This is a genomic window from Rhodococcoides kyotonense (assembly GCF_900188125.1).
Taxonomy (GTDB): domain Bacteria; phylum Actinomycetota; class Actinomycetes; order Mycobacteriales; family Mycobacteriaceae; genus Rhodococcoides; species Rhodococcoides kyotonense.
The window spans coordinates 227481-284400 of sequence record NZ_FZOW01000008.1 but is presented as its reverse complement, the minus strand read 5'-3'; the positions used below and the strand labels follow the sequence as shown (position 1 = coordinate 284400).

Sequence of the window (56920 nt, the reverse complement as noted above, 5' to 3'; positions counted from 1 at the left end):
GATCACCGACCGCGCACTGTGCTCGCGGGCCCAGCGGACAGCGATGGACTCGGACCGGTCGGAACACGAATCGAGTACGACGACCGTCTGCACATCGATGCTCTCGAGGTGACATTGCGCCTCGCCGAGGGCGCCCAGACACGCCTGTAGCAGGTCTTCTTCGTCGTGAACCGGCACGACGACAACAGCCCGTCGTACATCTGTCGGGAAATCGATCAACGCCGTACGTCCGCTCTGCGCGGCCGACCACGTGGGGCCCGGAGTCGAGGAGGCGACCGGCATGTCGGCATCCGAACCCAGGTCGGCAAGGGTGGGACCGCCGGCTGCTCGACGGGTTTCGTCCGAGGATCTCGTAGAACCCGTACGACTTCCCCTGTAGTGGCAGAATCCAAACCCGAGGGGTTTCGCCGTCGGAGGAGCGGGGAGGGTTCGACGTGGTGGGGATCGGTGGGGACATCGGGCGGACGATCGCGCTGATCGGCTCGGCTGCTGCGCTGGGGATCGCGGCGACACTGCTGTCGTCGGGCACGGCAACGGCGGCGGATCTGTCCTGTACGCCGGCGCCCGGCACGGACACGGTGTCGGTGGACGGCACCTCCGCGTGCGGTGTTCGAATCGACGACACGTCCAGCGCCTACGCCCGAGCGGTCGACGCGGTGGCATTCGCTCGCGCCGACCTGGCAGGCGGGGCGTTCGGGCTGGCGTCATCGGGTGGTGTCGCTGCGGCGGAAACGGTGTCCGGACGCGTCGGCGCAGTGTCGACGGGCCGTGATTCGGTGTCCATCGTCTCGCCGGATCCGGGTGCGATCGCTCTCGCGGTGTCTCTCGAACGAGGTCAGACCTTCGTCGGCACCGTCGAGGAGGGCGTGCTCTGCAACGCGGGCGCCGGCCTCGCAGTCAATGTCACGACCGGGCAGGTCTGTCTGTCCGACGGAATCACGTCCTGGAGTTCTGTAGTCGCTCTGCCCTAGAGAAGGTGGGTTTACCGATGTCAACGCACGGAGTGGAGCCAGCGAAATGACCGATCCAAAGCTGTCGAACAACGAAGAAGCTCTTCTCCGTATAGGCAAGGATCTGTGGTGGGCGGTGCTGCTCCGCGGCATCCTGGCCATCGTGTTCGGCGTCGTCGCGCTGGTGTGGCCTGCGGTCACGGTCTGGGCGATCGTCGTCGTGTTCGGTGCTTACGCCGTCGTCGACGGTATCTCGGCCATCGTCCGGTCGATCCGGGCGCGCCACGTGCAGCCGGGATGGGTCTGGTGGTTGCTCGGTGGAATCGTGTCGCTGGGTGCCGGAATCGTCGCCTTTGTCTGGCCGGAGATAACGGCGCTCGCAGCGGTATTCGTCATCGGAATCTGGGCGATTATCGGTGGAATTCTCGAAATAGTCGGGTCTTTCCGGCTTCGCGCATTGGATAGTACGACGCATTGGGTTCTGCTCCTCGTCGCCGGTGCGATCGAGTTGCTGTTCGGCCTCGTGCTCGTGTTCTTCCCGGTCAGCGGCATTCTGAGCATCGTGTGGCTCGTCGGCGTGTTCGCGATCGTGTTCGGTCTTCTGTTCGTGATCTCCGCATTCCAGGTGCGTTCGGCGGCCAAGAAAGCCGGGATCACCTAGACCCGGCGAATCGATTAGCAATTCACTGCCACGTGTGTGTTAATGGCAGTTGGTTTCGCTTGCCTGTGGTGTCACTGGGCCGTACGCACGAGAAGAATGGAACTGAAGAACATCATGAAGTCTTTCGTCTCGCGGATCGCACTGGTTGCGGTCGCCGCGTCCGCTGCCGTCGCACTCGCCGCGCCCGCTCAGGCCGCCCCGTTGTGGCCCGGCGGTCCCGAGGTGCCTGGATTCCCCGGTTCGTCCGATCCGGCCCTGCCGGTCCCTGCGCCCGAGTCTCCGTTGCAGCGTCTCGCACCCGCGAATTTCTCCGATCCGTCGATCACACCCAACTCGGGTGAGGTCGTCGGCGTGGCGCAGCCGATCGCAATTCGGTTCAACGAGGCCATCGGCGATCGCGGCGCAGCCGAACGTGCGATTCGGGTGACCACGTCGCCTGCAGTCGACGGCCACTTCTACTGGATCAACGACACACAGGTCCGCTGGCTGCCCAACGAGTTCTACCCGGCGCACACGTCGGTGACCGTCGAAGCGGGTGGCGCACGCGCGGACTTCTCGACGGGTGACTCGTTCATCACCACCGCCGACGACGCCACCAAGACCATCACCGTCACGCGCAACGGCGAGGTGGTGCGCACGATGCCGACGTCGTTCGGCAAACCGGGGCACGAGACCCCGAACGGCACCTACATCGTCGGCGAGAAGTTCCGCGACATGTACATGGACTCTTCCACGTACGGCGTCCCGGTCGACTCACCCGAGGGCTACCGCACGTACGTCGAATACGCGACGCGCATCTCCTACAGCGGCATCTTCGTCCACGCCGCGCCGTGGTCCGTCGATTCGCAGGGATACGAGAACGTCAGCCACGGCTGCCTCAACGTCAGCACCGAGGACGGCCAGTGGTTCTTCGAGAACTCGCAGAAGGGTGACCCGGTCGTCGTCTCGAACACCGCAGGCGGCACGCTCAGCGGCGCTGACGGTCTGGGCGACTGGAACCGGTAGGCGACTTCGTCGCACGTGCACGGAAATCCATAGAGGGCTATGTATTTCCGTGCACATGGAGCAGGTTTTGGCTTCAACTTACTGCTGAATTTCCGAGTGGTTCAACGACCGTTCACAATGGCTGAGCACAGTCCCCGCAGTGAGTACAACAACGGAACGAGTGCTGCCCACAGCACGCCGAAGGAGTTTCTTCGGCAGACCGTGGAGTGACTATGCGCTCTTCCTGATCCTTCTCGGCCCCAACCTCGTGCTGCTGGCCGTGTTCACCTACCGGCCACTCGTCGAGAACTTCCAGTTCTCTTTCTACGACTGGAACTTGTCCTCTCCCACATCGACTTTCATCGGACTCGCGAACTATCGGGAATGGTTCTCGCGCGACGACACGTGGACCATCGTGTCCAACACCGTCATCTTCACGGTCGCCGCGGTCGTCGGAAGCCTCGTGCTGGGCCTGATCCTCGCCATGCTTCTGGACCGAAAGCTGCGCGGCCGCAACTTCGTCCGTTCCGCGGTGTTCGCTCCGTTCGTCATCTCCGGCGCCGCGATCGGTATCGCGTTCCAGTTCGTGTTCGACCCGAATTTCGGTCTCGTGCAGGACCTCCTGCAGAGGGTCGGCCTGACGTCGCCGGACTTCTACCAGGATCCGAACTGGGCGCTGTTCATGGTGACGGTGACCTACCTGTGGAAGAACCTCGGCTACACGTTCGTCATCTACCTCGCCGCTCTCCAGGGCACGCGCAAGGAACTGATGGAAGCCGCCGAGATCGACCGCGCCTCGAAGTGGACCACATTCCGTAAAGTCCTTCTGCCGCAACTGCGTCCGACGACGTTCTTCCTGTCGATCACCGTGCTTCTCAACTCGCTGCAGGTCTTCGACATCATCAACGTGATGACGCGCGGCGGCCCGCTCGGCAACGGCACCACCACGATGGTGTTCCAGGTATACGAGGAAACTTTCCGTAACTTCCGAGCCGGCTACGGCGCGACGGTGGCGACGATCATGTTCGTCATCCTGCTGATCATCACGCTCGTGCAGGTTCGCATCATGGATCGGGACGATCAGCGATGACCATCACCATGAAGAAGGAACACGAGGACACCGCCCGCGCACAGCCGCGGGATCCTCAGCGCAGTCGCAGGCTGTCGACTGTGTTCGGCTACATCGCAATGGTGTTGGTACTGATCATGATCGGGCTTCCACTGTTCTGGATTCTGATGACGTCGTTCAAGGAACGCGGCGACATCTACGTCCAGCCGGTCACGTGGTGGCCGAGTTCGTTCCGCCCCGAGAACTACTCGGAGGCGACGACCGAAGTGCCGTTCTTCACGTACCTGCGCAACTCGCTGATCATCACGAGCGCGATCGCGTCGATCAAGTTCGTTCTCGGTGTTCTCAGCGCGTACGGACTCGTGTTCCTGCGGTTCCCGGGCAAGAACGTCGTCTTCCTCGTCATCATCGCCGCACTGATGGTGCCCAACCAGATCACCGTGATCTCGAACTACTCGTTGATCTCCGAGCTGGGGTGGCGAAACACGTTCCAAGGCATCATCATTCCTTTGGCCGGTGTCGCGTTCGGAACGTTCTTGATGCGCAACCACTTCCTGTCGCTGCCCGCCGAGATCATCGAAGCCGCGCGGATGGACGGGGCAGGCCCGTTCCGATTGCTGTTCCGGGTCGTGCTTCCGCTGTCGGGGCCGACGATGGTGGCGTTCGCGATCATCACCATCGTCAACGAGTGGAACGAATACCTCTGGCCGTTCCTGATGTCCGACGACTCGTCCGTCGCGCCGCTACCCGTCGGTCTCACGCTGCTGCAGAACAGCGAGGGCTACACCAACTGGGGCGCAGTCATGGCCGCGACGGTACTGACGATCCTGCCCATCCTCATCGTTTTCCTTGCCTTGCAACGCCACATGATCAAGGGCCTCACCTCCGGTGCGGTCAAAGGCTGATCCGCTTCACTCCCTGAAGAGAAAGAACACTCATGGCTAACATCAATCGCCGCGGATTCCTCACGCTCACCGGCACTCTGGCCGCAGGCGCTGCCCTTGCTGCGTGCAGCAGCCCAGGAACCAGCTCGTCCGGATCCGAGGCATCGGGTGGCGACGCGAGCACCATCAACTTCTGGTCGAGCCACCCCGGCAAGTCGCAGGAGTTCGAGAAGGAACTCATCTCGCGCTTCCAGGCCGAGAACCCCGGCCTGACGGTCAATCTCATCGACGGTGGCAAGAACTACGAAGAGGTCGCGCAGAAGTTCAACGCGTCGTTGTCCGGCAACGATGTGCCCGACGTCGTCGTGCTGTCCGACGTCTGGTGGTTCAACTTCGCTCTGACCGGCGCCATCGAACCGCTCGACCAGCACTTCGACGCAGCCGGTGTCGATTCAAGCGACTACGTCGATTCCCTTCTCGCCGACTACGACTGGAACGGCAACCACTGGGCCCTTCCGTATGCCCGCTCGACCCCGCTGTTCTACTACAACAAAGAGGTATGGGCCGCCGCAGGACTGCCGGACCGTGGCCCGGCCACGTGGCAGGAATTCGACGAGTGGGGCCCGCGCATCCAGGCCGTCGTCGGAAACGGCAAGCTCGCCCACGGCTGGGGCAACGCGGTCGATTACCTCGGGTGGACGTTCGAGGGTCCGATCTGGACGTTCGGTGGTGCCTACTCCGACGGCTTCGACTTGAAGTTCAACGACCCCAATACAATTGCGGCAGGTCAGTTCCTGAAGGACATGATCCACACCAAGAAGTACGCCAACGTCTCCAACGACATCGCGAACGACTTCGGCGCGGGCATCATCGCCTCGACCATCGCCTCCACCGGCGACCTGTCCGGTATCACGCAGAATGCGTCGTTCGAGTTCGGTACCGCATTCCTGCCGGCTACCGACGGACAACCCGGATGCCCGACGGGCGGAGCAGGCCTCGCCATCCCGTCGAAGATCTCGGAGGAGCGTAAGGTCAACGCGCTCAAGTTCATCGACTTCTTCACCAATGCGTCCAGCACGGCCTACTTCTCGCAGAACACGGGCTACATGCCGGTCCGCAAGTCGGCGCAGGAAGATCCGAGCGAGATCGAGTTCCTCGCGGCGAACCCCAACGCCAAGACGGCTGTCGACCAGCTCGCGCGGACGCGTTCGCAGGACTACGCACGCGTGTTCGTTCCCGGCGGTGACAAGATCATCGGCACCGGACTCGAGCAGATCGCTCTGCAGAACGCCGACGTCGCAACCACATTCGCAAGCGTCCAGGATCAGCTGCAGCAGATCATCGACCGCCAGATCACCCCGAACCTCCCGGCGTAATGGCAGGCGTACATTACTCGAGCGTCTCGCACCGATACCCGGGTGCGGATGCGCTCGCTGTCGACTCCCTCGAACTCGACATCGCCGACGGGGAATTCATCGTCCTCGTCGGCCCGTCGGGGTGCGGCAAGTCGACGTCGCTGCGCATGCTCGCGGGACTCGAATCGGTCGAGAGCGGCCACATCGACATCGGCGGCGTCGATGTCACGTCGCTCGCGCCGCGCGAGCGCGACGTCGCGATGGTGTTCCAGAACTACGCGCTGTACCCGAACATGACCGTCGGGGACAATATGGGATTCGCACTGCGCAACGCCGGAATGAGCAAGTACGACACCGCAGCTCGTGTTCTCGAGGCGGCGAAGATGCTCGAACTGGAACCGCTGCTGAATCGCAAGCCCGGCAAGTTGTCCGGTGGTCAGCGGCAGCGGGTGGCGATGGGGCGCGCGATCGTCCGTCAGCCCAAGGTGTTCTGCATGGACGAGCCATTGTCCAATCTGGATGCGAAGTTGCGCGTCAGTACTCGCGCACAGATCGCCGGACTGCAGAAGCGCCTCGGCACGACGACGGTCTACGTGACGCACGATCAGGTCGAGGCCATGACGATGGGGGACCGCGTCGCGGTTCTCCAGGCAGGCAAACTGCAGCAGATCGCCTCTCCGCGTGAGCTGTACGACAATCCTGTCAACACGTTCGTCGCGGGCTTCATCGGCTCACCCGGCATGAACCTGATCGATGCACCCGTCGTCGAGGGTGCTGCCGTCGTCGGCGATGTGCGAATCCCGGTTCCGCAGACCGCAGAAGATCGCGTGACCGTCGGAATACGGCCGGAGGGTTGGGATCTCGTCGGCGAGGGTGTCGGAGCGGTGACAGCGACGGTCGAGCTGATCGAAGAGCTCGGCGCCGAGTCCTTCGTCTACGGCGCGCCGCCGCTCGGCTCGGGCTGGAGCACACAGTCCGGCCGCGTCGCCGTTCGAGTGGATCGCAAGCTGTCCATCGGTCTGGCACAGACGATCCGGCTCGTCCCCAAGCTCGACGAGGTGTACTTCTTCTCGACTACGACGGGTGACCGGCTGTAGCCGGTTCTCCCAGGTCCACCGGAAGCGACGCCCAGCCGTGCAGGACTCGGGTGTCGCGACGGATGCCCTCGCCTGCGGACTGCAGGTGAGGGAATCTGTCGAACAAGGTCTTCAAGCCCACCTCGGCCTCGGCTTTCGCCAATGACGCGCCGAGGCAGTAGTGCCGTCCACCGGAAAACGACAGATGCTTGCCCGCGTTGGCGCGGGTGACGTCGAAGCGATAGGGGTCGTCGAACACGGCGGGGTCGCGGTTGGCGCCTGCGAGCACGAGGACGACCAGATCGCCTTGCTCCAATTCGATTCCCTCGATCGTCATGTCGCGCTTGGCCAGACGCGCGGTGAGTTGCACAGGGGATTCGAGGCGAAGCATCTCGTCGACGGCTCCCGGCCACAGCGTGGGATCGTGTTTCAGGATTTCGAGCTGATCGGGATTGTCGAGGAGCAACCGGATTCCACTGCCGAGCAGATTGACGGTCGTCTCGAACCCGGCTGCGAGAACCAGCCCCGCCGTCGCGCGGAGCTCCGCGTCGTTCAGGCCGACGCCGTCGTCCTCTGCGCGAATGAGCTGGCTCATCAGGTCGTCACCGGGGCTGCGGCGCAGTTCGGCGAGGTGACCGGCGAGCCACGCGTCGAACTTCTCCAGGCCATCCTCGACGCGGTTGAACTGTTCCCACGACAGGCCGATGTCGAGGCTCGGTGCGGCCATCTCGCCGAATTCGAGTACCTGCTGCCGGTCGTCGTCGGGTACGCCGAGAATGCTGCTGATGACGGCAACCGGCAACTGGCTGCAGTACTTGTCCACTATATCGACTTCGGGGGCACCCGCGAGTAGCTCGTCGAGCAGGCTGTTCGCTTTGTGCTGCACCATCTCTCGCATCCGCCCGACAGCGCGCGGAGTGAAGACGGACGACACCAGTTTGCGGTAGCGCGTGTGCTCGGGTGGCTCGACCGACAGCAGCGACGGCGGCTTCAGAGGATGCAGCGCGGTGCCGCGGGTCTTCTTCTCGATGTACCGCAGCGGAGCAGGCAGATTGGCGCCGAGCTGCGTGACGCGGAAGTCCTCCGATCGCAGCAACTCGTGCACGACGCGGTGGTCGACGCTGATGTGCGCCAATCGAGTGCGCACCAGCGGCCCGGACGCGCGGATGCGCTCGAACACCGCCCGCGGATCGGCCCTGGTCGCGGGATCGGCGACCAACATGGCCTGCGGATCGCCGTGCTGAGCCGCCTTTTTGGCTCCGTAGCGCACCACCCCGTGCCCCGCGAGCCAGCGGATTCTCTGCTTCATCCCTCTCCCTCCCCCGTCGGGCATGTGCACGAAAATACATAGCCTGATATGTATTTTCGTGCACGTGCGCCGAAGGCGCCTACCAAATACGCACGCGCTCCTCCGGATCCAAGTACAGCGCGTCTCCCGGCTTCACGTCGAACGCTTCGTGAAAACTGTCCAGATTGCGTACGACGCCGTTGCAGCGGAACTCGGGCGGCGAGTGCGGGTCGACCGCCAGGCGGCGGATCGCCTCCTCGTCACGTGCCTTGGTCCGCCATACCTGTGACCAGCCGAAGAACACCCGCTGCAGACCGGTCAGTCCGTCGAGCACCGGAGCGTCCTTGCCTTCCAAAGCGATGTCGTATGCGGCGATGGCGATGGACAGGCCACCGAGATCGCCGATGTTCTCACCGATCGTGAACTGTCCGTTGACCTTGTGGCCCGGGAGAGCCTTGGGTTCGAACTCGTTGTACTGCTCGATCAATGCCGTTGTGCGCTTGCCGAATTCGGTGCGATCCGAGTCGGTCCACCAATCGATCAGGTTGCCGTCTCCGTCGTACTTGGCGCCCTGGTCGTCGAATCCGTGTCCGATCTCGTGACCGATGACGGCTCCGATTCCGCCGTAGTTGGCGGCGTCGTCGGCATCGGCGTCGAAGAACGGTGGCTGCAGAATCGCTGCGGGAAAGACGATTTCGTTCATTCCCGGGTTGTAGTACGCGTTGACGGTCTGCGGCGTCATGAACCATTCGTCGCGATCGACCGGTCCGCCCAGCTTGTTCAGATCTCGCTGGTATTCGGCGATGTAGCCGCGTCGGTAGTTGCCCACCAGGTCGCTCGCATCGATCTCGATCGCCGAGTAGTCGCGCCAGCGATCCGGGTAGCCGATCTTCGGTGTGAACTTGTCGAGCTTCTCGAGCGCGCGCTGACGCGTCTCGGGGCTCATCCAGTCGAGATCGGTGATGTTACGACGGTATGCCTCGGAGAGATTCGCGACGAGCACCTGCATCCGAGCTTTCGCGTCGGCAGGGAAGTGACGCTCGACGTACTGCTTGCCGACGGCCTCACCCAGAAGATCCTGCACCAGCGAGACGCCGCGCTTCCACCGCTCGCGGTTTTCCTCGGTGCCGCTCAACGTCTTTCCGTAGAACTCGAAGTTCTCGTCGACGATTGCCGCAGTGAGGTACGGGGCGCGCGAGTGCACGATGCGCCAAGTGAGCCATGCCTTCCAGTCCTCGATGTCCGCGGACACCCACAATCCCGTGAACGTGCTCAGGAACGGTGGCTGGCGGACGACGATCTCCGCGAACTGTTCGGTGGTGCCGCCGAGGCCGGAAATCCAAGCGGTCCAATTGAATCCGGGCTCGTTCTGCACGAGTGTGTCGAAGTCGACCAGGTTGTAGCTCTTCTCCGCGTCCCGACGCGCAACGACGTCCCAGTGACCCGCGGCGAGTTTCTTCTCGAGATCGAACACGCGCTGCGCGTCGTACGTCACGCCGGCGAGGGAGAACATCTTCGCGATGTGCGCGACGTACGCCTCACGGATCTGCGCGTAGTTGTCCTCGCGGTAGTACGACTCGTCGGGCAGTCCGATTCCGGACTGAGAGAAGTGGACGAGGTACCGCGACGAGTTCTTGGCATCGGTGTCGACGTAGTGGCCGATCGAACCACCGACGCCTGCGCGCTGCAGCGACCCGAGCACCTCGGCGAGCGTGACGAGATCCCCAGCGTCCGCGACGGCCGCCAGCTCGCTCGCGATCGGCGTCAGGCCGGCTTCCTCGACAGCGTCGGCGTCGAGGAAGCTCGAGTAGAGGTCGCCGATCTTCTGCGCGTCGGTGCCGACCGGCGGATTCGACGCGGCGGCTTCCTGGATGATCGTCCTGACATCTTCTTCCGCCCTGTCGTACAGGGTCCTGAATGCGCCGTCGACCGCCCGGTCCGCCGGAATGGCGTACTCGTCGAGCCATTTACCGTTGACGTGCACGAACAGGTCGTCCTGAGCCCGTGTGCTGTCGTCCTTGAAGCTGAGGTCGATGCCCGAATTCACCCGTCCCGAATCCAACGTAGTCATGCACCCCATCTTTACACTCTTTTCAGAGCGCGTTCGATGCGACGGGAGAGCCATGAGTTCCGTGATCGAGGTACACGATCTGAAGAAGTCGTTCGGCCAGGTCCTGGCGCTCGACGGACTGGAACTGCGCGTCGACGCGGGAGAGGTGCACGGCTTCCTCGGTCCCAACGGCGCAGGCAAGTCGACGACGCTGCGAATCCTGCTCGGGCTCATCCGTGCCACGTCGGGCGAGGCGAGGCTGCTGGGCGGTGACCCGTGGACCGACGCCGTCGCACTGCATCGACGCATCGCGTACGTACCAGGCGATGTCACGCTGTGGCCGTCGCTCACCGGCGGCGAGGTGATCGACCTGCTGGGCCGCATGCGCGGGGGAATCGATGCGGACAAGCGCGCCGCCTTGATCGACAGGTTCGCACTCGATCCCCGGAAGAAAGCGCGCACCTACTCGAAGGGAAATCGGCAGAAAGTTGCTCTGGTAGCGGCATTTTCGTCGAACGCGGAACTGATTCTGCTCGACGAGCCGACGTCCGGTCTCGATCCTCTGATGGAACAGGTCTTCGACGACTGCGTGTCCGACGCGTCGGCGCGAGGTGCGACGGTGCTGTTGTCGTCGCACATTCTGTCCGAGGTCGAGAAACTGTGTGAACGCGTCACGATCATCCGCGACGGCCGGACCGTCGACAGTGGTTCGCTCGCCGACATGCGGCACTTGAGTCGGACCACGGTGACTGCCGAAGTGCAGCGCATGCCCGACGGTATCGAGTCGCTTCCGGGTGTCGACGACGTGCGCATCGAGGGCAACAAGGTGTCCTGCCGCGTCGATTCGGCCGATCTACCGAAACTGATGCACGTACTCGCCGACGCAGGCATCACCAGCCTCGTCAGTTCCCCGCCGACGCTGGAGGATCTGTTTCTGCGGTACTACGGCGGCGGATCGTGACCGGCACGGGCCGATTGATTCGCCTGTTCCTGCGCCGGGATCGTGTCGTCGCGCCGCTGTGGATTCTGGCGATGGGACTCGTTCCGCTTCTCTACGCGGTCAGTTTCGAAGGGCTGTATCCGACGGCGGCCGATCGGGAGGCCTTCTACGAGGCGACCCTGCACACCCCGGCCGAGTTGGCGTTGGTGGCGCCGATCTTCGGCAGCGATCTCGGCGCGCTCGTCACGTGGCGTGCAGGACTTCTTCTCACGCTCGTACCGCTTGCTGCGATTCTGACGATCGTCCGGCATACCCGGGCCGAGGAGGATGCCGGTCGTACCGAACTGATCGGTGCCACGGCCGTCGGGCATCACGCGGGTCTCGCAGCAGCGCTCGTGGTGACGATCGGTGCAGTCGTGACGACGGCGATCGTTGCGACGGTGTCGCTGCTGGCGGCCGGGTTCGCTGCCGTGGGCAGTGTCGCGTTCGGTGCGGCCATCGCCGCGGTCGGAACGGTCTTCGCCGGCGTCGCGGCGGTCGCTGCCCAGGTCGGATCGACTGCGCGGCTCGCTCGGGGGTACGCACTCGCCGTTCTCGCCGTGTCATACGTACTTCGCGCGATCGGCGACGCAGGGTCCGGCACGCTGTCGTGGCTGTCACCGATCGGCTGGTCCGCCCAGCTGAGACCGTTCGCCGACGAGCGGTGGTGGGTGCTCGTGCCCTCGATGATCCTGGCAGCCGCGACGATCGCGGGATCGGTAGTACTCGCGCGGCGTCGCGACGTCGGTGCAGGCCTCGTCGCCGATCGTCTCGGTCGCGCCTCGGCGCCCGCTGCTCTCGACGGAGTGTTCGCCCTCGCGTGGCGTCAGCATCGCGGAGTGCTCGTGGCGTGGACGCTCGGACTCGGATTGTTCGCACTGATCCTCGGCAGTGCAGCAGACAGCGTCGGTGAACAGCTGGGAAGCAGCCAGGCCGTCACGGATGCGTTGGCGGATTTCGGTGGTACTTCGCTCGTCGAGTCCTACATCGCCGCGATGATCAGCATCATCGGCATCGGTGCGACGGCCTACGCGCTGTCGGCTGTGTTGCGCGCGCACACCGAGGAAGAGGACGCGCACGCCGAATGGATCGTGTCGGCGAGTGTGGGGAAGGTGCGGTGGCTCGCGAGCCATCTGGCATTCGCGATTCTGGGATCGGCCTCGGCGATGCTGGTTGTCGGGTTGGCTGCCGGCCTGTCGTACGGCATGGGCGTCGGCGATGTGGGGTCGGTTCTACCGGGGGTGCTGGCTGCAGCGTTGGTTCAGCTCCCAGCGGTGTGGGTTCTCGTCGGCGTGGCCGTCGTCCTGTTCGGTGTGGTGCCCGCGTGGTCGACGGCGATCTGGGCGGTACTCGCCGGCTGTGTGCTGCTCGGGCAGGTCGGAACGGTGATCGGTCTACCGCAGGCGGTGCTCGACCTGTCGCCGTTCACACATCTGCCGCACGTGCCCGGAGGGCACGTGTCCGCGGCACCCTTGCTGTGGTTGGTCTCGTTCGCGCTGCTCATGGTCGTCGTCGGAATCTCGGCTTTCCGTCGACGGGACCTGCGTGGCTGACTGGCTGTAGAGTGCCCGAAAAGCGACCAGGTGGTTTGGTCGGCGAAGTAACGGCGTGGAAGGCGCACCGGGTGACGTTTCTGCGTAGATGGTGGCGCCAGTCGTACAGCTACGGCTGGATGATCCGATATTTCGAATCCCACGGCGCACTCGCGGCGTACCGCATCGTCGTCGGTGTGTGCTGCATCTGTTACGGGCTCGCCGCGATCACCACGTATCTGACATCGGTGCCCCCGACGTCGACGGCTGCGGGTGCGATCATTCTGCTCGGTACTGCGACATCGTTCGTCGTCGGCACGCTGTGGCTGCGCGGACCGTGGCCACCGGAACGTCTCAGCCTGCTGTTCGTGGTCTACGCGGACGTCGGTACGACGCTCGCTCTGCTGTCGTACGGGTCGATTCAGATGTCGTTCCCTGGGTGTACGTTGCTGGCGGCGACGGGCGTCTACGTGCAGGTGTTCCACAGCCCGAAAGTTCTGCTCGCGCATCTGGCCTGGTCGGCCGGCACGGTCGCGACGATGTTCCTACTCATTCTCGGGTCGCCTACGTTCGATCACGGACTGGCCGTCTCGCAACTGGTCGTGCTGCTACCGGTCATGTTCTCGACGCCGGTGTTCCTGCAGTCCGTGCTGCTCAGCCTGCGGCTCGACGCGCACGGTGCTCTTCTCGATCCCCTCACCGGTCTACGCAACAGGCGTGGTCTCGACGCGGATCTCCCGCGCTTTCTCGCGTCCGACGCCGAAGTCGCGGTCATGGTGATCGACGTCGACCGCTTCAAACAGATCAACGACCGCTACGGACACGAAGGCGGTGACCTGGCACTGCAACTGATCGCGCAACGACTCCTCGTCGACGACGTCCTCGTCGCGCGCACCGGAGGCGAAGAGTTCGCACTCGTCGTGCAGGTGTCCGCGGACCGAGCCGTCTCGGTGGCGGAATGGCTTCGTGCGCGGCTGTTTTCGCCGCACGATGTCTCGCCGCTCACCGTGAGCATCGGCGTCGCGCATGCACAGTGCGTCGACGGCGACAGCGTGACGACGGTGACGCGTCTGCTCAGGCGTGCCGACGTGGCCATGTACGAGGCCAAACACCGCGGCGGCAACCAGGTGGTCGTCGCCGCGGTGAGAAGTCCCGACTAGACGGATATGCCGAGATTGACGGCTCCGATGTAGCCGTCGCCGCTCTTCTGCACGACGACGAGGCCGGTGTCGTCGTAGATGTTGTCGTCAGAGTTCTGTGTGTTGCTCTCCCAGCCCGCGTGATCGGAGTAGGGCGACGTCGCGTAGATCTCGGCCTTGGTGGCGTCGTCGAAGAACAGCTGCGACGTCAGGACGGTCTTCTTGTCGATGTGCACCTTGAGGTGGATGTGCGTCGTGCGGCTCACGTACCAGCCAGGGAACACGGTCGTGAACTTCGCGATGCCGTTCCCGTCGGTGGTCTGGGCGCCGCGCAGGTACGTGCCGTCGTCGGTCGTCGTCGACTCGGAATCGCCGACGCTGTACGAGCCGTCGGACGTCTCGCCGGAACCGCCCATTCCGCCGCCGTCTCCACCTGGGCCTCCGGGGCCGCCTTCACCTGGGCCGCCTGCGGGCGGTTCGCCCATGCCGCCTTCGGGAGGTGTGCCCATGCCGCCTTCGGGAGGGGCGCCCATGCCACCCGGTGCGCCGTTACCGCTGATGTCGGCGGCGGTCGATCCGGATTCGAAGCCCGAATAGACACCGCCTGCATCGCAGTGCCAGATCTCGACGACCGCGTTGCTGATGACGTTCGCGGTGCCGTCGGCTGCGCAGTTGTCGAGATCCTGGACGCGCAGCGCCAGCTCGAACGTGGTGCCCGGACGGTCTTCGCGGATGTCGCTACGGATGGAGTCGACGTCGAACCAGTACGGGCCCTGTGTTTCCTCGGTCGTCATCAGGCACTGAGGGGCCTGGTTCAGCAGGGTGAGGAAAGCGTCCTCGGAGGAGCCGGTGGTTCCCGCAGCTGCCGTCGTGGTGGTGGTCGCTGTGGTGGTGCTCGAATTGCCCGTGCACGCTGCGACGAGGCCGGCGAGGCTCACGCCACCGCCGAGTGCCATTGCGCGTCGACGGCTGACCCGCTTGCGGCTGAGTTCGACATCTTTGTTCATGCCGACGATTCTCACGGCCGTCCCTCCGGTGATGCTGGGACAAGCCTGTGAGTCGGCTGGGAGTGTTGCCGCGACGTCAGGTCGGTCGGATCGTGATCGAGAAGCGGTTCTCCAGATCACGTTGGAACTGGTCGCGGCACTGCTCTTGTGCACGCTGATTGTTCCCGGCCTTGCTGATGCAGTCGGCGAAGTCCTCGCCGCCGGAGCTGGCGAAGATGCCTATCCCGACGGCGACGAGCACGATCGACAGTATCGCCGCGATGAATCCGAGAATGATCGCGATGAGTGACATCGTCCCGTTGGTCGCCGTGCCGTTCTTGTATCTGGACCGGCCGACGAACCCGAGAACGACGGCAAGCAAGCCCAGGATGATGCCACCGACGATGGTCCAGCTGGTCACGAACGCCAAGATGGCGACGACGATCGCGATGATCCCGACGACGTTCTGCGACGACGCCCGCTGGTCCGGCGGGTAGCCGCCCTGCTGTGGATAGCCGCCCTGGGGTTGATAGCCACCCTGGGGTTGATAGCCGCCCGGAGGCGGATACCCGCCCTGTGGATAACTGCCGTGCGGATATCCGGGTTGTGGATGACCGCCGCCCTGTGGATAACCCGCCGGAGGTTTGTTCCCCTGGTTTTCTCGCGGCGGTGGGTCCTGTGGCTCGTCCGAGGGCGGCCGTTCCTGCGGCGGCTGATCCGACATGGCGACTACCTCCGATGCGTGCGGGGCTAGTGCAGCGAAGTGTAGGCCGCTGCGTAGCTCTGCATCGGGGCTTTCCGTGACACCGTGATCAACTTGTTCACACCGCGAGCTCAGCCTCCGAGACGTGAATGCATCTCCCACACCAGTACCTCGGCCGGCTCGGACGCGTGAATGCGTTGTCCACCAGAAGAACTCAGCCTGACGGCGTCACCCTCGTACAGTTCTCCTACACCTTCCATCTGCACCGTCCCCGATGCGACGAAAACATGGAGAAAGGGTGCTTCCGGGATGGTGACCGGACGGCCCGGTTGCAACCGGGCAGCGTGCAGCGCCGCAGCCTTCTGCGAGATCGAGATCGCCGACTGTCCCGCATGTTTCTTCATTCCCGACGCGACGGGAATCAGTCCGCCACGCAGCAATTCGTCGTCGATCTCGAGCTGCTCGTAGCCGGGGGTGATCCCCGGCTCATCCGGTACGACCCACATCTGGACGAAACGGACGGGCTCCTGGTGCGTTTCGCCTGTCATGCGCCACGAGTCGTTCTTCTCCGAATGCATGATGCCCTTGCCTGCGCTCATCCGTTGCGCGAGGCCGGGGTAGATGACCCCCGAATGCCCGATCGAATCCTGGTGCACCAGCGAGCCCTTCATGACCCACGTCACGATTTCCATGTCGCGATGCGGATGGGTGTCGAAACCCTTTCCGGGAGAGACGATGTCGTCGTTGTTGACGAGGAGCAGGCCGTGATGGGTGTTGTCCGGATCGTAATGCTGTCCGAACGAGAACGAATGCTTCGAGTCGAGCCACGCCACACGGGTTTTCAGACGATCGCCCGCCCGATGGACATCGATGTGCGGAATTGGAGGGGGCATGGCACCACTGTACGAGTAGCCCGCACGGAGCACAGCACGGTCCGTATAACTTTCGCGCGACGACTGCGCCCGGGTGTGTGAAACCCGGCCACCGGGTAGAAACACACCTATGACCGACAAGGCGAATGTCGATACCGAAGCGCTCGAACAAGCCCTGCTGTCCTGGCTACCTCAGCAACGATGGTTCGCGGCCAAGGGCGCAGCGATCGCGTCGTTGAACATCGTGGCCAGGGTCGATCTCGGTTCACGGCCAGGAGTGCGCGTCGAACACCTGCTGGTCGACGTCGAATCGGTCGGTGGCGACGTGCAGCAATACCAGGTTCCGCTGGGATTTCGCGACGCCCCAGCGGAGGACCTGATGGCGTGGTCACTCCCGCTCTCGACAGGGCAATTCGTCTACGACGGTCTGCGCGACGCCGAGATCATCGCCCTGTACTCCGATGCGCTGGCGTCGGCCGGATCGATCGGCCCCATCGACTTCCGCACCGTCCCCGGCGCAGGCATCGATATCGGGATGGTGGGTCGAGTTCTCGGCGCCGAGCAGTCGAACACGTCGGTGATACTCGGTGAAGTATTGCTGCTCAAGCTGTTTCGTCGGATCTCCACGGGAATCAATCCCGACATCGAGCTGCATCGAGCGCTTGCGAAAGCCGACTGTACCTACGTCGCACCGCTGCGGGCGTGGATCGAGACGGGCTCCGACGGTGAACTGTCGATGCTCGGGATGGCTCAGGATTTCGCCGCCGACTCCGACGAAGGGTGGACGACGGCCCTCGCCAGCGTCCGTGATCTTCTCGCCGGCGACCGTGTCCCGGAGGAGATGGACTCGGACTTCGCGCCCGAAGCGCGGGAGCTGGGAGCAGCCGTCGCGCATGTTCATGCCGACCTGGCACGGGAGCTCGGAACCGACGAGCGCGACGCGTCGTCGACCGTCGCCGACATTCTCGGACGCGTCGAAGGCGCGGTGGCTGTGGTTCCCGAGCTGGCCGAACATCTCCCTGCGGCGCGCGAACTGATCGCGCGAGCCGAGGCGAGCGGACCCACCTCGATGCAGCGCATTCACGGAGACCTCCACCTCGGCCAGGTGTTGCGAACACCGTCGACGTGGTTGCTCATCGACTTCGAGGGTGAGCCGGCGAAATCCCTCGACGAGCGACGGCGGATGGACAGTCCGCTGCGCGACGTGGCGGGCATGCTGCGGTCGTTCGACTACGCCGCTCACCACCTGCTCCTCGGCGACGCCGACGCGACCGACGAGACGTATGCCCGTGCGTCGGCGTGGGCTGCGCGCAACTCGGAGGCATTCTGCGACGGGTACGCCGAGGTAGCCGGGCACGACCCGCGAGACCACGCGACCCTGCTCGGTGCTTACGAGCTGGACAAGGCCGTCTACGAGGCGGTGTACGAGGCGCGCAATCGGCCGACCTGGTTGGATCTGCCGATGCGCGCCGTCGGGCGGCTGGCGCCACCCGTGCGTGCGTAGTTACACCCCGTTGTCACTACCCGTGCACGGGTGGCACAGCCACACCGAATCGACCCGCCTGGTAGTCCTCGAACGCCTCGACGACCTCGGCCTTGGTGTTCATGACGAACGGACCTGCCATCGCGACGGGTTCGCGAATCGGCTTGCCGCCGAGCACGAACACCTCGAGCGTCTCCGACCGTGAATCCTGCGCGTCCGACGCGGAGAACTCGATGGTGTCGCCGCGGCCGAACAGCGCGGTCTGGCCCATGCGGATCGGACGCTTGTCCGCCCCGACGGTCCCTTCGCCTGCGAGAACGTAGACGAGGGCGTTGAAGTCGCGGTTCCACGGCAGCGACACCGATGCGCCGGGTGCGACAGTCGCGTGGGTGAGCGCAATCGGGGTGTACGTCGACCCCGGACCCTGATGGCCTGCGACCTCACCCGCGATGACGCGCACGAGTGCACCGCCGTCGTCGGTCGACAGCAGAGCCACCTTGTTACCCGTGATGTCCTGGTAGCGCGGCGTCGCCAGTTTGTTGTCGCGCGGCAGGTTCACCCACAGCTGCACGCCGTGGAACAGTCCACCGGACTGCACGAGGTGCTCCGGCGGGGCCTCGATGTGCAGAATTCCCGCGCCTGCCGTCATCCACTGGGTGTCACCGCCGCCGATGATTCCGCCGCCGCCGTGCGAATCCTGGTGCTCCATGATTCCGTCGATCATGTAGGTGACGGTCTCGAATCCACGGTGGGGGTGCCACGGGGTGCCCTTCGGCTCGCCCGGTGCGTAGTTCACCTCACCCATCTGGTCCATGTGGATGAAGGGGTCGAGTGCGGGCAGGTCGATGCCTGCGAAGGCACGACGAACCGGGAATCCTTCACCCTCGTACCCGGTAGGTGCCGTGGTGACGGACTTGACCGGCCGCGGGGTCGCGGTGGCGTCGGGCAGCGGGATTCGGGGGAGGGCAAGGATGTTGTCGACTGTCACAGCGGGCATCGGGACTCCTCGGTTGGTTGACGCTTCAACTATGCCACGTGTAACCGAATCTTCGCGCACGTATTCCCGGATTAGGGTTGGGCGTATGACGACGCTTCGTGATGCCGCCTTCGCCCACGTGATTTCTTCGGTCTCGGAGTTGGAGAACATCGTCGGCGAGCCGTCCGAGCTGGTGGTCACGAAGGTCGGCCGCGCGGTCACCCCCGCGGTGCGTGCCTACCTCGACGAGGCCCGTTTCATGCTGCTCGCGACGTCCGACGGATCGGGAGCGTGCGACGTCAGTCCGCGCGGCGAGGCGAAGGGCGCCGTCCTTCATCTCGACGACCGAACGATCGCCGTCGTGGATCGGCCGGGTAACCGGCGCGTCGACAACTTCCGCAACGTGCTCGAGAATCCACACGTGGGTCTGCTGTTCGTCGTGCCGGGTGTCTCGCACACGGTCCGCGTCAACGGTCGGGCGACGCTGTCGACGTCTCCGGAAATTCTCGATCTGCTCGAGGGCTCGGAGGCGCGACCGAAGCTTGCCCTCGTCGTCGAGATCGACGAGATCTTCGCTCACTGTCCCCGAGCTTTCCAGCGGTCGGGACTGTGGGACAGCGAGCAGTGGGTCGATCAGGATTCGGTGCCCACATCTCGGGACATGACAGTCGAGTTGAAAGAAACCCGTCAATTCCTCTCTGCCTGACGGGCATCCGCGCGTTCCTGACGCGCTTCCTCCGCCGCGGCCTTGCGTTCTGCGATGTTGATCGCGACCTGGGCCTGCAGGCATTGGGCGGGAGTCTGGAAATGGCTCACGGTGCCGTCGTCGTGCGCGACGCTGCAGTAGGCGCCTTCTTCCGTTCCTGGCTTCACGACGGTGTCCGCAGAAGCCGCTGCGGCGCTGCCGATTCCGATCACGCCGATCGCCGCGGCCGTCGCAAGGGTACGAAAAAGGGTGCGGGACATGGTTACTCCTTGTGTAGGGATCGATTCGGTGTGTATCGATCGTGTCGCGATCGAGGCCCAGGCACCATCGGGGCTGTCCCCCATTTCCCCGTCGTCGAACTCGGGGTCGTGAGCAGGGGTATCCCGGACCGAGGAATCCTCTACAGTGAGCGGCATGCAGGTGAGCCGCCGGTCGTTCCTGACGACGCTTCTGTTGGCGCCGACCCTGACGATGGCGGCGACCAGCACTGCCGAGGCGGCGCCTGCGATGGATCTGGGCGAGGTGTTGATCGAGGCGGGTCGGCCGACCGAGCATCTGCTGGCCGTCGTCGATGTCCGGCCGGACGGCACGGTGGGCCTGGTACTGCCGCGTGCCGAAGTCGGTCAGGGTCTGACGACGTCGGTGGCCATGCTCGTCGCCGAAGAGTTGGACGTTCCCCTGGGTGCGGTCGAGACCACGCTGGCCGACGCCCGTCCTGAGCTGCTGTTCGGTCAACTCACCGGCAGTTCCAACTCGATTCGGTCGTTGTACTGGCCGGTGCGCTCGACGGCGGCAGCGGTACGGGCGCGAATCGTCGCCGCCGCTGCGGCCCGCTGGCTGGTCCTACCGGCAGCGATTTCGATCGCCGACGGCGTCATCACCTGCGCCGACGGACGAACGATGGGCATCGGTAACGTCGCCCGCGACGCCGCGAACCCACTGCTGGCAACCCTGCCGTCGCAGCCCAAATCTGTTGGCGCACAGACCGTCATCGGTACCTCGCCGCACCGAACCGACGCGCGCGACATCGTCACCGGCAGAACGCAGTACGCGATGGATCTCGACGTCCCGGATGCACATCCCGTCGTCGTGCGTCGGCCGCCGACGATCGGAGGCTCGGTGATCTCGGTCGACGAGGGCGCCCTCCGGGACATGGCAGGCGTGCTCGACGTCGCGGTGATCCCGACGGGCGTCGCTGTCATGGCCGAGACGTTCGGTCAGGCCATCGACGCCGCGAATGCTGCCGTCGTCGAATGGCATTCGGGTGCACTGGAATCGGAGAACGACGACAGTATCCGTGCACGTCTGGCCGACGCAGTGCAACCGTTCACGACGACCGGGGATCTGAACGCGGAGTTCGATTTCGCCTTCGTGCCGCACGCCGCGATGGAGACCAATTCCGCTGTTGCAGATGTGCGTTCGGATCGCGCCGAGATATGGGCGTCGATGCAGACCCCGATCGTCGCGAAACAGGCCATCGCTCGGATGCTCGGTCTGCCCGCGAGTGCCGTCGTGGTGCACGTCGTCAACGGCGGTGGATCGTTCGGTCGCAGACTCTTCTTCGACGCGCCGATGGAAGCCGCTCGCGTTTCCCGGGCGATGGGGCGTCCCGTGCGACTGATGTGGACGCGGGTCGACGACATGAGGCACGGCCGCGTCAGGCCGGCGTCGCACCATCGTTTTCGGGTCGGGATACAGGCGAATTCCGTTGTGTCGTTCGAACATCGACTGGCTGCGGTGACCACCGACTTCGGGCACGGTCTCGGTGAAATGCTCACGGCATCGGTGAGTTCCGGTGGGTCGGGCCGATCCGTGTTCGCGCGCACCGTCGCCAATCCGTACGAGTTCGGTGACGTTCTCGAAAGTCTCGTCGAGGTGGATCTGCCGATGCACACCGGGAGTTGGCGCTCGGTCTATTCGGCCAACAGTCGCGGCGCCGCGGAGATCGTCGTCGATCGCATCGCCATCGCGCTCGGCGTGGACCCGGTCGAGTTGCGTCGTACGCATCTGGCCGACGCGAGGCACCGCGCTGTCCTCGAAGCCGCAGCTCGCGAAAGTGGTTGGGGCAAAGCCATGCCCGACGGCTGGGCGCAGGGAGTCGGGTTCCACGCCGAGTATCGATCCTCGACGGCATGCGTCGTGGACATCGATGTCACCGATCCGTCGCACCCGCGCGTGAGGCGCGCCGTCGTCGCAGTGGACGTCGGTCAGGCGATCAATCCGTCGGGACTGAAGGCGCAGATGCTCGGCGGCCTGACGGACGCCATCTCCACGACACTGTCGGCGGGCGTGCACATCGACAAGGGCCTACCGTTGGAAGGTAGCTACTCGCAGTTCCACTATGCACGGCAACGGGATTCGCCTCTCGACGTGCAGGTGATCGTGATCGACGGCGCCGAGGAGCCAGGGGGCGCAGGCGAACTGGGTGTGCCCGCCGCCGTCGGAGCCGTCGCCAACGCATACGCCCGCGCGACGGGCGATCCGGTGTCGTCGTTCCCGATTCGCTTCGACGTCGACTTCGAACCGTTTCCCCGATGATCCGAGCGAAGGACGACACATGCACGAGTTCACGGTGAACGGACGCCCGGTCGCGGTCGATGCACCCGACGACCTGTCGCTGCTATGGGTGCTCCGCGACAAGCTCGGTGTGCGCGGGCCCAAATACGGATGCGGCATCGGGGTGTGTCACGCGTGCACCAGTCACCTCGACGGCGAGGAGGTGCTGCCGTGCATCACGCCCGTCTCGGACGTCGAAGGTCGCGACGTCACCACCATCGAAGGACTCGCCGACGGCGACACCCTGCATCCGGTCCAACAGGCGTGGCTGGACGAGGACGTCGCCCAATGCGGGTACTGCCAACCCGGCCAGATCATGGCCGCCGCCGCACTTCTGGAACGCACAGCCGAACCGACCGACGAGGACATCGACCGCATCGAGAACGTCTGCCGATGCGGCACGTACTTCCGTATCCGACGCGCGATCGCCAGAGCCGCGGAGTTGCGCGCTACCGAGTGAGCGTGCCCAGGTCCACCGGCAACTGAATGCCCGTCACATGCCGTGCTTCGTCGGACGCCAACCATGCGACGGCCGCGGCGATGTCCTCGGGCTGACTGATCGTGTCGGGCAGAGACCCCATGAAGATGGGACCGAGCGCAGCACCGTGTTCGCTCAGCAACTCCATCATGTCGGCGGGCTGCATTCCGGTCTCGACACCGTGCGGATGAACGGTGTTGACGCGTATGCCGTACTGGCCGAGCTCGTTGGCCATCGACCGGCACAGTCCGACGATGCCGTGTTTCGATGCCGCGTAGTGAGCGAGGAAGGGAAGGCCTCGTAACCCGGCGACGGAACTCGTCAGCACGATCGACCCTCCGGTTCCCTGTTCGAGCAGAATCGGGATCGCCGCCTTCGCGGTGTGGAACGTGCCGGTGAGATTGACGTCGAGCGTCTCCTTCCACTGCTCCGGCGTGATCGTCCACGACATCGATGCCGAACAGATGCCCGCGTTCGCGACGACGACATCGAGCCGCCCGAGCTGTGCGACGCCGTCGGCCAGGGCGTCGGACAACGCGTCGAAGTCCCGGACGTCGGTCTGCGTCGCGACGACGCGGCGGTCGAGTGCTTCGACTGCCGCGACCGTCTCGGCGAGGTCGGCTGGGGTGGAGCCGGGATAGCTCGTCGACGCGAAATCGGTACAGACGTCGACGGCGATGATGTCGGCGCCTTCCGATGCCAGCCGGACTGCCTCGGCCCTTCCTTGGCCGCGAGCCGCACCGGTGATGAACGCGACCTTGTTCTCGAACCGCCTGTTCTCGAACCGCCCAGTCATGGTCGGACGCTACAACGATCGGGGCCTGCGTGATGTCCGATTCGGGGTGCGTTCGACTCGAACTTCGGCAGCCCAGTACGGTAAGGGGCGACACGGGAGGTAGGCAGTAATGGAAAGTATCGGCGCGTTCATCGGACTTGTCGTAGTTGTACTCACGATCGTGCTCGTCGTCTTCGGATGCACGATGCTGTTCATCGCATCGGTCAAGCCCGACGTCATGAACTTCGATCTGACTCGTCGCTCTCGTAAGAAGCTGGAGAACGAGCGCTCGTCGTAGAGACATAGCTCATAGCGGGGACCGATCTGCCGGGTTCTGCGGTTGTATGGATTCGTGAGCGATGCCACGGACACACGGATCGAAGCATGTGGTCCGAGGTTGAAGGCGCGTCTGCGAGGTGAGTCCGCCGTTGCGCAATTCGCTCGCTTCGTCTTCGTCGGAGCGACGAGCAACATCCTCTACGCCATCGTGTTCGTCGTCCTGGCAGCTCTTGGGTCCTTCGTCGCGAACATCGCAGGCATCGCGGCCAGTACCGTCCTCGCCAACGAGCTGCACCGGCGTCACACTTTCCACGCTGCCGAGCGTGTCGGTTGGTTCCAGGCCCAGTGGGAAGCAGGCGGCCTCGCGCTCATCGGCCTCGCGCTCGGCACGGCCGCACTCGCAGCCGTCCACATTCTCTTTCCCGGCGCATCGGCCGTCGTGCAGATTCTGGTCGTCATCGGCGTCAGCGCAGCGACAGGCGCGCTGAGATTCCTCGCATTGCGCGGTTGGGTATTCTGACGCACGTCCCGGTGCCCCGGCGATAGGCTGACCTCGCTCGATGAAGGATGAGCGAGAGGCCTGTGATGGGGAAATGGTTCACCGAAGCGGTCGTGGACACCGGCCGCCTTCCGCTGTTCTTCCTGCTCGTGTCGTTTCTGCTTGCATTTCTGTTCATCCGGTTCAGCGTCCGCATGATCCGCGCGGAAGTGTCCTGGTGGCCGGGCAACGTCACGCCCGGCGGGATGCACATCCACCACGTCATGTTCGGACTCGTGATGGTCTTGATCTCGGGGTTCACGCTCGTCGCCCTCGCGAATTACCACACGCCGGTCGTCAATTGCATCCTGGCGAGTGTGTTCGGGGTCGGCAGTGCGTTGATGCTCGACGAGTTCGCGTTGATTCTGCATCTGCGCGACGTCTATTGGGCCGAGGAAGGGCGATCGTCGATCGATGCGGTCTTCGTCGCCTTCGCGATCTCGGCTCTGTTTCTGCTCGGAATCCACCCGGTCGGCTTCACCGGAGACTTCGAGGCTTACCAGCAGGATCGCTCGCTGCTGACACTCGGTCTGGTGCTCGCAGGGATCTTCTCGCAACTCGTGCTGGCCGCGATCACGTTGCTGAAGGGGAAACTGTGGACCGGGCTGGTCGGCATGTTCTTCGTGCCGTTACTCGTCGTCGGAGCGATTCGCATCGCCAGACCGTCGTCGCCGTGGGCACGGTGGAGGTACGCCGACAAGCCGGTGAAACAGACGCGAGCCTTCAATCGTGAGAAGCGTTTTCGTGAACCGGTCGTCCGCGCGAAAATCGTTGCGCAGGAAGCTCTCTCCGGTCGGTTCGGGGTTCCGATCGAGAGGACACCCGAGAGTGCCGAAACGCCAGTGGTTCTGCCGTCCCGCAAGCTGCCCAACCGATGGGTGGCTGGTGTTCGGTGGAGTCGCACGCGGCGGCGGCTGAAACGGACTCCCGTATGGCGCCTGCCCGCCCTTCTCGTGACGATGTCGATCGTGCTGGCGTTCGTCTTCGTCGCTCTCGACGACGAGGCCGGGACCGGTGGTGCCGTCACGATCGAAGGCGAGCTCGACATCGGTGCGACGGCCACGCTGCTCAGCGTCATCGCCGGTGGCATGATCACGCTGACGGGTCTGGTGTTCACTGCGATCACACTCGCGATGCAGTTCGGCGCGTCGCAGATCTCGGTGCGCGTCGTTCCGATGTTGCAGCAGGAAGCCGTGATGCGGTGGTCCATCGGAATGTTCCTGTCCACGTTCGTGTTCTCGCTCATCATCGCCGCCGATCTGGCGTTGTCGGGGGAATGGACGGCGCCGGTGTTGTCGACGTCGATTGCGGTGCTGCTGTCCTTCGTCAGCGCGTTCCTCTTCATCGCTCTCGTTGCACGTGTCGGCGTCGTGTTGAACTCCGCACGTCTGCTCAGATGGATTGCGGGGCAAGGCAGAACGTCGATCGTCCGACTGTATCCGTCGGTGTCGACTGCGTCGGACGAGGCGCCAACACCTGCACCCGTGTACGTCCTTCCTCCCGACGAACCGACCGGCCGCACGACGGTACGCCTGAAGCAACTGTCACCCGAAGGGCGAATCCTCCTCGCTGTCAATCTGATTCGAATCGAGCGACTCGCCGACAAGTGGGGAGTCTCGGTGGAGTTGATGCCGTCGATCGGGGAGTTCGTCGCGCAGGATGCGGTGCTGTTCGTGATCGACGGCCCGCAGCTGCGGGTGCGGCCCCATCAGCTCATGGCGTGCCTGGTGTTCGGTGATACACACAGTCCGACAGTCAGTCCCGCGGCTGCGCTGCAGGCGATCGTCGACATCGCGTTGAAAGCTCTCTCGCCTGCGATCAATGATCCAGGGCGTGCCGTGCAGGCGATCGATCATCTGGAAGATCTGTTGATGACGATCGCGCCGCGTGTTCGGTCCGAGTCCGACGAGTCGGCACCCACTCGTATACGCGGTACGCGTCGCAGCTGGGCCGATTACGTCACCATCGCGACCGACGAGATCCGGCACTTCAGCACCAATTCGAGTCAGGTGCAGCGACGGCTGCGCTCGCTGTTCGTCACGTTGCTCGCGTCGTGCCCGCCCGATCAGCATCCGCCGTTGCTCGCTCGAATCGACGCCCTCGACGCGCAGGTCGCGCACGAGTGGAAGAACGATCTCGACGCAGGCCTCGCGAGCGTCGCGGATCCACAGGGGCTCGGGTCCGAGCGTGGGTCGTCGGGCAGGATTCTTCCGCTCGTCGTCGGACCCCGCCACAAGAACCTGTGAGCAGGCCCAAGTTCGACCCGGTGCGCTTCCGACTTCTAACAGACTTCCATCGGCCTGCGGTTTCGACCGGTCGAACGCACCTACGCTCTCGTAGGTAATCGATCAGAGGAGGCATGTCCATGGTCAGGGAACTGACACAACTGGAGTTGCTGCGTGAGCTCGTCCCCGTCGCAGAGGACAACGTGAACCGTCACTTGTCCATGGCGCGGGAGTGGCATCCGCACGACTACGTGCCGTGGGACGAAGGTCGTAACTTCGCCGCGTTGGGCGGTGTGGACTACGACCCGGAGCAGAGTCAACTGTCCGAGGTCGCCAAGGCCGCGATGATCACCAACCTGCTCACCGAGGACAACCTGCCGTCCTACCACCGTGAGATCGCCGAGAACTTCTCGCAGGACGGCGCCTGGGGCACGTGGGTCGGCCGCTGGACCGCCGAGGAGAATCGCCACGGCATCGTCATGCGCGACTACTTGGTCGTGACCCGCGGCGTCGATCCCGTCGCACTCGAAGAAGCCCGCATGATCCACATGACCAACGGGTTCGCCTCTCCCGCCGGATCGCACACCGGGCTGTTGCATTCGGTGTCGTACGTGACGTTCCAGGAACTCGCGACGCGTGTCTCGCACCGCAACACCGGCAAGGTGTGCGACGACCCGATCGCGGACCGCATGCTGCAACGCATCGCCGCCGACGAGAACCTGCACATGATGTTCTACCGCAACATCTGTGGCGCCGCGATGGACATCGCACCGGATCAGACTCTCGATGCGGTGGGCGACATCGTCATGAACTTCCAGATGCCCGGCGCCGGGATGCCGAACTTCCGACGCAACGGCGTGCTCATGGCCAAGCACGGAATCTACGACCTGCGTCAGCACCTCGAAGAGGTCGTGTGGCCCGTGCTGCGCAAGTGGAAGATTTTCGAGCGCGAGGACTTCACCGGCCGCGGCGAGAACAAGCGCGAAGAGCTCGCCGTTTTCCTCGAGGACCTCGAGCGTCAGGCCACCAAGTTCGAGGAGATGCGGGATCGGTCACTGGCACGGGACGCCGCGCGAAAAGCGTCGTAGGGGCTTCGCCCATGTGCACGAAAATACATAGCCCGCTATGTATTTTCGTGCACGTGCGGCGGAGCCGCCTTCAGTCTGTACCGATGCACCGGCCGCCCCGCGCGGCCGTATTCCAGACGCACCTCGAGCACACCCGTCGACGCGTAGTGCTCGAGGTACCGCCGCACGCTGACGCGAGACAATCCCGCCGACTCGGCGCACTCGCTGGCCGAGACCTCACCCGACGACTGTACGGTTTCGAGAATCAGTCGGCCCGTCACGGGACTCAGCCCCTTGGGGAGCTGGACCTTGGGAAGCGCTGCGCCGAACAGTGAATCGATGAGCGACTGATCGACGGTGCCGGAGTCGGCGAGGGCGCGCGCTCGGCGTCGAAAATTGTCGAGTTTCTCGACCAGTTGAGGATATTCGAAGGGCTTCACGAGATAGTCCGACGCACCGCCGTGCAGAGCCCGACTCACGGTGTCGAGTTCGCGGGCCGCGGTGACGACGATGACGGCGACCGAGCTGCCCTCGCCCCGCAACTGCTGCAGGGCGTCGAGGCCGGATCGGTCTGGTAGGTACACATCGAGGAGTACGAGGTCGGGCGTCGAATCACGCACGGCCGCAAGCGCATCCGCAGCAGAATGGACGACGCGGCTGACCCGGAAACCGGGTGTGGCATCGACGAATCGGCGATGTACCTCGGCGACCATGAAGTCGTCGTCGACCACGAGGACGTCGTACTCGCGCTCAACCATTGCGGTCGATTCTATCGGCGGGGATGTGAACGGTGAACAGGGCACCGCCGGTCTCGGATGCGTCGGACACCGTCGCGGTGCCGCCGTGCTGAGTGCTGACGATGCGCACGAGTGCGAGCCCGATGCCGCGACCGCCCGGGGTGTGCGATTTCGACGTCACGCCGCGTGCGAACACCTCGTCGCGCATGGTGGCGGGCACGCCAGGGCCCGAATCGGCGACGCGTACCTCGATGCCGTCGCTGTCGTCGATGGTCACCACGGTGCGCGCGTCGGGACGTCCGCTGGAGGCGTCGACGGCGTTGTCGATCAGGTTGCCGAGGACGGTGATGATGTCCGTCGCCAGTTCGGGATCGAGAGATCGTAGGTGCGACGACGGATCGAGCTCCAGCGCGACGCCCGTCTCGGCCGCGAGTGACGTCTTGGCGATCAACAGTGCGGCGACGGCGGGATCCGAAATGTGCTGTGTCACCGAGTCGTTGATCTCGGCGCGACGACGCGTCAGCGTGCCGACGAAATCGGTGACCGCCTGGTGATCCCCCAGCTGATTGAGCCCCGAGATCGTGTGCAGCTGGTTCGCGAATTCGTGTGTCTGGGCGCGCAGGGTGTCGGTGACGGACCGGTGCGACGACAGCTGGCTCTGCATCCTCGCCAACTCCGTGCTGTCCCGCATCGTGGTGACCGTTCCGATGCGCCTGCCCTTGCTCGATGCGGCGCGTCGGCTGAGCACCAGAACCCTTGTTGCAGTGGTGAGTACGGAGTCACCGCTGCCGCGTGGATCCACCAGATAGTCGCGTACCGCCGGTTCGAGTGCGAGATCGTCGACTCCACGGCCCACCGCGTCGCGTACGCCGAGGAGTTCGGCGGCGGAGTCGTTGAGCACGGTGACGATTCCGTCGGGATTCACGGCGACTACACCTTCGCCGATGCTGTGCAGCAATGCTTCTCGATGATCTGCGAGGTTGGCGATCTCCTCGATTTCCAGGCCGCGCGTGTGCGTCTTGATTCGTCGCGACAACAGTACGGACCCGACGAGGCCGAGCCCCGCGCCGATGCCGAGATACAGCAGCAGAGGAGGCCCTGCAGCGACGACGAGCTCCCACGTCGACGGGTACGACGTGCTGACGGCGACGACTCCCAGCACGTCCCCGCTCGCCGACAGTACGGGGACGTGCCCGGTGATGGAACTGTGTCCGTCGACGACGGCGTCGCCGGTCCAGGCTCTGCCGTCGGGTGCCAGGCTGTCGCCGAGCTCGCCAGGTTGCCCGTTCCGATCGGGGACCGAGGAGGAGGCGATCGTGCCTGCCGCATTCACGACGTCGGCGACGGTGGCGCCGGACAGGTCGACCGCACGCCCGACCTCGGGAGCGAGCACACGGTCGGATTCGGGTGTATCGATCTGCTCGCGAACGACGGGCGTCGACGCAAGATTCTCGGCGACCGCGATCATGCGGGCGCCTTGACTGTCGCGGAACTCGGAACTCGTCTGATGCACCGAGACGCCCGCAACCGCGACGAGCACGACCGCGACGACGACCAATTGCAGGAGCAGGACCTGGTGGGCCAGGCTCCGAACCCTCTTTCGCCGTCGCGTCATGCTGTTCATCATTGCGGCCGCGTCATACCGATGCGAGTACGTACACGACGCAGGACAGCCCGAATCCGACGATCGAGATCAGGGTCTTGATGACACTCCATGTCTTGAACGTCGTCGGGACGTCCATTCCGAGCAGCTTGCCGATGAGCCAGAAGCTCGCGTCGTTGACGTGCGGGAAGATCGACGAGCCTGCGGCGAGCGCGAGGATCATCGCGACGGTCTGTACCGGGTTGAGTCCGGCGGCCATGATCGACGCCCCGAGCAGGCCTGCGGACGTGGTGATCGCGACGGTCGCCGTTCCCAGCGCGATGCGCAGGATCGCAGCGACGATGAACGTCGAGACGATCAGTGGGAGGCCGAGGTCGCGCAGTGTCTCGGCAAGAGCGTCGCCGATGCCGCTGGCCAGCAGGACCGCGCCGAACATTCCGCCTGCGCCGGTGATGAGCACGACGGGAGCGATCGGCTTGAGCGCGTTGTCCAGCAGATCCTCGACGAAATCTGCTGTGCGGCCACGTCGAAGCGCGAGAACGTAGGTCGAGACCAGCACCGTGATGAGCAGAGCAACAGGGGTCGAACCGATGACCTGCGGGACGGTCACCCACGGGGAGTTCTCGTCCATGCTGCCGGTGCGCGCCGCCGTGGTCACCGCGGTGTTCGCGAAGATGAGCAGCAACGGGAGCATGAGCAACGCGATGATGGTGCCGGGCTTCGGTGGGTTTTCGACGGTCTCGACCTGGGGCCCGCCGCTGAGCAGATCGGGTACGGGCAGGTAGATTCGCTTGCCGATGAACGTGCCGTACAGGTGTCCGGCGATGTACCAGGTGGGGACCGCGACGAGGATGCCGATCAGGATCGTCAGGCCGACGTCACCGCCCAGGAGAACCGTCGACGCGACGGCGCCCGGGTGCGGCGGCAGGAAGACGTGCATTGTGGACAGTGCTGCGGCAGCAGGCAATACGTAGAGAAGAACGCTTCCGCCGAGCCTGCGTGCGACGCTGAAGATGATGGGAAGCATCACCATGAACGCGGCGTCGAAGAAGATCGGGAAGCCGAAGAGCAGTGATGCAACGCCGAGCGCGAACGGCGCACGTTTGTCGCCGAACTTGCGAATCAGCGCGTCGGACAACGCTTGTGCGCCACCGCTGATCTCGGCGAGACGGCCGAACATCGCGCCGAGTCCGACGAGCAGAGCGACTTCGCCGAGCGTGGCCCCGAAGCCGTCTATCAGTACGTCCTGAATCTCCGAGATCGGGATCTGTGCCGCGAAAGCCGTTGCGATGGAGACGATCACGAGAGCAAGCAGTGGGTGCAGCTTGAACTTGATGATCATCAGCAGCAGTACCACGATGGCCACGACGGCGATCGACAGCAGGGCCGGTGTGGAAAGGGTTTGGACCCAGTCGTCCACGAGAAGTCCTTCCGTGTTCTGAGCGCACCGAAGAGAACCCGCGGTGCTGTGAAAAAGGGGAAATCTTTCTCTATCGAGTGATGCCGAGTCCTGTCAGCGTCTCGGTCATTCGAACATCTGCTGCTGCAAGGAATTCAGCGAAATCGGTCCCTGTCAGGAAGGAGTCGGTCCACCTGTGCCGAGTGAGGGCCTCGTGCCACTCGTCGGTGTCGTGCATCTGTCGCAACATGTCGATGAGGTTGTCGCGGGTGCTCTCGGGAATGTCGGGCGGAGCGACGAATCCGCGCCAGTTGGTGAATGCGAGGTCTATTCCGGAGTCCACGAGAGTCGGCGCGTCGAGTCCGGAATCGCCTGATACCGCGAGGATTCGGAGTGATCCGCCCGCGATCTGCTCGACGTACTCACCCGCTCCTGCGATACCGACGTCGACACTGCCGTCGAGCACCGCCGTCAGCAGATCGCCTGCACCGTCGAACGACACGATGTCGAGTGCACTGGGATCGATGCCCGCTGCGCGCGCCGTTTCGAGTGCGAAGATGTGGTCGGGACCTCCGATGGCAGAACCCGCACCCACGGTGACCGACGCCGGATCGGTCCGCCATCTGTCGACGAGTGCGCCGACGGAGTTCAGCGGTGAGTTCGACCGCACCACAAGAGCTTCCGGCTCGTCGACGAGACGGGCGAGGGCCGTGGCGTCGGACAGGCCCCATGGCGCACCGTCGACCTGTGCGACGCCGACGACTCCGACGCCGACCATCGCGAGCAGATGTTCGTTCCCGGTCTCGCGCATCAGTCGCGCCAGAGCGACCGATCCTCCACCGCCGATCACGTTGAACTTCTCGATGGGGCCGCTGAGCCGAAAATTCTCGAGGATGCGAGACGCGGTACGCGCGGTGACGTCGTAGCCCCCGCCCGGAGTGTTGGGAATGAGCATGCGCAGGTTCTGGTCCTGCGGTCCAGGCGACCCACTCGCGCAGCCGACCGACAGTGCCACCGGCAGAGTTGCCAGGCATGTCAGGGCGCGTCGTCGTGTCATCGGGCTGGAGATGTTCATCGTGAGTCTCATCATGGCTCACGTCGTGATCGCCGTCACCCATAGGAAACCAATGGACGCAAAGGTCTTTCTGGTCGTGAGTAGGGTGTGGTGTGCAGCAATTCTGGGACCGCATTTCCGCGGTGAGTCCTGACCCTCCGGTGTGGATTGTTCAACTCACGGCGTTGGTCGCGCTTGCCATCGTGCTGATACCGCAGACGTGGCGGATTGCCCGCAACGTCGTGACGATCGCCCATGAGGGCGCGCATTTGTTCTTCGCGCTGATCACCGGCCGCCAGCTGATGGGTGTGCGGCTGCACTCGGATACGTCGGGTGTCGCGATTTCGAAGGGCAAGCCGACGGGACTCGGTGTCATCGTGATGACGTTCGCCGGATACGTCGGGCCGTCGTTGCTCGGGCTCGGTGCCGCACTCGTGCTCGGCACACAGCACGCCATCGCGGTGCTGTGGATCGGAGTGGTCTCGATCGCGTTGATGCTCTTGATGATTCGCAACCTCTACGGGCTGCTGTCGCTCGTCACGGTCGGCGCGCTGCTGTTCGCGGTCTCGTGGTGGGGAACAGGTGAGCAGCAGGTCGCTGCCGCGTACTTCATCACGTTCTTTCTGCTGATCGCCGCGCCGAGGCCCGTCCTCGAACTGCAACGATCTCGCAGTGCGGGACGGGCTCGGGACTCCGACGCCGATCAGTTGGCCCGTTTGACGTTCCTACCAGGGATCGTCTGGGTGGGCCTGTTTCTGCTGGTTACGGTCGGCTCTCTTGCAGTGGGCGCGTGGCGGATTCTGGTGCCGGTGCAGTGACATCGACGCCACTGGCGTCGTTGCCGGTGAAGTAGAACATTGCCCGACGAGCGTCGACTTGTTGCTCGGTGATGGCGAGTTGGCCGCGGCCTCGGGAGAAGAACGCGGTCAGCCAGGAGATGACGGTGGTCAGGCGGCTGCGGAAGCCGACGATGTAGAGCAGGTGGACCAGCAGCCACATCACCCAGGCGATGAAGCCGGTGATCTTGATGGGTCCGACCTGCGCGACAGCGGAGAAGCGGGACACCGTCGCCATCGAGCCCTTGTCGAAGTACTTGAACGGAACCCGCTCGGGCACGGTCTTGCCTGCGCGGACCGCTTCGACGCCGTCTTCGATGACGCGTGCTGCGTAGCGTCCGCCCTGGATCGCGACCTGCGCGACGCCGGGGAGCTTGTCGAGGGCCATCATGTCGCCGACGACGAATACCTCGGGGTGGCCCGGGAGCGAGAGGTCCTTGTTGACCATGACTCGTCCTGCGCGGTCGATCTCGGCGCCGGACTGGGCGGCGAGGGTCTTGCCGAGGGGGCTGGCGGCGACGCCTGCGGACCAGACCTTCGTCTTGGATGCGATGCGGCGGATGGTGCCGTCACTGTCCTTGACGGTGAGGCCGCCCTCGTCGAGGTCGGTGACCATCGCGCCGAGTTGGATGTCGACGCCCATCTTCGTCAGGCGCTTGGCGGCGGCCTGGCCGAGGGAGTCGGCGAACGGCGGCAGAACTTTGGGGGCGGCGTCGAGCAGGATGATCTTCGCCGAGCGTGAGTCGATGTGGCGGAACGTGCCGTCGAGGGTTTTGTTGGCGAGTTCGGCGATCTGACCTGCCATTTCGACGCCGGTGGGTCCTGCTCCGACGACGACGAACGTCAGCAGCTTGTCGATCTCGTCGGGATCGGTGGACAGTTCCGCCTGATCGAACGCGCCGATGATGCGGCCGCGGAGCTCGAGGGCGTCGTCGATGGTCTTCATGCCGGGGGCGTATTCGGCGAAGTGGTCGTTGCCGAAGTAGGACTGGCCGGCTCCTGCGGCGACGATGAGGCTGTCGTAGCTGGTTTCGGTGATGCGTTCGAGGAACTGGCTGGTGACGGTCTTGTTCTCGAGGTCGATCGAGTTGACGTCACCGAGGATGACGGAGGCGTTGTGCTGGTCCTTGAGGATCATGCGCGTCGAGGGCGCGATTTCGCCTTCGGAGAGGATGCCGGTGGCCACCTGGTACAGCAGCGGCTGGAACAGGTGGTGGGTGGTCTTCGCGATCAACGTGACGTCGACGTTGGCTTTGCGCAGTTGTTTCGCTGCGAACAGCCCACCGAACCCGGAGCCGATGATGACGACGTGATGCCGGTGAACTCGCCGGGCGAGGGCCGGGGTGAGTTCTGGCGTGTTGGACACGACTGTGTTGGATACAGACATCGATGTGTCCTTCCGGATTCGGGACGGGTCGGTGTGGGACCCGTCATGTGTGCTGTGTCACTATTGTGATTGAAGAGTACACCACTCCATGTGCGAATGTTAAGACAATCAAGTTCGGTGAATTATTCCAGGGTGATCAGGCGGTAAGGCCGGCCCACAGCAGACTGGCCGCGGCCTCGACGACCACGTCGACATCGGCACCGTCGAGCATTTGACCTGCGGCAAGAGTTGCGATCCCGTGGAACGTCGAGAACGTCACGAGGGCAATGGTCTTGGCGTCACCTGATCGGATGTCTCCCGACGCCTGAGCGTCCTCGACGACCGAGACCGTCAGATCCATCGACGACTGCCCGGCGGCTATCAGCTGCGCCGTCGCGCCCGGTGTGTGTTTGGTGCTGTACATCAGCGCCAGGAGCGCGGCGTTGTCCAACGCGAAGTGGACGTAGGTGTGCGCGAGCGCGAACATTCGGGAGCGGGCGTCCGCCGGACCGTCGACGGCATTGGTCATGGCCGCGGTCATCCTGTGGAACCCGGATTCGGCCAGGGCGTCGAGCAGCGTTTGTTTGTCGCGAAAGTGCTTGCTCGGTGCTGCATGACTCACGCCGACGTCCCGGGCCAACTGTCGCAGCGACAAGCCCTCGACACCCACTCGGGTCAGCGTCGCCTCTGCTTGTTCGAGAAGGGTCGATCGCAGGTTTCCGTGGTGGTAGGGCTGTTCGGGCACGGAGTTCAGCCTATCTCAATGTTGTCATTGACAACTATGGTGTCACTGCCTACATTGGTCTTCATCCGATTCGAGGGAGGCATCTCATGACGCTCGACGTTCGAAACACCACCGTTCTCATCACTGGGGCCAGCGCGGGGCTCGGTACCGAATTCGCGCATCGGTTTGCTGCGCGAGGGGCCGATCTGGTGTTGGTAGCTCGGCGTGTCGATCGGCTCGAAGATGTTGCGGCACAGATTCGTTCGAAACACGATGTTGCCGTGACGGTGTTGCCGGCCGATCTCGCCAAACCCGGCGCCGGTGCAAGGCTCAAGCAGCAGTTGGACGACAGAGGAATCACCGTGTCGTCGCTCGTCAACAACGCAGGCTTCGGGTCGCACGGCGCTTTCGTCGGCGCCGACGCCGATCGAGCTGCCCGTGAAATTCAGCTGAATGTCGGCTCCCTCGTGGAGCTTTCGAGAGTCTTCATGCCGGATCTGCTCACCGGCCACGGTGCGCTGGTGAACATCGCGAGCACGGCTGCCTATCAGCCCACTCCCGGGATGGCTGTGTACGGGGCGACCAAGGCGTTCGTCCTGAGCTTCACCGAGGCGTTGTGGTTCGAGGCGCGCGGGACGACGCTGTCGGTTCTCGCCGTGTCACCCGGCCCCACCGAGACCGAATTCTTCGACGTCGTCGGGACCGAGGATGCTGCGGTAGGACGCAAACAGACGGCGGAACAGGTTGTAGCGGCGGCATTCTCGGCGCTCGACCGCACGTTCAACCCGCCGAGCACCGTATCCGGCATCGCGAACTGGATTTCCTCGATCAGCACTCGGTTGGTGACCAGGAGGCTCGCGGTACTCATCTCCGGGCGGATGCTTGGCAACGTCAGCGCGTCCCGTCAAGTGGTGTGAGGGGTGCGCTTTCCCGTCTTCCGGTCGACGTCGTAGAGCACGTCGGGCGAATCCGGGTGGTAGTGGATCGGCCGTGGATCGCCTGCGCGTCTCGCTCCCGCGATCAGCGAAAGGAAGCCACCGCCGATCAGGACGACGGCCGCGAGTCCCGCAATCGTCGCCCACCCTCCGTACCCGCTGCCGAGGGCCGTCAAGAAGAGCGCCGCGGCTACGACGCCGGTCATCAGCATGATCACCGCCGCCCTGTTCTCGGCGGTCTTGATCCACCTCCGATTTGCCGCATTCCTGGGCTGAGTCATGGCTCCATCCTTTCGTGATCCGGCTCACATCGAATACCCGTGTATCGCCGTTTCACTCCCGGACGTGACCGAAAATCGAGGCAGTTAAGCTTCACGAATGGAGCGACCAGCGGTAATTCTCGAGAACGATGAGACGGTCTACGACTTCTATCTGCGGCATCAGCAGAACCGCCAGGTGGCACGTCTCGCGTATGCAGCACTTGCCCGACGCTTCAAGCCGCGGCTGAGCTACTCCGACGGCGCACGCGAGGAACTGCGCAGGCTCGTCTACGACGACACGCGGCTGATCATCGCGATCAATCACCTCACCGAAACCGATCCGTACACCGTTGCGGCGACGGCATGGGCGTCGCCGCTGCGTCCCGTCATTGGGCGTACTCGTGTGCTGGCGAAGGACGAGCTGTTCGAGGAACCCAAGCAGCGCAGGCGAATAGACATGATGGGCGGCATCCCGGTCTTCCGCGGAAAGAATCACGGCATGCGCGCCGTCAGCGCAGCAGGCAACCGAATGATGGACGTCAGCGCCGAGAGGATGCGCCGTGGCGACGACCTTGCAGTGTTCCCCGAGGGGACCTGCAATCTGGAGAATCCGTTGCGGGTCCAGCACGTCGGCAGCGGAATCGGGCACATCGCGGCGCGCGCCCGCAAGCTGGGCGTCGACCCGGTTCTGATCTGTATCGGCCTCAGCTACGGATCTCCACAGAAGCTGAAATCCGCCAGTGTCTACATCGACTCACCGATCACCGATCTGCCCGACAAGCCGATCGACATCTCGCGCGTCGTCGCGGCCGGAATGCAAAAGGCACTCGACGGGGCGGTAGCGGCGTACTGAGCGGGTCGTTCCGCGGGCTCCACTCCTGCTGATCTGGTCATTCCGCGGGCTCCACTCCTGCTGACCGATCGCTCGGTTTGGTAGAAACAGTGCGAGGTTCTCATCGATCGCAACTTCAGGAGATGCACGTGAGTGATCAGATCAAAACTGCCGTCGTGACCGGAAGCGCCCGCGGAATCGGAGCCGCTGTCGCCAAACGCCTGGCCAAGGACGGATTCGGAGTCGCAGTCGTCGACCTCGACGAGGGCGCGTGCGCCGACACCGTCGGCGCCATCCAGGCTGCGGGAGGCCAGGCTGTGGCTGTCGGCGCGAACGTCGCCGACGAGCAGTCGGTTCAGACCGCGGTCGATCGGATCGCCTCCGAATTCGGAGCGCCGACGGTCCTCGTCAACAACGCGGGCATCACACGCGACAACCTGCTGTTCAAGATGACCGTCGACGACTGGGATTCCGTGCTCGGCGTGCACCTACGTGGCTCGTTCCTGATGACGCGTGCAGTGCAGAAGCACATGATCGACGCCAAGTGGGGGCGGATCGTGAATCTGTCGAGCACGTCGGCGCTCGGCAACCGGGGTCAGGCGAACTACGCAGCGGCCAAGGCAGGTATGCAGGGGTTCACCAAGACCCTCGCCATCGAGCTCGGCAAATTCGGTGTCACTGCCAACGCCATCGCACCGGGTTTCATCGAGACGGAGATGACCGCGGCCACCGCCGAACGCGTCGGAGTCTCGTTCGAGGATTTCAAAGCGGCTGCGGCATCACAGATTCCGGTCAATCGCGTCGGGCATCCCGACGACATCGCGCACCTCGCGTCGTTCTTCGTCAGCGAGGGTGCGGGCTTCATCTCCGGCCAGGTCGTCTACGCCGCGGGTGGTCCGAAGGACTGACATCCGTCTTCGCTTGAATGGTGCTTTCATACGATCAGACCGTATGAAAGCACCAGTCAAGCGGTGGGGTGCACGTCAGTAAGTGTAGAAACCCTTACCCGTCTTGCGGCCGAGCTGGCCGGCTTCGACCTTGCGACGCAGCAGTGGCGGCGGCGCGTAGTGCGGTTCGCCGAACTCCGCGTACAGGGACTCGGCGACGGCCAGAGTCACATCCAGTCCGACCGTGTCGGTCAGACGCAACGGTCCCATCGGATGCGCGCATCCGCTGACCATGCCGTCGTCGATGTCCTCGGCGCTCGCGAATCCGGACTCGAACATCCGGATCGCCGACACCATGTACGGGATCAGCAGCGCGTTGACGATGAAGCCCGCTCTGTCTCCGGAGCGAATCGTCTTCTTACCGAGCGTGTTTCCGGCGTACTCGGTGACCGCAGCAACTGTGTTCTCTTCGGTCACGAGGCTGACGACGATCTCCACCAACGGCAGCACCGGCACCGGATTGAAGAAGTGAACGCCGACGACCTTGCCCGGACGCTGAGTTGCGTTCGCCATCTTGATGACCGGGATCGACGACGTGTTGGTCGCCAGAATGCCCTCGGGCTTGACGATCGAATCGAGCTTGCCGAACAGATCCAGCTTGAGCGACTCGATCTCCGGGGCAGCTTCGACGACGAGGTCACGGTCCGCGAAATCCTCGATATCGAGCGTCAGAGTGATTGCCGCACGGGCCTTTTCGGCCGCGTCGGCCTCGATGCGACCGGACTTCACGGCGCGAGCGAACGACTTGTCGAGTCGGGCCTCCGCGGCATCGGCCGTCGTCTGCGAGGTTTCGAGGATCTTGACCGTCGACCCTGCGCGCGCTGCAACTTCTGCGATACCGGCGCCCATCGTGCCGCCGCCGATGACGCCTACCAGTTCGATGTTGCTCATTTGAGCAGCGCCCGGGACATGACGACACGCTGAATCTGGTTGGTGCCCTCGTAGATCTGCGTGATCTTGGCGTCGCGCATCATGCGCTCGACCGGGAAGTCCGTCGTGTAGCCGGCTCCGCCGAACAGCTGGACGGCGTCGGTGGTGACCTCCATCGCGACGTCGGATGCGAAGCACTTGGCCGCAGCGGAGATGAAGCCGAGGTTCTTTTCGCCTCGCTCGGCGCGAGCTGCCGAGGTGTAGACCATGAGGCGGGCGGCCTCGACCTTCATCGCCATGTCGGCGAGCATGAACTGAACAGCCTGGAAGCTCGAGATCGACTGCCCGAACTGCTTGCGGTCCTTGGTGTATTCGATCGCGGCGTCGAGCGCACCCTGAGCGAGGCCGACGGCCTGAGCACCGATGGTCGGGCGGGTGTGGTCGAGCGTCTGCAGTGCGGTCTTGAAGCCGGTGCCGGGCTCGCCGATGATGCGGTCGCCGGGGATCTTGCAGTTCTCGAAGTACAGCTCGGCCGTCGGCGAGCCCTTGATTCCGAGCTTCTTCTCCTTGGGGCCTACGACGAATCCTTCGTCGTCCTTGTGCACGATGAACGAGGAAATCCCGTTGGCGCCCTTGTCGGGATCGGTCACAGCCATGACGGTGTACCAGTCGGACTTGCCGCCGTTGGTGATCCAACACTTGGAGCCGTTGAGGACCCAGTCGTCACCGTCGGCCGCGGCGCGAGTGCGCATGCTGGCCGCGTCGGACCCTGCCTCACGCTCGGACAGCGCGTACGACGCCATCGCGCCGCCTGCCAGCGACGGAAGGACCTGCTGCTTGAGCTCCTCGGAGCCGTTGAGGATCAGGCCCATCGTGCCGAGCTTGTTGACGGCGGGAATCAGCGACGACGACCCGCAGACGCGAGCGACCTCTTCGATGACGATGCACGTCGCGACCGAGTCGGCGCCCTGGCCGTCGTACTCTTCGGGGACGTGGATGGCATTGAATCCCGAGTTGTTGAGAGCAATCAGCGCTTCCTCGGGGAAGCGCGAGTTCTCGTCGACGTCCTTCGCGTACGGCGCGATCTCCTTCTCGGCGAGGGCGCGGATAGCAGCGCGCAGCTCACCGTGCTCCTCGGGCAGCTGGAAGAGATCGAAGTCCGGATTTCCGGCCATGGGTGGCACTCTCCTTGGGGGTCGACCAGTGGGCACTGAGTGCCACGGATAGATCCAGAGTAAGGGAGAGGATGGGCGGAAATCAAGAGTCGGTGGCACTGGGTGCCAGGCCTGGTGCCTCCTGACCGCTTGAATGGTTCATTCATACGATCTGATGGCTTGGATGTGAACATTCAAGCGGTCAGGAAAAGTGCTCACCCAACGCCCGGGCGATGGCATCGCGTGACGCCCCGCGCGGGAAAACGGCGACCACGACCTCGTCCGACGACGGCTCGAAGCCGGCCCTGACCTTGGACAGTGCGGCCTGCAGGTCCGCCGGGGCGGTCTCGATCCCGTCGCGAATCATGCGTCGGAGCATGTAGTTGTGGGTTGCGGTGACGCTCGCGCAGTACTGGATGGTTTCCAGGTGAGAATGCTCGGGGATCGCGCGTCGTAGGTAGTCGACGAACAGGCGTTCGTACCGGAACACGGTCACGATCTCGCGGTCACGCAAGGCCGGATTGACGTGTACCACCTGGTAGCGGAGCCGCGCATACTCCTTCCATCCGGAGAAGCGGTCGAAGACGAGCTGGGCCGCATCGCACACTGCCACCCATGGGTCGTCGTGCTCCTGATCCAGGAATTCCGCGGCCTGTGTCAGCAGGATTTCGTGGTCGGCGAAGATGACGTCGTCTTTGCCCCGGAACTGACGAAAGAATGTACGACGCGAAATCCCGGCGGCTTCGGCGATGTCGTCGACCGAAGTCGCGTCGTACCCGTCGACCGAGAACAGGTCGAGAGCTCGCTTTGCCACGGAGAGGCGGAATGCCTCGGGGTCCTCGGTGTCGCGCATAGGTGACGAAGGTAGTCGAGTTCGGAGTCCGCCGGAAAATAACCTCCCCCATTCGGAATCCGAACCCCCTGCAGAGGGTTCGGATTCCGAATAGGGGAGTGGATTCGTGCGGGTGCTCACGGTGTGGCCGGTAGAGTCGCCTGTACGCACCACCGCGCTGGAAGGATGCACGTCTTGGCTCTCGTCGCAGGTATCGATTCGTCCACTCAATCGTGCAAAGTCTTTGTCCGCGATGCAGATTCGGGTGAGGTGGTTCGCAGCGGGCGGGCGAAGCATCCGGACGGTACCGAGATCGACCCCGCGGTCTGGAAGGACGCGCTCGAGACGGCGATCGCCGACGCGGGTGGTCTGGGTGACGTCGACGCCGTGGCCGTCGGTGCTCAGCAGCACGGGATGATCTGTCTCGACGAGCAGGGAAGCGTCGTACGTCCGGCTTTGCTGTGGAACGACACCAGGTCGGCGTCGTCCGGCCGCGATCTGGTCGACGAGTTGGGCGCGCAGGAATGGGCCGACGCGGTCGGCGTGGTTCCTCTTGCATCGATCACCGTCAGCAAACTGCGATGGCTCGCGGACAACGAACCTACGAGCGCGGATCGCGCTGCGGCCGTGTGTCTTCCGCACGATTGGCTGAGTTGGCAGCTCGGGGGCGCGTCGGGACTCGACTCGTTGGCCACCGATCGTGGTGACGCCAGCGGCACCGGCTACTTCTCTGCAGGAGCGAACGCGTATCGACGGGACCTGCTCGAGCTGGGTATGCGAGGCCGACAGCCGCAGCTGCCGCGAGTGGCTGGACCGTCCGAGCGCATCGGCGAGACCGCGGGCGGGGCGCTCATCGGGCCCGGCACCGGTGACAATGCCGCGGCGGCGCTCGGGCTCGCTGCTGGTGTCGGCGACGTCGTCGTGTCCATCGGCACGTCGGGGGTCGTGTCCGCGGTCACCGATGTCGCGGCGGCGGACCCGTCGGGCATCATCGCCGGATTCGCCGACGCGACGGGACGGCAGTTGCCTCTGGTCTGCACGTTGAATGCCGCGCGGGTGCTCGACGCGACCGCGTCGCTGCTGGGAGTCGATCACGCGGAACTGTCCAGGTTGGCGTTGTCCAGCCCCAGCGAGGGGCTCGTTCTCGTCCCGTACCTCGAAGGCGAACGAACGCCGAACCGTCCCGATGCGTCGGGCGCCATTCATGGTCTCCGACTGGGGAATTCGACGCCCGGGCATCTCGCGAGGGCCGCGGTCGAAGGTCTGCTGTGCGGATTGGCCGACGGTATCGATGCACTGCGCAACGCGGGAATCGAGACACGACGCGTTCTGCTCGTCGGCGGCGGCGCGAAATCGGAGGCCTTGCGCGAGTTGGCCCCCGCGATACTCGGTGTGCCCGTTGTGGTTCCGGAGCCGGGCGAATATGTCGCCGACGGCGCGGCGCGTCAGGCAGCATGGGCCCTCGCCGGTACGCCCGAACCGCCGCAGTGGGCGTCGGCGCCCGCTCGGACGTACGAGGCAGATCCGACACCGGCGATCCGCGAAAGATACGCGGAGGTCCGGGATCTGACGGAAGGGGCGTAGCCCATGTGCACGAAAATGCATAGCCCACTATGTATTTTCGTGCACATGGGGCGCAGCCCCCTCACATGAGGAGTTGCTGACCGATCAGGACGACCGCGCCGACGGTCGAGACCGCGATCGCAGTCAGCCGGAGTCGCCGGCGGTCCATGACGCGATTCACGAAGCGCGACAACACGTAACCGAGCACCGCGGCCGGCGTCAGCAGGACGAACAAGAACGCGGTGTGCGACGTCACCGCGCCCGCGGCAGCCAGCGCGGCGAGCGACATCACCGACCCGACGAGGAAGAATGCGCTCATCGTGCTGCGCAACTTCGCGCCGGTGTTGCGTTGCCACACCAACGCCATCGGCGGGCCGCCGATGGACGTCGCCGTGGCGAGGAGGCCCGATGTCGCGCCGGCGAACACCAGATTTCGCCTGCGCGGCAACGGGATCCAACCGAAGGACGTCAGAGCGATACCGAGCAGGACGACGAGCGCCAGCATCAACGCCAGTCCCCGCTCCGGCAGTGCGACCAACAGCAGAGCGCCCGCCACGGTTCCGGGTACGCGACCTGCGAGGGCCCAACTCGCGCCCGAGAAATCCAGAGCTGCCCCGTCTCGCGCCAACACCATCAGGCTGACGACGATCGCCAACATGATCAGCGTGCCCGGCACCAACCCGGGATCGACGATCGCGACGATCGGTGCGGCCAGCATTCCCATGCCGAACCCGATCGAGGCCTGCATGCACGAGGCGAAGAAGATAGCGAAAGCGACAACTGTGAACTCGACGGTGGTCACGACGAGGCTGCCACGAGCCCCAGGTCGTCGTCGACGAGAGGGTAGTGGCATTCGGCCATGTGGTCGGCTTCGCTGCGGTCGAGTGCAACGGGAGGTGCATCTGCCGCGCACTTGTCCGTCGCCTTCCAGCATCGCGTCCTGAACCGGCAGCCCGACGGGGGATTCAGCGGCGACGGAACCTCGCCCTTCAGCAGAATGCGCTCACCGCGCGACTCGGCGTCGAGCTTGGGTGCTGCCGACATGAGTGCTGCGGAGTACGGGTGACTCGGCCGGTCGAACACCGCGTCGGTAGCGCCGGATTCGACGATCCGCCCGAGGTACATGACGGCGACGCGGTCGGCGACGTGCCGAACGACGGACAGGTCGTGCGAGATGAACACATAAGAGATGCCCAGTTGCTTCTGCAGGTCGTTGAGCAGGTTCAACACTTGAGCCTGCACCGAAAGGTCCAGCGCGGAAACGGGTTCGTCGCAGATGATCACATCCGGGTTCAATGCCAGAGCACGTGCGATACCGAGACGCTGACGTTGTCCACCGGAGAATTCCTGCGGGAACCGGTGTTCGTCACTGGGCCGCAGACCCACGAGGTGCAGCAACTCACGTACGCGTGCAGAGCGATCACGACGAGTCTTGTACAGGCTCTTGTGTGTTCGCCACGGCTCGCTGATGATGTCGCCTGCGTTCATGCGCGAATTGAGCGAGCCGTACGGATCCTGGAACACCATCTGGACGCGTCGACGAAATCCGAGAAGGTCCTTGCCCCGAAGCGAGAAGGGGTCGACGCCATCGAAGTCGACGGTGCCGGCATCGGGCCGCTCGAGCATCATCAACGTTCGCGCGAGAGTCGATTTGCCACAACCGGATTCACCGACCAGACCGAGGGTCTCGCCGCGTCGTAGATCGAGATCGATGGAGTCGAGTGCTCGGAGATTCCCGCCGCCGACCTTGAACGTCTTGTTCAAGCCGCGGACGGTCAGTAGCTGATCAGGCATGAGACACCTCGTTCGAAAAGTGGCAAGCAGAGTAACGGCCGTCGCCGACGGGCTCGAGCTTCGGGCGCTGTGCGACGCAGATGTCGCGTGCCAGTGGGCATCTGGCTTGGTAGACACAGCCGTCGGGAACGGAGTGGAGATCGGGCGGGGTGCCGCCGATGGACTTGAGGTCCTCGCCGCGTTCTGCGTGTACCGGGACCGAGTCGAGCAGACCCTTCGTGTACGGATGGCGTGGACTTCCGAAAACCTCGGACACCAAGCCGGTTTCGACGACGTTGCCGGCGTACATGATGGCGACACGGTCGGCTTCCTCGGCGACCAGTGCGAGGTCGTGGGTGATGAGGACGACGGCCATGTCGTGTTCGGTCCGGAGATCTCGCAGCAGCGTCATGATCTGCGCCTGAACGGTCACGTCGAGGGCCGTGGTCGGTTCGTCGGCCAGCAGCACCGACGGGCTGAGCGCCACGGCCATCGCGATGAGCAGACGCTGACGCATGCCGCCGGAGAACTGGTGCGGATAGGAGTCCGCGCGCGATTCGGGCTGCGGGATCCCGACGCGTTGCATCAGCGAGATCGCTTCTTTTCGTGCGTCTTTCGCACTCATGCCGCGGTGTATCCGGAATGGCTCGGCCAACTGCGTGCCGACGGTGTAGACGGGGTTCAGTGCCGTCAACGCGTCCTGAAAGACGATTGCCAGCTCGGTGGCGGCGATGTGGCGTCGTACCTTGTTCTTGGCGGTGACGAGGTCCACGTCTCCGAGTTCGACGGATCCGTCGGTGATGTCCGCGATCGGTTCGAGCAGGCCGACGATGGCCTGCGCCGTCATCGACTTGCCGCAGCCGGATTCACCAAGGAGAGCGAGGGTTTCGCCGCGTCGCGCGCTGAAGCTCACGTGGTCGACCGCGCGGATGACGCCCGACGGTGTGCGGAGATCGACGGTTAGATCGTGGACGTCCATCGCGACACGGTCGGTGTCGGAATCCTGTTCCCGGGCAACTGCAGGTGCACTCATGAGACGACCTTTCGGACGGGGAGAAGGCGGGACTTCGCCGAGCGGGGAACGGTGAGACGCCAGCGCTGCGCCGGATCCGTTGCGATGCGTGCCCAGGCTGCGAGCACCGTCGCGGAGACGGTCGTGATGACGATGGCGAGGCCGGGGAAGAACGACAGCCACCATGCGGTCTGCAGGTAGGTGCGGCCCTGCGCGACCATGAGTCCCCAGCTGACGTCGGGCGGCTGAATTCCGATGCCCAGGAAGCTGAGTGACGATTCGGCCAACATGACGAAGCAGAAGTCGAGGGTCGCGACGGTGAGCAACGTGGGCAGCAGGATCGGCGCGACGTGGCGTCGGATCACCGCTCCGCTGGATGCGCCGAAGGTGCGGGCGGCGTCGACGAACAGCCGGCTCTGCAGCTCGGCCGACTCGGCACGAGCGGTGCGGAGGTAGATCGGAATGCGCGTGATGGCAAGCACCAGAACGATGTTCGCGGCGCTCGGGGAGAAGACGTACAGCACGACGACGGCCATCAGCAGCGACGGGAAGCTCATGATGACGTCGGCCACGCGCATCGCGGTGGTTTCGCGCCACCCGCGGTGGTAGCCGGCCCACATACCGATGATCGACCCGATGATGGCAGACAGGACGACAGCGGGAATCGCGACCGAGAGCGTGGTCTGGCACGCGACGATCAGCCGGGCGAGCATGCTTCGGCCGAGCGGATCGGTGCCGAGCACGTTCATCCATCCCGTGTCGAGGGTGAACGGCGGCAGATTCGACTGGTTCAGATCCTGATCGGACGCGGCATCGCCGACGAGCATCGGCCCGAAGATCGCCGTCAGGAACACCAGGACGAGAATTCCCGCGGCGACGGTGGCGACACGGTCACGTAGAAGCAGCTTCCACAGTGGAGCGGAGCTCTTCCTGGACACGGGCGTGGGCTCCGGAACATCCTCCGGCTCCGAGGTTTTCGGGGCTTCGAAATCGAGTGACATGATGGCCTCCTAGACCTTCGCCTTGTCGCGAACACGGGCGTCGAGCAGTGCGTAGCAGGCGTCGATGACGATGTTGAGCACGAAGATACTGACGGCCGTCAGCAGCACAGCCGCTTGAAGAACGGCGAAGTCGCGCTGCAGGATCGCGTCGATCATGAGCTTGCCGATTCCGGGCCAGCCGAAGATGGCCTCGACGACGACCGCGCCGTTGACGAGACCGACCATGAGATCACCGGCGACGGTCAGTGCGGGAGCGGCTGCGTTGCGCAGCGCATGGTGGGTGACGACGCGAACGTCGCTCGCGCCCTTGCTTCGTGCGAGCCGCACGTAGGGCGCCGACAGCGCCGCGACCATCGCACCGCGGACCACTTGAGTCAGTACACCGAGCGGGCGGATGAGCAGCGTGGCGATCGGCAGGATCCACGACAGCATTCCTGCACCGGTTCCCGACGTCGGGAGCACGCCGAAGGTGACCGCGAAGAGCCAGACGCCCATGATCGCGAACCAGAAGTCCGGGATGCTCGCGGCCGTCATGGACAGCAGGCTCGAGATCCGGTCGGCCAGCGAGTTCGGGCGGTACGCGGCCCAGCAGCCGATGACGACGGCGCCCAGGATTGCCAGGAACATCGTCATGAACGCCAACTGCAGCGTGGCCGGGAATGCGCGAAGAGCCATCGTCGACGCGGCCTCGCCGGTCCGCAGCGAGTCGCCGAAATCGAGATGTACGACGCCTTGCAAGTAGTCCCACAGCTGCGTCAGGAGCGGTTGGTCGAGGCCGTTGGTTGCCCGGAACGCCTCTCGCTGTGCCTGCGTGGCGGACTCGGGAAGGTAGAGGCTGGTGGGGTCACCGGTGAGTCGCGCCAGGAAGAACACGCCCAACAGCACGACGATCAGCGGTACCAGGCTGGTGTAGATCCGGCGGCGAAGGAATCTGAACATGGTGGGCCTCAGTCCGTTTCGGCCGCGTCGGCGCGGGTCATGGCGGCGAGATGCATCTCGTCGACGGTTGCGGAGTTGGGTGTGTAGTCGACCGAGTCCGCCTTGGCGAGAACACCTTCCATATGCGCGATGAACGCCATCTGCATGATCTCCTTGGGCTCGTCGGCGAACAGCTGGGCGTACGCATCCTGTCGAGCGTCACCGGTCAGCACGGCGGCCTCCTCGACTCGCTTGTCGAACTCCGGTGTACCGCCTGCGCTCTGGAACCCTTCGCTCATCAGGTACTGGTCGGCGGTGAAGGCTGCGTCGCCTGCCTGGTTGCCGTGCTGGATGACGAGGAGGTAGGGCCCGACCTTCGGGAACGGGCGCTCCTGGTATTCGGCGGTTCCGGCTGAGTCCGTCATCTCGATCGACACGTTCATGCCGAGCTCGGACAGGGCGTACTGGATCACTTCGAGGGTCTCGTTGACCTTCGGGAACTGGCCGGTCCGACCGATGAGTCTGATCGGTGCGTCGACCGGGACGCCGTCGGCGCGCGCCTCGTCGATCAGTTGCTGCGCCCTCGCCGGATCGTAGGGCCAGGGCGTCATGTCGTCGTTGTAGCCGATCACGCCGTCCGACACCAGCTGCGCTGCAGGCTTTCCGAGCCCCTGGAACAGTGCGTCGACGATGCCGTCGCGATTGACGGAGTAGTTGATCGCCTGCCGCACGCGGATGTCGTCGAGGGGCGGTTCCTCGAGTTGGATGCGCACCGCGGTGGTCTCGTTGTTGGGGTACGCGACGCCGAGGTCGCCTGCGCCGTCCTCGGGTCCGAGTGACGTGGCGATCTCCGCCTCGCCGTTCGCGACCATCGACGCGCGAACGCTGCCTTCGCTGCGCCACTGGTACGTGGCACGGGCGTAGTCGGGTGCTTGTCCCCAGTACGTCTCGTTGCGGACGAGTGACAGTCTCTGGCCGTAGTCCCAGTAGTCGATCGCGAACGGTCCCGTACCGATCGGTTCGCGGACACGTTCGGTCATGCTGTACGTCCGCGGCACCATCTCGACGAAGGACAGCTTCAGCGGGAGGATGGGGTCCGCGGCCGGCGCGGCCACACTGATCGTGAGTGGATCGACGACGCGGACCGTCAGATCGGCGTCACCGAAGACGTAGCCTTCGACGTTGCACCCGAGGTCGGAGTTGACCGCTCGTTCGATCGAGTGCGCGGCGTCCTCGGCTTCGAACGGGCTGCCGTCGCTGAACGTCACGCCGGGGTGCAACTGGAACGTCCACTCACGGTCCGAGACCTGAGTCCAGGAGTCGGCGAGCTTCGGCTCGAGTGTGCCCTCGCTCGGGTTCCGTTCCATCAGCGGTTCGGTGATGTTGGACCTCGTGACGACGCCGACGGATGTCAGGGAAACATCGCAGGCTTCGAGTGTGGGTGGCTCTTCCTGCAGAACGATGCGGAGCGTGTCGGCACTGGCGGCTGTCCCGCTGCCGGAGTTCGCCACCGTGCATCCGCTCGCGATCATCGAAAAGGCAAGGGCGCCAGCGGTGATGACCGCCGAGCGCGTGGTCCGTCCCTGCTGCACTGCTCGTGCAGGGCTCATGGGGGCCTCCAAGGGAGAAGTGATGTGCGTCTTCGTCAGTGCAGTAGCCGCACCTGTGACGGTAGACACACGGTAGGAGCAGGGGAAATCGCCGTCAACCGCGCTCGAGGCTGTGTACAGGGAGTTTCCCGCGTCACAATCGAGCAGATTATGCGTCCGACGTCACAACTTACGGCATCTGACCTGGTAGGACGCGGTTTTGTTAGGAGACCCATGGTTGGCAGAAGAGCGTTATCATGCCGTTTGAGTATCAATCCATGTTATTTACGTGTTGGACAGGTATCTGTAATCCGGCATAACGTACTGGGAAACGCGCACGGTGAGGAGTTTCGCGATGACAACGGTCGAGTCGAAGAAATCGGTTGAGCAACAACAGGATTCGAGAACCAGCGGCCGGGTGCTCAGGGTCGGCCCGCTGAAGCCGTCACTGGTGGACACACTTACCGACGACTACGACGCCCTCGTGCTCCCCGATTCCCCGGAGCGGGCAGGCTTCCTGGCCGAGCACGGCGACTCGATCACCGCGGCTGTGACGTCGGGCCGCACCGGCGTCGACGCGGAACTGATCTCGCAGCTGCCGAACCTGGGCGCGATCGTGCACTTCGGCGTCGGGTACGACACCACGGACGTCGAGGCGGCAAGCGCGCGCGGCATCGGCGTCAGCAATACTCCCGACGTACTGACCGACTGCGTCGCCGACCTCGCTGTCGGTTTGGTCATCGACGCCGTGCGTCAGGTGTCGTTCTCGGACCGCTACGTTCGTGCGGGCCGCTGGCTGTCGGAAGGCAACACCCCGCTGACGCGTCAGGTCACCGGCAAGCGAGTCGGCATCATCGGGCTCGGCCGCATCGGAAGTGCCATCGCAGACCGTCTCGTCGGTTTCCGTTGTGCCGTCAGCTATCACAATCGGAACGAGATCGACGGTTCGCTTTACACCTATTACTCGACGCCTGCGGCTCTGGCCGCCGGCGTGGACATTCTCGTGGTGGCGGCGTCGGGTGGCTCGGGAACTCGCCACCTCGTCGACTGTGACGTTCTGGACGCGCTGGGACCGCAGGGGTATCTGGTGAACGTGGCTCGGGGAAGCGTCGTCGACGAGAATGCTCTTGTCGAGCGCCTCGCCGATGGGCGCCTCGCGGGCGCGGGTCTCGACGTCTTTGCACACGAACCGTCGGTGCCGGAGAAACTACTGGAATTGGACAACGTCGTCCTGCTTCCCCACGTGGGTAGTGGCACGGTGGAAACCCGAGCAGCCATGGAGGCTTTGACCGTGCAGAACCTGGATCAGTTCCTCGCCGACGGCACACTGACGACGCCGGTGAACCGGTGACCGTCGTCGTCGGCTACTCGCCGACCGCAGAAGGCAAGGGCGCGTTGCCGTTCGCATTCGGCGAGGCCCTGCAGCGTGGGACCGATCTGATCATCGTCGCGGAAGAGGACAGCGCGTCCGAGGAAAGTTTCGGTGCCGCCGTGCAATCGGCGCGCGACGAAGCCGACGCCGCAGGTGTGGTCGTGAAGGTCCACGACAACGAGTCGGGTCGCTCGCACGCCGACAACCTGATCGATCTGTCGTACGCCGAGGGAACCGACCTCGTGGTGATCGGCATCCGTCGTCGCTCACCCGTCGGAAAGCTGTTGATGGGCAGTATTTCTCAGCGCGTCATCCTCGAGTCGCAGAGTCCCGTGACGGCCGTCAAGCCGCCGGTGGGGTTGCCGCGCTGAACAGCGTCGAACGCGACGAGAAAGCCCCCGGCTCCTGTGGAGTCCGGGGGCTTTTCTCTATCGGGGCGGAATCACCACCAGCCGAGGCTCTGACCGTTGGTGAAGATGTTGAACGCGTCGCCGAGCAGAGAGAACAGGATGCCGAGCATGTGAGGGGTGTTCCTTTCGTAGTGCTGTCCGAGATTCCGTCGCCCCGGGTGTCGACTCTATGTCGTCGGTACGACCGATTTCGTTAGCAGTGCTTCGATCAGCTCCACTCGCGAGTCGGCAGGACGTCCGACATGAACCTGTGCAGTGCGGGGTTGTCGTTGTCCGGTCGCCAGGCGGCGTGCAGCTCGACGGGCCGCTTGGGTGTCGTGTCGATGGGTCGGAAGACGACCCCCTCCGGTTGCATCGTGCGGGCCGATTCGGGAACCAACGCCATGCCGATTCCGGAGCGCACCAGCACGAGCATCGTGTGCACCTGCGTCACGTATTGCACGTATCGGGGCGTGACACCGACGACGGTGAACGTGCTGATCAGCAGCTCGTGAAAATAACGAGCGTCGACGGGTGAGTACATGACGATCGCCTGGTCGTCGAACTCCTCGATCGTCAGCTTCTCCTGCTGGGCGAGCGGGTGCGCGGCAGGCAGGGCGGCGACGAAGGATTCGTGCAGAACCGGTCGTGACGCGATGCCGGGGCGGTTCAGAGGGGGCCTGGCGAGTCCCAGGTCGATGTCGCCGATCGCGAGCGACTCCATCTGGACAGCCGAGACCATCTCGCGCAGAACGATTTTGACGTCGGGCAGCTCTTCTCGCGCCTTCTCGAGCAGTTGCGGCAGCACGGCGTGGGCCGATGCCCCGGTGAAACCGACTGTCACAGTGCCGAGATCGCCGGTGGGGACACGGCGGACCGTCAGGACGGCGCCTTCGGCGAGATGGACGATGCGTCGGGCATCGGGTAGAAAAGCGACGCCGGCTGCGGTGAGGGTGACGGAGCGGCTGGTGCGGTCGATGAGTTGCACACCGACTTCGTTCTCGAGCTGCTGGATCTGTCGGCTCAACGGAGGTTGCGTCATGTGCAGTCTCTCGGCGGCGCGACCGAAATGCAGCTCTTCTGCCACCGCGATGAAGCAGGTCAGCCGGTTGAGAGAGAACAATTCATTCACTCCTGATATCGAAGAAAGCCGCTCGCGGTCAGGTCGGGTATCAACCTAACGCACGAGCGGCCTTCGACGATCGGTTACCAGCGTGGACTGGTGTTCTCGAAGGTCGCGTCGATGCTCTGCATGTATCCGGTGTCGTCGCGGTCTCGAAGACCGCAGTCCAGATACTGCTGATGCAGTGCGGCAAGAGCGTCGTCGTCGATCTCGATACCGAGGCCAGGCCCGGTGGGAACCGCGACCGCACCGTCGACGATCTTCAGAACCCCAGGCTTGACGACGTCCTCGTTCTTCCACGGCCAGTGCGTGTCACAGGCGTAGGTGAGGTTCGGCGTGGCCGCTGCCAGATGCACCATGGCCGCCAGGCTGATACCCAGATGGCTGTTGGAGTGCATGGACAGACCCATGTCGAAGTTGTCGCACACACCTGCGAGCAGGCGGGAGCGCTGCAGTCCACCCCAGTAGTGATGGTCGGACAGGACGACCTGAACGGAGTCCTTCAGTACTGCAGGCTTGAGCTGATCGAACGCGACGACGCACATGTTGGTCGCCAGCGGCATCTTCGCCTCGCGCGCGACCTCGGCCATCCCGTCGAGCCCGGGTGTCGGGTCCTCGAGATATTCGACGATGCCGTCGAGTTCGCTCGCCACCCGGATGGACGTGTCGACGGTCCATGCGGCGTTCGGATCGAGGCGTAGCGGGAGTTCCGGGAATGCCTCCCGCAACGCCTTGATGCCGGCGATCTCCTCGTCGGGCGGGAACACCCCACCCTTGACCTTGATCGCGCCGAAGCCGTACTCGTCGATCATCTTTCGCGCCTGACGGACGAGGCCTTCGGGATCGATCGCCTCACCCCACTCGTCGGGCTCGGCTCCGGGATGCGCCGCCCACTTGTAGAACAGGTAGGCGCTGAACGGCACCGTGTCTCTTACCTTGCCGCCCAACAGATCCGACACCGGACGACCGAGAGCTTTGCCCTGAACGTCCAGACATGCGACCTCGAACGGGGAGAAGACGCGATCCGTCGTGCTCGCCGTCGTGATCATGCCTGCGACCCCGTCACCGCCGGTGATGGTCGACGACGCCAACTGGGTGTCGATCGCCTCGCGAATCGCGTTGAGTGCGAACACGTCCAAGCCGGTGATGGCCTCGGCAGCCGCTTCCAGCCTGGCGACGTGCGCGGTGTCGGCGTACGTCTCACCGAGGCCGACGATGCCGGCCTCGGTGTCCAGCTGGATGATTGCCCGCAGAGCGTACGGCTGGTGCACGCCGACGGTGTTGAGCAGGGGAGGATCGACGAAGGCTACCGGTGTGATTCGGGCTCCGGTGATGCGGATGGAGTCGACCATCAGTGCACCGCGAGCTCGTCCGCGAGTACTGCGCGTCCCGCGGCGACGATCTGCGTGAGTTCGGTCAGGTGCTGCGCGCTGATGTCGACGAGCGGCGGGCGAACCGGTCCGGCCTCGATGCCCTCGAGCGTGACGCCTGCCTTGATCAGCGAGACCGCGTAGCCGGGGACCTGGTCACGCAGACGCACGAGCGGGTGGAAGAAGTCGCGAAGCAGTGCCGCCGTGAGCTTCTCGTTTCCGGTCTCGAGCGACTGGTAGAAGGCGAGTGCCAGTTCGGGAGCGAACGCGAACGTCGCCGACGAGTACAGCGTGACACCGATCGCCTTGTAGGCCTGCTGGGACACCTCGGCCGTCGGAAGGCCGTTGAAGAACTGGAAACCCTTGCCCGACGCCTCGAGTGAGTCCAGCACTGCACGGACGATGCGGCCGACCTGATCGAGATCGCCTGTGCCGTCCTTGAATCCGACGACTGTCGGGAACTGGGCGACCTCGACGGCGGATGCTTCGGTGAAGCGTGCGTTGCCGCGGTTGTAGACGATCAGGGGCAGGTCGGTGGTGTCGGCAACGGCCTTGGTGTATCCGACGAGTCCGGCCTGCGGCATCGTCACGAGGTACGGCGGAAGGAGAAGAATACCGTTGGCGCCATTCGCCTTTGCGCTACGAGCAAATGCCTTGGCCTGTGCGACGGATCCGCCCGCACCGGCGTAGACGGGGACGCGACCGGCGACGACGTCGACCGCGGTACGGACGATCTTGCCGAACTCCTCGAGGTCCAGCGCATGGAATTCGCCGGTGCCGCAAGCGATGAAGACTCCACCGGGGCCTGCGTCGACACCCTTGGCTACGTGTGCGGCGAGAAGGTCGTAGTCGACCTCGCCTGCATCGGTGAACGGGGTGACGGGGAAGAAGAGGACTCCGTCGAGCATTGTGTCTCCTAGATGTGAAGGGGGAAGGTGTCAGTCTTGGGTGAGCTGGCCGTCGATGCGGCGCCAGATCTTGTCCGGATTACCGTCGGCGATTGCGCTGGGCAGCAACGACTTCGGCACGTCCTGGTACGCGACCGGACGGAGGAAGCGTTCGATGGCAAGCGATCCGACCGAGGTGGTGCGCGAATCGGAGGTGGCGGGGAACGGTCCGCCGTGGACCATGGCGTGGCCGACCTCGACGCCGGTGGGCCAGCCGTCGAACAGGATTCGTCCGGCCTTGAGTTCGAGGATGTTCAGCAGCTTGCCTGCGTCGGCGTGGTCCGCTTCGTCACCGTGGATGGTCGCGGTGAGCTGGCCTTCGAGGAGTGCTGCGACATCGCGTACCTGCTGCGCGTCGGTGCAGCGGACGATCAGGCTGGACGATCCGAACACTTCCTGCTGCTCGACCTCACTCGTGACGAAACTGTCTGCGTCCGTGACGAACAGTGCCGCGCGGCAGGCGTTCGGTGCATCCGTCTCGGTGCCGCGCGCGACGGTGGTCGCCGACTTTGCGAGTTCTTCGACGCCACTTGCGTAGGACGCGGCGATGTTCGGGGTCAACATCGTCGTCGGGGTGCTCGCGGATACAGCCTCGTCCGCGGCCTGCACGAAGGCTTCGAGGCCTGGGCCGTCGACGGCGATCACGAGTCCGGGGTTGGTGCAGAACTGGCCGGAGCCGAGCGTCAGGGATGCGACGAAGGCACGTCCGAGATCGGCTCCTCGTGTCTCGAGAGCCGCGTCGAGCACGAAGACCGGGTTGATGGAACTCATCTCGGCGTAGACGGGGATCGGCTCCCGGCGTCCTGCGGCTGCGGCGACGAGAGCTGTTCCACCCGAACGTGATCCGGTGAAACCGACTGCCTTGACGCGAGGGTCGGTGACGAGCGCAGTGCCGAGTGTGCGACCTGAGCCGTACAGCAGCGAGAACGTGCCCGACGGCATTCCCGTGGAGGCCACGGCGTCGGCGATGGCGCGGCCGACGAGCTCGGAGGTGCCGGGATGCGCGTCGTGCGCCTTGACGATGACGGGGCAGCCTGCAGCGAGCGCCGACGCGGTGTCGCCGCCTGCGACGGAGAACGCGAGCGGAAAGTTGCTGGCGCCGAACACGACGACGGGGCCGAGGGCGACCTTTCGCTGACGGATGTCGGCGCGCGGGAGTGGCGCGCGGTCGGGGAGTGCCGGGTCGATGCGGGCGCCGTTCCAACTGCCCTCACGCAGCACCGATGCGAACAGTCGCAGCTGACCCGTCGTGCGGCCGACCTCGCCGGTGATGCGTCCGACGGGAAGGCCGGACTCGGCGACGGCCCGCTCGATCAGGGTGTCGCCGAGGGCAGCGATGTTGTCGGCGATGGCGTCGAGGAACTGTGCACGGGTCTCCGACGACGTCGATCGGTATTCGTCGAACGCCGCGGCCGCGGCAGCTGCAGCCTGTTCGACCTGTCCGAGGTCCCCGTGCCGGTAGGACGGCTCCAATGTCTGTCCGGTGCTCGGGTCGATCCCGTGAACGGCGGTGCCGGTGCCTTGAACGGACTGTCCGGCGATGATCGACGCGCCGACGAGTTCGGTGGACTGCGTCAATGAAGCTGTCATAGGAGACTCCTGTTCCGTGTTGTTCGGTCAGCTACGTGACCTGACTCACTGGCGACGACGCTATGCCTTCGATTGATACGTGTCCAAGACCTTTAACTGCGCTGTCGATGCAACATGGGTATCACTGCACGTCTGGACGTGACGTGGGCGAACGGCCGCACCGATGCCGATGATGGATCAATCCATGCGTTGATGGTGTTGGACAGGAATCAATTTAAGTGCTTAGGTTTTTGTGAGCCGAGTCACTGAATCTCCCCGCCGAAGAAGGTTCGATCATGAACGCGCAGAACACCACTCCCGTCGTCGCCCAGATGCGCGTAGTCCCGATCGCCGGGCACGACGGCATGCTGCTCAACCTCAGTGGCGCCCATGCGCCGTACTTCACGAGAAACTTGGTCGTGCTGACCGATTCCGACGGTCGAGTAGGCGTCGGTGAGGTGCCCGGCGGCGAGCCTATCCGGCGCTGCCTCGAGGATGCACGGCCTCTCGTCGAAGGCCAGTCGGTCGGTGCCTACAACGCGATTCTCGGTTCGATGCGAAAGGCATTCGCAGACAGAGACTCCGGAGGGCGTGGTGCGCAGACGTTCGATCTCCGCATCGCGGTGCACGCGGTCACCGCTGTGGAGTCGGCGCTGCTGGATCTGCTGGGACAGCATCTCGGCGTCAGCGTCGCCGCCCTTCTCGGTGACGGCCAGCAGCGCGAGAAGGTCCAGGCTCTCGGCTACCTGTTCTTCGTCGGCGATTCGGCCAAGACGGACCTCGCGTACCGCACCCCCGGTGACGAAGAGGCAGGCGCCGACGCGTGGCAGCGGGTGCGTCACGAGGAAGCCCTGACTCCCGACGCGGTGGTCCGGCTCGCCGAGGCGGCCCAGGCGCGCTACGGGTTCCAGGATTTCAAGCTCAAGGGTGGTGTGTTGCCTGCGGCCGAGGAAGCTGCGGCGGTGACGGCACTGGCCGAGCGGTTCCCGGATGCGCGAATCACGTTGGATCCCAACGGAGGATGGCTACTGCAGGAAGCCATTCAGACATGCCGCGGGTTGCGCGATGTACTCGCCTACGCAGAGGATCCTGTCGGCCCCGAGGGCGGCTTCTCCGGCCGTGAAGTGATGGCCG

54 protein-coding genes and 1 pseudogene (2 of these 55 only partly in view) are annotated in these 56920 nt (G+C 64.5%); 26 read left to right on the top strand and 29 right to left on the bottom strand.

Annotated features, from left to right (window positions below):
* On the bottom strand, positions 1-282 hold the start of the coding sequence (locus CHB96_RS15720; protein WP_089247788.1) for a glycosyltransferase family 2 protein. The gene continues 483 nt to the left of window position 1, outside the view; the window shows 282 of its 765 coding nt (coding positions 1-282); its start codon is at positions 280-282; its stop codon lies beyond the left edge, outside the window.
* A 152-nt stretch (positions 283-434) separates the two neighbouring features.
* On the opposite strand from CHB96_RS15720, the gene CHB96_RS15715 reads away from it, so the two are divergent.
* The 7 genes from CHB96_RS15715 (at position 435) to CHB96_RS15685 (ending at position 7000) form a co-directional block, all read left to right on the top strand.
* Positions 435-971 carry a DUF6764 family protein gene (locus CHB96_RS15715; protein ID WP_141136494.1) on the top strand — a complete coding sequence of 179 codons (537 nt, stop codon included), beginning with the start codon at positions 435-437 and terminating at the stop codon, positions 969-971.
* 46 nt (positions 972-1017) lie between these two features.
* The gene (locus CHB96_RS15710) at positions 1018-1611 is read left to right on the top strand and encodes an HdeD family acid-resistance protein (RefSeq protein ID WP_089247784.1); all 594 of its coding nucleotides are present in this window, start codon (positions 1018-1020) and stop codon (positions 1609-1611) included.
* Between the two features lie 114 nt (positions 1612-1725).
* Positions 1726-2616, top strand: a complete 891-nt coding sequence (locus CHB96_RS15705; RefSeq protein WP_089247881.1) for a L,D-transpeptidase — start codon at positions 1726-1728, stop codon at positions 2614-2616.
* Between the two features lie 160 nt (positions 2617-2776).
* Positions 2777-3685, top strand: coding sequence for a carbohydrate ABC transporter permease (locus tag CHB96_RS15700; protein ID WP_089247782.1), 909 nt, complete (start codon positions 2777-2779; stop codon positions 3683-3685).
* Positions 3682-4569 (top strand): carbohydrate ABC transporter permease, encoded by an 888-nt coding sequence (locus tag CHB96_RS15695; protein WP_089247780.1) that lies wholly within the window; start codon positions 3682-3684, stop codon positions 4567-4569. Before CHB96_RS15700 ends, CHB96_RS15695 begins: the two co-directional genes overlap by 4 nt.
* A 32-nt stretch (positions 4570-4601) precedes the next feature.
* A complete protein-coding gene (locus CHB96_RS15690) occupies positions 4602-5924 on the top strand; it encodes an ABC transporter substrate-binding protein (RefSeq protein ID WP_089247778.1) in 1323 nt (440 codons plus the stop codon).
* On the top strand, positions 5924-7000 hold the full coding sequence (locus CHB96_RS15685; RefSeq protein WP_089247776.1) for an ABC transporter ATP-binding protein: 1077 nt from the start codon (positions 5924-5926) through the stop codon (positions 6998-7000). Before CHB96_RS15690 ends, CHB96_RS15685 begins: the two co-directional genes overlap by 1 nt.
* Here CHB96_RS15685 and CHB96_RS15680 read toward each other — a convergent pair.
* Together CHB96_RS15680 and CHB96_RS15675 are read right to left on the bottom strand one after the other, a co-directional pair.
* Complete coding sequence (locus CHB96_RS15680) at positions 6978-8288, bottom strand: cytochrome P450 (RefSeq protein WP_089247774.1); 1311 nt, start codon at positions 8286-8288, stop codon at positions 6978-6980. The two genes, CHB96_RS15685 and CHB96_RS15680, sit on opposite strands and share 23 nt — an antisense overlap.
* A 79-nt stretch (positions 8289-8367) precedes the next feature.
* Positions 8368-10347, bottom strand: coding sequence for a M13 family metallopeptidase (locus CHB96_RS15675; RefSeq protein WP_371829017.1), 1980 nt, complete (start codon positions 10345-10347; stop codon positions 8368-8370).
* A gap of 43 nt (positions 10348-10390) precedes the next feature.
* Here CHB96_RS15675 and CHB96_RS15670 point away from each other — a divergent pair, with 43 nt between their 5' ends.
* The 3 genes from CHB96_RS15670 (at position 10391) to CHB96_RS15660 (ending at position 13988) form a co-directional block, all read left to right on the top strand.
* A complete protein-coding gene (locus CHB96_RS15670; protein ID WP_089247770.1) occupies positions 10391-11278 on the top strand; it encodes an ABC transporter ATP-binding protein in 888 nt (295 codons plus the stop codon).
* Positions 11275-12849, top strand: a complete 1575-nt coding sequence (locus CHB96_RS15665; RefSeq protein WP_089247768.1) for an ABC transporter permease — start codon at positions 11275-11277, stop codon at positions 12847-12849. Before CHB96_RS15670 ends, CHB96_RS15665 begins: the two co-directional genes overlap by 4 nt.
* A gap of 71 nt (positions 12850-12920) precedes the next feature.
* Complete coding sequence (locus CHB96_RS15660; protein ID WP_245865737.1) at positions 12921-13988, top strand: GGDEF domain-containing protein; 1068 nt, start codon at positions 12921-12923, stop codon at positions 13986-13988.
* Here CHB96_RS15660 and CHB96_RS15655 read toward each other — a convergent pair.
* The 3 genes from CHB96_RS15655 to CHB96_RS15645 form a co-directional block, all read right to left on the bottom strand.
* Positions 13985-14974 carry a peptidase associated/transthyretin-like domain-containing protein gene (locus CHB96_RS15655; RefSeq protein WP_089247877.1) on the bottom strand — a complete coding sequence of 330 codons (990 nt, stop codon included), beginning with the start codon at positions 14972-14974 and terminating at the stop codon, positions 13985-13987. The genes CHB96_RS15660 and CHB96_RS15655 overlap by 4 nt on opposite strands.
* A 76-nt stretch (positions 14975-15050) precedes the next feature.
* On the bottom strand, positions 15051-15677 hold the full coding sequence (locus CHB96_RS15650; protein WP_176444312.1) for a DUF4190 domain-containing protein: 627 nt from the start codon (positions 15675-15677) through the stop codon (positions 15051-15053).
* Positions 15678-15787: 110 nt separating this feature from the next.
* The gene (locus CHB96_RS15645) at positions 15788-16549 is read right to left on the bottom strand and encodes a pirin family protein (RefSeq protein WP_089247875.1); all 762 of its coding nucleotides are present in this window, start codon (positions 16547-16549) and stop codon (positions 15788-15790) included.
* A gap of 109 nt (positions 16550-16658) precedes the next feature.
* Between CHB96_RS15645 and CHB96_RS15640 the strand changes: the two genes are divergently transcribed.
* Positions 16659-18032 carry a maltokinase N-terminal cap-like domain-containing protein gene (locus CHB96_RS15640; protein ID WP_089247766.1) on the top strand — a complete coding sequence of 458 codons (1374 nt, stop codon included), beginning with the start codon at positions 16659-16661 and terminating at the stop codon, positions 18030-18032.
* Between the two features lie 16 nt (positions 18033-18048).
* Here the strand turns inward: CHB96_RS15640 and CHB96_RS15635 are convergent, their stop codons facing one another.
* Complete coding sequence (locus CHB96_RS15635) at positions 18049-19008, bottom strand: pirin family protein (protein WP_089247764.1); 960 nt, start codon at positions 19006-19008, stop codon at positions 18049-18051.
* A gap of 85 nt (positions 19009-19093) precedes the next feature.
* Between CHB96_RS15635 and CHB96_RS15630 the strand changes: the two genes are divergently transcribed.
* Positions 19094-19693 carry an MSMEG_1061 family FMN-dependent PPOX-type flavoprotein gene (locus tag CHB96_RS15630; protein WP_089247762.1) on the top strand — a complete coding sequence of 200 codons (600 nt, stop codon included), beginning with the start codon at positions 19094-19096 and terminating at the stop codon, positions 19691-19693.
* Here the strand turns inward: CHB96_RS15630 and CHB96_RS29400 are convergent.
* Complete coding sequence (locus CHB96_RS29400) at positions 19675-19953, bottom strand: hypothetical protein (RefSeq protein ID WP_141136493.1); 279 nt, start codon at positions 19951-19953, stop codon at positions 19675-19677. The genes CHB96_RS15630 and CHB96_RS29400 overlap by 19 nt on opposite strands.
* A gap of 154 nt (positions 19954-20107) precedes the next feature.
* Between CHB96_RS29400 and CHB96_RS15620 the strand changes: the two genes are divergently transcribed.
* Positions 20108-22231, top strand: coding sequence for a molybdopterin cofactor-binding domain-containing protein (locus CHB96_RS15620; protein WP_089247873.1), 2124 nt, complete (start codon positions 20108-20110; stop codon positions 22229-22231).
* A 19-nt stretch (positions 22232-22250) separates the two neighbouring features.
* Positions 22251-22709 (top strand): (2Fe-2S)-binding protein, encoded by a 459-nt coding sequence (locus CHB96_RS15615; RefSeq protein ID WP_089247758.1) that lies wholly within the window; start codon positions 22251-22253, stop codon positions 22707-22709.
* Here CHB96_RS15615 and CHB96_RS15610 read toward each other — a convergent pair.
* On the bottom strand, positions 22699-23523 hold the full coding sequence (locus CHB96_RS15610) for a mycofactocin-coupled SDR family oxidoreductase (protein ID WP_089247756.1): 825 nt from the start codon (positions 23521-23523) through the stop codon (positions 22699-22701). The genes CHB96_RS15615 and CHB96_RS15610 overlap by 11 nt on opposite strands.
* Positions 23524-23632: 109 nt before the next feature.
* On the opposite strand from CHB96_RS15610, the gene CHB96_RS29705 reads away from it, so the two are divergent.
* The 4 genes from CHB96_RS29705 to CHB96_RS15595 all read left to right on the top strand — a co-directional run bounded on the left by CHB96_RS29705 (position 23633) and on the right by CHB96_RS15595 (position 27632).
* Positions 23633-23800 carry a hypothetical protein gene (locus tag CHB96_RS29705; protein ID WP_176444311.1) on the top strand — a complete coding sequence of 56 codons (168 nt, stop codon included), beginning with the start codon at positions 23633-23635 and terminating at the stop codon, positions 23798-23800.
* A gap of 54 nt (positions 23801-23854) precedes the next feature.
* Positions 23855-24301: a GtrA family protein gene (locus CHB96_RS15605; RefSeq protein WP_089247754.1), complete on the top strand. Its 447-nt coding sequence runs from the start codon at positions 23855-23857 to the stop codon at positions 24299-24301.
* A 65-nt stretch (positions 24302-24366) separates the two neighbouring features.
* Positions 24367-26565, top strand: a complete 2199-nt coding sequence (locus tag CHB96_RS15600) for a DUF2254 domain-containing protein (RefSeq protein WP_089247752.1) — start codon at positions 24367-24369, stop codon at positions 26563-26565.
* A gap of 119 nt (positions 26566-26684) precedes the next feature.
* A complete protein-coding gene (locus tag CHB96_RS15595; RefSeq protein ID WP_089247750.1) occupies positions 26685-27632 on the top strand; it encodes an acyl-ACP desaturase in 948 nt (315 codons plus the stop codon).
* 35 nt (positions 27633-27667) lie between these two features.
* Here CHB96_RS15595 and CHB96_RS15590 read toward each other — a convergent pair whose 3' ends face one another.
* From CHB96_RS15590 to CHB96_RS15575, 4 genes are all read right to left on the bottom strand, one after another.
* Positions 27668-28369: a response regulator gene (locus CHB96_RS15590; RefSeq protein WP_089247748.1), complete on the bottom strand. Its 702-nt coding sequence runs from the start codon at positions 28367-28369 to the stop codon at positions 27668-27670.
* Entirely contained in the window at positions 28362-29972 is a 1611-nt protein-coding gene (locus CHB96_RS15585; RefSeq protein WP_089247871.1) for a sensor histidine kinase, read from the bottom strand. The genes CHB96_RS15590 and CHB96_RS15585 overlap by 8 nt, the downstream gene beginning before the upstream one ends.
* 13 nt (positions 29973-29985) lie before the next feature.
* Positions 29986-31371: a GntP family permease gene (locus tag CHB96_RS15580; RefSeq protein WP_089247746.1), complete on the bottom strand. Its 1386-nt coding sequence runs from the start codon at positions 31369-31371 to the stop codon at positions 29986-29988.
* Positions 31372-31441: 70 nt separating this feature from the next.
* Positions 31442-32425, bottom strand: a complete 984-nt coding sequence (locus CHB96_RS15575; RefSeq protein ID WP_089247869.1) for a Bug family tripartite tricarboxylate transporter substrate binding protein — start codon at positions 32423-32425, stop codon at positions 31442-31444.
* A gap of 92 nt (positions 32426-32517) precedes the next feature.
* Here CHB96_RS15575 and CHB96_RS15570 point away from each other — a divergent pair, with 92 nt between their 5' ends.
* The gene (locus tag CHB96_RS15570; protein ID WP_089247744.1) at positions 32518-33222 is read left to right on the top strand and encodes a M50 family metallopeptidase; all 705 of its coding nucleotides are present in this window, start codon (positions 32518-32520) and stop codon (positions 33220-33222) included.
* Here CHB96_RS15570 and CHB96_RS15565 read toward each other — a convergent pair.
* Together CHB96_RS15565 and CHB96_RS15560 are read right to left on the bottom strand one after the other, a co-directional pair.
* Positions 33167-34627, bottom strand: coding sequence for an NAD(P)/FAD-dependent oxidoreductase (locus tag CHB96_RS15565; protein ID WP_089247742.1), 1461 nt, complete (start codon positions 34625-34627; stop codon positions 33167-33169). The two genes, CHB96_RS15570 and CHB96_RS15565, sit on opposite strands and share 56 nt — an antisense overlap.
* Before the next feature lie 136 nt (positions 34628-34763).
* On the bottom strand, positions 34764-35360 hold the full coding sequence (locus CHB96_RS15560) for a TetR/AcrR family transcriptional regulator (RefSeq protein WP_371829019.1): 597 nt from the start codon (positions 35358-35360) through the stop codon (positions 34764-34766).
* A gap of 77 nt (positions 35361-35437) precedes the next feature.
* On the opposite strand from CHB96_RS15560, the gene CHB96_RS15555 reads away from it, so the two are divergent.
* Positions 35438-36247 carry an SDR family NAD(P)-dependent oxidoreductase gene (locus CHB96_RS15555; protein WP_089247738.1) on the top strand — a complete coding sequence of 270 codons (810 nt, stop codon included), beginning with the start codon at positions 35438-35440 and terminating at the stop codon, positions 36245-36247.
* Here CHB96_RS15555 and CHB96_RS15550 read toward each other — a convergent pair.
* Positions 36235-36546 (bottom strand): hypothetical protein, encoded by a 312-nt coding sequence (locus CHB96_RS15550; protein WP_089247736.1) that lies wholly within the window; start codon positions 36544-36546, stop codon positions 36235-36237. The genes CHB96_RS15555 and CHB96_RS15550 overlap by 13 nt on opposite strands.
* Positions 36547-36643: 97 nt before the next feature.
* Here CHB96_RS15550 and CHB96_RS15545 point away from each other — a divergent pair, with 97 nt between their 5' ends.
* Positions 36644-37378, top strand: coding sequence for a lysophospholipid acyltransferase family protein (locus CHB96_RS15545; protein ID WP_089247734.1), 735 nt, complete (start codon positions 36644-36646; stop codon positions 37376-37378).
* A 128-nt stretch (positions 37379-37506) separates the two neighbouring features.
* Positions 37507-38265 (top strand): 3-oxoacyl-ACP reductase FabG, encoded by a 759-nt coding sequence (gene fabG, locus CHB96_RS15540; protein WP_089247867.1) that lies wholly within the window; start codon positions 37507-37509, stop codon positions 38263-38265.
* Between the two features lie 75 nt (positions 38266-38340).
* Here the strand turns inward: fabG and CHB96_RS15535 are convergent, their stop codons facing one another.
* The 3 genes from CHB96_RS15535 to CHB96_RS15525 form a co-directional block, all read right to left on the bottom strand.
* A complete protein-coding gene (locus CHB96_RS15535) occupies positions 38341-39186 on the bottom strand; it encodes a 3-hydroxybutyryl-CoA dehydrogenase (protein WP_281254423.1) in 846 nt (281 codons plus the stop codon).
* Positions 39187-39191: 5 nt separating this feature from the next.
* Positions 39192-40349, bottom strand: a complete 1158-nt coding sequence (locus tag CHB96_RS15530) for an acyl-CoA dehydrogenase (RefSeq protein WP_089247730.1) — start codon at positions 40347-40349, stop codon at positions 39192-39194.
* A gap of 181 nt (positions 40350-40530) precedes the next feature.
* Positions 40531-41181 (bottom strand): TetR family transcriptional regulator, encoded by a 651-nt coding sequence (locus CHB96_RS15525; RefSeq protein ID WP_089247728.1) that lies wholly within the window; start codon positions 41179-41181, stop codon positions 40531-40533.
* A gap of 174 nt (positions 41182-41355) precedes the next feature.
* Here CHB96_RS15525 and xylB point away from each other — a divergent pair, with 174 nt between their 5' ends.
* The gene (gene xylB, locus CHB96_RS15520; protein ID WP_089247865.1) at positions 41356-42744 is read left to right on the top strand and encodes a xylulokinase; all 1389 of its coding nucleotides are present in this window, start codon (positions 41356-41358) and stop codon (positions 42742-42744) included.
* 61 nt (positions 42745-42805) lie between these two features.
* Here the strand turns inward: xylB and CHB96_RS15515 are convergent, their stop codons facing one another.
* From CHB96_RS15515 to CHB96_RS15490, 6 genes are read right to left on the bottom strand one after another with little or no spacing between them, the layout of a single operon-like run.
* Entirely contained in the window at positions 42806-43525 is a 720-nt protein-coding gene (locus CHB96_RS15515; protein ID WP_176444310.1) for a sulfite exporter TauE/SafE family protein, read from the bottom strand.
* Positions 43522-44517 (bottom strand): ABC transporter ATP-binding protein, encoded by a 996-nt coding sequence (locus CHB96_RS15510; protein ID WP_089247724.1) that lies wholly within the window; start codon positions 44515-44517, stop codon positions 43522-43524. The genes CHB96_RS15515 and CHB96_RS15510 overlap by 4 nt, the downstream gene beginning before the upstream one ends.
* Positions 44510-45529 (bottom strand): ABC transporter ATP-binding protein, encoded by a 1020-nt coding sequence (locus tag CHB96_RS15505; protein WP_089247722.1) that lies wholly within the window; start codon positions 45527-45529, stop codon positions 44510-44512. Before CHB96_RS15505 ends, CHB96_RS15510 begins: the two co-directional genes overlap by 8 nt.
* Entirely contained in the window at positions 45526-46509 is a 984-nt protein-coding gene (locus CHB96_RS15500; protein ID WP_089247720.1) for an ABC transporter permease, read from the bottom strand. Before CHB96_RS15500 ends, CHB96_RS15505 begins: the two co-directional genes overlap by 4 nt.
* A 9-nt stretch (positions 46510-46518) precedes the next feature.
* On the bottom strand, positions 46519-47448 hold the full coding sequence (locus tag CHB96_RS15495; protein WP_089247718.1) for an ABC transporter permease: 930 nt from the start codon (positions 47446-47448) through the stop codon (positions 46519-46521).
* An 8-nt stretch (positions 47449-47456) separates the two neighbouring features.
* On the bottom strand, positions 47457-49037 hold the full coding sequence (locus CHB96_RS15490) for an ABC transporter substrate-binding protein (protein WP_176444309.1): 1581 nt from the start codon (positions 49035-49037) through the stop codon (positions 47457-47459).
* A gap of 334 nt (positions 49038-49371) precedes the next feature.
* Here CHB96_RS15490 and CHB96_RS15485 point away from each other — a divergent pair, with 334 nt between their 5' ends.
* Together CHB96_RS15485 and CHB96_RS15480 are read left to right on the top strand one after the other, a co-directional pair.
* On the top strand, positions 49372-50367 hold the full coding sequence (locus CHB96_RS15485; RefSeq protein ID WP_176444308.1) for a 2-hydroxyacid dehydrogenase: 996 nt from the start codon (positions 49372-49374) through the stop codon (positions 50365-50367).
* Positions 50364-50759: a universal stress protein gene (locus CHB96_RS15480; protein ID WP_089247716.1), complete on the top strand. Its 396-nt coding sequence runs from the start codon at positions 50364-50366 to the stop codon at positions 50757-50759. Before CHB96_RS15485 ends, CHB96_RS15480 begins: the two co-directional genes overlap by 4 nt.
* 247 nt (positions 50760-51006) lie before the next feature.
* Here CHB96_RS15480 and CHB96_RS15475 read toward each other — a convergent pair whose 3' ends face one another.
* The 4 genes and pseudogenes from CHB96_RS15475 to CHB96_RS15460 all read right to left on the bottom strand — a co-directional run bounded on the left by CHB96_RS15475 (position 51007) and on the right by CHB96_RS15460 (position 55807).
* Positions 51007-51900, bottom strand: coding sequence for a LysR family transcriptional regulator (locus CHB96_RS15475; protein WP_089247859.1), 894 nt, complete (start codon positions 51898-51900; stop codon positions 51007-51009).
* Positions 51901-51983: 83 nt separating this feature from the next.
* Complete coding sequence (locus CHB96_RS15470) at positions 51984-53252, bottom strand: glucarate dehydratase family protein (protein ID WP_089247714.1); 1269 nt, start codon at positions 53250-53252, stop codon at positions 51984-51986.
* Positions 53252-54181 (bottom strand): annotated as a pseudogene (locus CHB96_RS15465) (5-dehydro-4-deoxyglucarate dehydratase); the annotation flags it as partial. The gene CHB96_RS15470 and the pseudogene CHB96_RS15465, both read right to left, overlap by 1 nt.
* 27 nt (positions 54182-54208) lie before the next feature.
* Entirely contained in the window at positions 54209-55807 is a 1599-nt protein-coding gene (locus CHB96_RS15460) for an aldehyde dehydrogenase (NADP(+)) (protein ID WP_089247710.1), read from the bottom strand.
* 275 nt (positions 55808-56082) lie between these two features.
* Between CHB96_RS15460 and gudD the strand changes: the two genes are divergently transcribed.
* A protein-coding gene (gudD, locus tag CHB96_RS15455; RefSeq protein WP_089247708.1) for a glucarate dehydratase crosses the window boundary here: on the top strand, positions 56083-56920 show its 5' portion. The gene runs 509 nt beyond the window's last position; only the first 838 of its 1347 coding nucleotides appear in the window; it begins with the start codon at positions 56083-56085; its stop codon lies beyond the right edge, outside the window.

Bases quoted from the DNA above. Each gene is read 5' to 3' on its own strand.
- CHB96_RS15710 (WP_089247784.1), top strand. From the start codon at position 1,018: ATGACCGATCCAAAGCTGTCGAACAACGAAGAAGCTCTTCTCCGTATA.
- CHB96_RS15705 (WP_089247881.1), top strand. From the start codon at position 1,726: ATGAAGTCTTTCGTCTCGCGGATCGCACTGGTTGCGGTCGCCGCGTCC.
- CHB96_RS15695 (WP_089247780.1), top strand. From the start codon at position 3,682: ATGACCATCACCATGAAGAAGGAACACGAGGACACCGCCCGCGCACAG.
- CHB96_RS15690 (WP_089247778.1), top strand. From the start codon at position 4,602: ATGGCTAACATCAATCGCCGCGGATTCCTCACGCTCACCGGCACTCTG.
- CHB96_RS15685 (WP_089247776.1), top strand. From the start codon at position 5,924: ATGGCAGGCGTACATTACTCGAGCGTCTCGCACCGATACCCGGGTGCG.
- CHB96_RS15680 (WP_089247774.1), bottom strand. From the start codon at position 8,288: ATGAAGCAGAGAATCCGCTGGCTCGCGGGGCACGGGGTGGTGCGCTAC.
- CHB96_RS15675 (WP_371829017.1), bottom strand. From the start codon at position 10,347: ATGGGGTGCATGACTACGTTGGATTCGGGACGGGTGAATTCGGGCATC.
- CHB96_RS15670 (WP_089247770.1), top strand. From the start codon at position 10,391: ATGAGTTCCGTGATCGAGGTACACGATCTGAAGAAGTCGTTCGGCCAG.
- CHB96_RS15655 (WP_089247877.1), bottom strand. From the start codon at position 14,974: ATGAACAAAGATGTCGAACTCAGCCGCAAGCGGGTCAGCCGTCGACGC.
- CHB96_RS15650 (WP_176444312.1), bottom strand. From the start codon at position 15,677: ATGTCGGATCAGCCGCCGCAGGAACGGCCGCCCTCGGACGAGCCACAG.
- CHB96_RS15645 (WP_089247875.1), bottom strand. From the start codon at position 16,549: ATGCCCCCTCCAATTCCGCACATCGATGTCCATCGGGCGGGCGATCGT.
- CHB96_RS15640 (WP_089247766.1), top strand. From the start codon at position 16,659: ATGACCGACAAGGCGAATGTCGATACCGAAGCGCTCGAACAAGCCCTG.
- CHB96_RS15635 (WP_089247764.1), bottom strand. From the start codon at position 19,008: ATGCCCGCTGTGACAGTCGACAACATCCTTGCCCTCCCCCGAATCCCG.
- CHB96_RS15630 (WP_089247762.1), top strand. From the start codon at position 19,094: ATGACGACGCTTCGTGATGCCGCCTTCGCCCACGTGATTTCTTCGGTC.
- CHB96_RS29400 (WP_141136493.1), bottom strand. From the start codon at position 19,953: ATGTCCCGCACCCTTTTTCGTACCCTTGCGACGGCCGCGGCGATCGGC.
- CHB96_RS15620 (WP_089247873.1), top strand. From the start codon at position 20,108: ATGCAGGTGAGCCGCCGGTCGTTCCTGACGACGCTTCTGTTGGCGCCG.
- CHB96_RS15615 (WP_089247758.1), top strand. From the start codon at position 22,251: ATGCACGAGTTCACGGTGAACGGACGCCCGGTCGCGGTCGATGCACCC.
- CHB96_RS15610 (WP_089247756.1), bottom strand. From the start codon at position 23,523: ATGACTGGGCGGTTCGAGAACAGGCGGTTCGAGAACAAGGTCGCGTTC.
- CHB96_RS29705 (WP_176444311.1), top strand. From the start codon at position 23,633: ATGGAAAGTATCGGCGCGTTCATCGGACTTGTCGTAGTTGTACTCACG.
- CHB96_RS15600 (WP_089247752.1), top strand. From the start codon at position 24,367: ATGGGGAAATGGTTCACCGAAGCGGTCGTGGACACCGGCCGCCTTCCG.
- CHB96_RS15595 (WP_089247750.1), top strand. From the start codon at position 26,685: ATGGTCAGGGAACTGACACAACTGGAGTTGCTGCGTGAGCTCGTCCCC.
- CHB96_RS15590 (WP_089247748.1), bottom strand. From the start codon at position 28,369: ATGGTTGAGCGCGAGTACGACGTCCTCGTGGTCGACGACGACTTCATG.
- CHB96_RS15585 (WP_089247871.1), bottom strand. From the start codon at position 29,972: ATGAACAGCATGACGCGACGGCGAAAGAGGGTTCGGAGCCTGGCCCAC.
- CHB96_RS15575 (WP_089247869.1), bottom strand. From the start codon at position 32,425: ATGAACATCTCCAGCCCGATGACACGACGACGCGCCCTGACATGCCTG.
- CHB96_RS15565 (WP_089247742.1), bottom strand. From the start codon at position 34,627: ATGTCTGTATCCAACACAGTCGTGTCCAACACGCCAGAACTCACCCCG.
- CHB96_RS15555 (WP_089247738.1), top strand. From the start codon at position 35,438: ATGACGCTCGACGTTCGAAACACCACCGTTCTCATCACTGGGGCCAGC.
- CHB96_RS15550 (WP_089247736.1), bottom strand. From the start codon at position 36,546: ATGACTCAGCCCAGGAATGCGGCAAATCGGAGGTGGATCAAGACCGCC.
- CHB96_RS15545 (WP_089247734.1), top strand. From the start codon at position 36,644: ATGGAGCGACCAGCGGTAATTCTCGAGAACGATGAGACGGTCTACGAC.
- CHB96_RS15530 (WP_089247730.1), bottom strand. From the start codon at position 40,349: ATGGCCGGAAATCCGGACTTCGATCTCTTCCAGCTGCCCGAGGAGCAC.
- CHB96_RS15525 (WP_089247728.1), bottom strand. From the start codon at position 41,181: ATGCGCGACACCGAGGACCCCGAGGCATTCCGCCTCTCCGTGGCAAAG.
- CHB96_RS15510 (WP_089247724.1), bottom strand. From the start codon at position 44,517: ATGCCTGATCAGCTACTGACCGTCCGCGGCTTGAACAAGACGTTCAAG.
- CHB96_RS15505 (WP_089247722.1), bottom strand. From the start codon at position 45,529: ATGAGTGCACCTGCAGTTGCCCGGGAACAGGATTCCGACACCGACCGT.
- CHB96_RS15500 (WP_089247720.1), bottom strand. From the start codon at position 46,509: ATGTCACTCGATTTCGAAGCCCCGAAAACCTCGGAGCCGGAGGATGTT.
- CHB96_RS15495 (WP_089247718.1), bottom strand. From the start codon at position 47,448: ATGTTCAGATTCCTTCGCCGCCGGATCTACACCAGCCTGGTACCGCTG.
- CHB96_RS15490 (WP_176444309.1), bottom strand. From the start codon at position 49,037: ATGAGCCCTGCACGAGCAGTGCAGCAGGGACGGACCACGCGCTCGGCG.
- CHB96_RS15485 (WP_176444308.1), top strand. From the start codon at position 49,372: ATGACAACGGTCGAGTCGAAGAAATCGGTTGAGCAACAACAGGATTCG.
- CHB96_RS15470 (WP_089247714.1), bottom strand. From the start codon at position 53,252: ATGGTCGACTCCATCCGCATCACCGGAGCCCGAATCACACCGGTAGCC.
- CHB96_RS15460 (WP_089247710.1), bottom strand. From the start codon at position 55,807: ATGACAGCTTCATTGACGCAGTCCACCGAACTCGTCGGCGCGTCGATC.